A 56,589-nucleotide genomic window follows, 5' to 3' on the forward strand; every position below is an offset into this window, starting at 1 on the left:
CAGGCGCTTGGTCAGGTCACCTTCGCCGCTGGCGATGTTGCGCAGCATGGCGGCCACACCGAGGATCGGTCGGGTCACGCCGCGGGCGGTGAGCCAGACCAGCAGCAGGCCGACGATGGCGGCGATCAGGCCGAAGATCGTCTGCCACAGCGCGCCGCTGGAGTTGCGCTCATCCAGCTGCTTCTGCAGTTCCAATGCGGGCGCCAGCAGCACCTCCTGCGGTACGTCGAGCACCACGGCCCATGGCTTGGTGGCGTCCGGGATCGGCAGCAGCGGCTCGACCACGCGCAGCTGGCCATCCTTCTCCAGCACCTGCGGGCGACCGCTGGCCTGCAGCGACAGCAGTTCGGCGGCCTGGCCGGGAATGGCCTTCTCCAGCGGCTGGCCGAGCAGCGCTTCGTCGCTGCTGTAGCCGGCGAGCAGGCCCGCCGGGCTGACGATGCTGACGCTGCCGGCACCGTCATAGAGCTCGCGGTCGCCATCAACGGCCAGTTGCTGCAAGCGGCTGAGGCTGATGTCGATGCCGATCACGGCGATGACCTTGCCCTGGTCCATCAGCGGGAAGGTCACAGTGGTCATCAGCACCTTGGTGCCCGAGGCGCTGTCGAAATACGGGTTGAGCACGCAGGCCTTGCGGGTCTGCAGCGGGCACAGCTGCCAGGTGTTGAACGGGCTTCCGTCGAGCATGGCCGAGGTGTCGGCGATCATGTCCTCGGTCACTGCCAGGCCGGTCATTTCACCGGAAGCTTTCTGCGCCCAGTAGGCACCGAAGCGGCCCTTTTCGTTGCTGCCGGCATCGGGCTGGTCATGGAAGGCGGCGTCCTGGCCATCCAGCGCATCGGGCTCGAAGACCACGTAGAGGCTGAGCAGGTTGGGGTTGCTCTTCAGGCCGTCACGCACCAGCTGATTCAGGTCCTTGCGCACGCTGGCGGCATCCGCGCCATGCCTGGTCGACTGCTCGCGCAGCTGGCTGACCTGGCGGGAGAACTGGTTGCCGAAGTGGTACACGTCGGTGAAGAAGCGCTGGATGATCTCCGCCTGCTGCTCGCTGCGTGCCTGCATCCGCGACTTGGCGGCGTCCTTGAGCATGTCCGCGTTGGCCGCCTTGATCAGCTCGGCGTCATGGTTCATCCGGAACAGCGAGAGACCGACCAGCAGGCAGACGATGCAGAGCAGGCAGAGGCCGGTCAGCAGCGTGATCTTCCACTGGATCGAGAGGCGGGACAGGGGCATGGAGTGGCGTCCTTGGGAGAGAGCGGTTCTGTGTTGTTCTATCGGCCTTTAAGGCGGCTACTTGAGCCAGGCCCTTAAATTTCAGGGCTCCTGGCGGATCAGCGCGCGGTATTGCCCCGGCGTCGACCCGGTCCATTTGCGGAAGGCCTTGTAGAAGGCGCTGGTGTCGGCGAAACCCAGTTCCTCGGCGAGGTCGGCGAAGTTGCCATCGCCGCTGTCCAGCCGGGCAATGGCGAGGTCGCGGCGCAGTTGATCCTTGAGCGCCTGGTAGGACTGCCCTTCGGCCGCCAGCTTGCGGCGCAAAGTCGAGGGCGCCATGTAGAAGTGGCTGGCGAGTGCGTCGAGGTCCGGCCAGCGCTCGAACTTCAGGCTGCGCAGGTAGGCCTTGGTACGCGCGGCGAGGCTCTGCGGGTCGCGGTAGCGCACCAGGATGTTGGCCGGCGCGCCACCCAGGAAACGCCGCAGCTCGCGCTCGTCGCGGCGCACCGGCAGCTCCAGCGCTTCGGCATTGAACAGCAGGCGCGACTGGCGGCGGGCGAAACGCAGGTTGTCGCTGAACATCACCCGGTAGTCCTCGATGAAATCCGGCTGCGGGCAGCGCAGTTCGATGGCGAGGATCGGGATGCGCCGCCCCACCAGCCAGCAGGCCAGGCCGTGCAGCATCAGCCACAGGGTGAAGTAGCAGAAGGCTCGTGGTGCGGGGCCTTCAGGCTCGTCGAGGGTGATCGAGGCGACGCCGTCCTGGCGCACCAGGCGCGGCGCGAAGTCGTCGAACACCAGCCCCATGAAGCGCAGCGCGGCTTTCAGCGCCGCCTCCAGGGTCGGCTCGCGGACCGCCGCGGCAGCCATGAAGTTGAAGCTGCCGGACTTCATGCGCCGGGCATTCATGCCGAAGAACTCGTCGTCCATCTCCTTCGCCAGGCGCAGCCAGAGCCGCGCGTAAGCCTGGCTGGAAACCCGCGCGTAAGGCTTGCCGAACAGCTCCGGGGCGATGCCGGCGGCGGCCAATAGAGGCCCGTCGTCGCGGCCGGCGCGACGAAACTCGGCCAGCGCTTCGCTGACCAGGCGGATGGAGATGGTGCCCTTCTCTACGCCCATGGCGCGCCGATGTCAGGGACGCACGCCTGGGCGCAGGAAGGTGTCGAACGTTCAGCCACGCTTGGCGCGCACCTCGTCGATGCTGATTTCGCGCATGCGGAACTTCTGGATCTTGCCGGTCACCGTCATCGGGAACTCGTCACAGAAGCGGAAGTGGCGCGGCACCTTGAAGTGGGCGATGGCGTTCTTGCAGAAGGCGCGCAGCTCGTCCTCGGCGACGCTATGGCCGGGGTGGAACTTGACCCAGGCCACCAGCTCCTCGCCGTACTTCTCGTCGGGGATGCCGATCACCTGCGCGTCGGCCACGGCGTGGTGGGTATAGAGGAACTCTTCGATCTCGCGCGGATAGATGTTCTCGCCGCCGCGAATGATCATGTCCTTGCTGCGCCCGACAATGCGCACGTTGCCCGCCTCGTCCATCTCGGCGAGGTCACCGGTGAGCATCCAGCGCGCCGGGCTGATGGCCTCGGAAGTCGCCTGCGGGTTGTTCCAGTAGCCGAGCATCACGCTGTAGCCACGGGTGCAGAGTTCGCCGATGGTGCCGCGCGGGACGATGCGGCCGTCGGCGTCGATGATCTTGCTTTCCAGGTGCGGCTGGGTGCGACCGACGGTGGTGACGCGGGTTTCCAGGTCGTCTTCCGGGCCGGTCTGCAGGGACACCGGGCTGGTCTCGGTCATGCCGTAGGCGATCTGTACCTCGGCCATGTGCATTTCGTCGATCACGCGACGCATGACTTCAATCGGGCAGGTGGCGCCGGCCATGATGCCGGTGCGCAGGCTGGAGAGGTCGAAGTCGTGGCGGGTCGGGTGATCCAGTTCGGCAATGAACATGGTCGGCACGCCGTACAGCGCGGTGGCCTTCTCTTCTGCCACCGCCGCCAGGGTTGCCTCGGGCTCGAAGCTGGGCGCGGGGTAGATCATGGTGGAGCCGTGGGTCAGGCAGCCGAGGTTGCCCATCACCATGCCGAAGCAGTGGTACAGCGGCACCGGGATCACCAGGCGATCGTGCTCGGTGAGGCCGAGGCTGTCGCCGACCATCAGGCCGTTGTTGAGGATGTTGTAGTGGCTGAGCGTGGCGCCCTTGGGGAAACCGGTGGTGCCAGAGGTGTACTGGATGTTGATTGGCTCGTCGAACTGCAGCAGCGCCTGGCGCTCGGCCAGCTCGGCGGCGGACGTGCCACGGCCCAGCGGCTCCAGCTGGCTCCAGCGCAGGAAGCCGGACGGCGCCGTATCGGACAGGCTGATCACCCCGCGCAGCTCCGGCAGGCGGTCGCTGGACAGCTCGCCCGGTCGCCCCTGCCCCAGCTCGGGCAGCAGGTCGGCAAGCATGCCGTGGTAATCGGAGGTCTTGAACGCATCGGCGCACACCAGCCAGCGGCAGCCGGACTGCTTGAGCGCGTATTCGAGTTCGCTCACCCGGTAGGCCGGGTTGATGTTGACCAGCACCGCGCCGACCTTGGCGCTGGCGAACTGGGTGACACACCATTGCGCGCAGTTGGGCGCCCAGATACCCAGTCGGTCGCCGGGACGCAGGCCGAGGGCAAGGAAAGCGCGGGCGATGCCATTGACCACCTCGGCCAGCTCGGCCCAGGTGTAGCGCAGGTTCTGGTGACGCACGACCAGAGCCTCGCGTGCCGCGAAACGCTCTACCGTGGCGTCGAAGGCCGCGCCAACGGTCATGGCCAGCAGGGGTTTGTCCTGGGGGCCGCGGGTGTAACTCAGGTGGTTCATGGCTTTCCCTTGTTGTGCTTGTTCTGGGATCAACGCTGAACGATCGGCTCTGGCAGCGGTGCCAAAGCACCGAGAGCCAACCTACCCCGCCGGACTGACTGACCGGTCGCGGGCGACGGAGAATGTTTACGTTAACGTAAAGGTAAACGCAACCCCGACCATCGGCAGAACGATGTTGGCGGGCGCCTCCGCATCATTCAGGATAGCTACTCACAAAGCGTGCCATTCGGCCTGAAAGCCAGAGGTGGCGAGGCTTTGAGAAGAGTTTCGGACGTTGGCCTGCCAACCGCTGCGGTTGCATTTCGCAACAGCTCGGCCTGGTAGATAAGCTACGGCCGCCAGTACCAGTCGTGGCCTTGCCTGGACGATGTCGGCACGTCTCAGGCTGTCGCAAACTGAGACGCCCTGCGCCAGGTGCGCTAGCGCAGGCCTTGCAGTAGAATTCGACGAAAATGCCTACATGGATGTAGACAAATTCCCACTCAACGCTTGCGAATCACATCCATGACTACTCGTCGTTCGATACTGAGCCTGCTGTTTGCCTGCGCCGCTGTTGTCTGTACATCGAACTCCTTTGCTGCCACCCCCAAGGCGGCCTCCCCCAAAGAACTCGTCCTCGCCTCCGGCAGTGCGCTGGTGGTCGACCTGGAGAACGGCAAGACCCTCTACTCCAGCAATCCGAACCTGGTGGTGCCCATCGCCTCGGTGACCAAGCTGATGACCGCGATGGTCACCCTGGACGCCAAGCTGCCGATGAACGAGCTGATCCCCGTGGACATCTCCGAGACTGCCGAGATGAAGGGCGTGTTCTCCCGCGTCCACCTGGGCAGCATGATCAGCCGCCAGAACATGTTGCTGCTGGCGCTGATGTCCTCGGAAAACCGCGCCGCCGCCAGCCTCGCCCACAACTACCCGGGCGGTTCCAGGGCCTTCGTCGCGGCCATGAACGCCAAGGCGAAATCCCTCGGCATGACCAGCACTCATTATGTCGAGCCCACCGGCCTGTCGATCCACAACGTTTCCGACGCCAATGACCTGATCCGCCTGGCCAAGGCTGCCTACACCTACCCGCAGATCCGCCAGTTGAGCACCACGGCGACCAGCGATGCGCGCTTCAGCAAGCCCAGCTATTCGCTGAGCTTCTTCAACACCAACCCGCTGGTGCGCAACGGCAAGTGGGACATCCGCCTGACCAAGACCGGCTTCACCAACGACGCCGGCCACTGCCTGGTGATGGTTACCATGATGAACGGCCGCCCGGTCGCCCTGGCCCTGCTCGATGCCTTCGGCAAACGCACCCACGTGGCCGACGCCGGTCGCATCCGCCGCTGGGTCGAAACCGGTGTCGCTTCGCCGGTGCCCGCCGTCGCCCTGCAATACAAGGCTCAGCGCAGCCAGGCACGCGCGGCCAGCATGACCGCCACCGCCGAGTAATGCCCTCCGCGCTGGCGGAGTCCGCTCCACCAGCGCCCTCTCCTTCCCCCTTTTCCTGTCGTTTCAGCCCTGCTGGATGGCGCTTCCGTCACTTATATGCCGATCATCATTCAATGCTAGTATGATGACCGTAATATTTAATCGAAGTGCTGGAGCCCGCGATGACCGAACTGACACTGACCCGTGAACAGAAGATTGCCGCCTGGGAAGCGGCGGCCGCGCAAATGCGCCAGCGCCTGGCCGAGCCCGGCGTGATTGCCCTGCAGGAACTGCGCGGCAAGACGCCCCAGGAATTCTTCGACGGCATCGGCGCAGGCGAATTGCCCGCCCCGCCGATCAACGCGCTGATCGGCTTCGTCCCGCTGGAATGGAGCCAGGGCCGCTTCATCTTCCAGGGCACCCCGGACATGCGCCACTACAACCCGCTGGGCACCGTGCACGGCGGCTACGCGGCCACGCTGCTGGACTCGGCCATGGGCTGCGCGGTGCACACCATGCTCGAACCGGGCCTGGGCTACACCACCACCGACCTGCGCATCAGCTACATCCGCGCACTGACCCGCGACACCGGACCGATCCGCGCCGAGGGCACGATCGTGCATGTCGGCCGCTCCACCGCCCTGGCCGAAGGCCGTCTCTACGACGTGGACGGCAAGCTCTACGCCACCGGTTCCACTACCTGCCTGATCCTCGGGCGCTGACAGCTGTTCAGGAGACCGACCATGACTTCCGTAGTGATCGCGGGTTATGCCCGCTCCCCGTTCCACTTCGCCAAAAAGGGCGCGCTGATCGACGTACGCCCGGACGACCTGGCCGCGCAGACCGTCAAGGCACTGGTACAGCGCAGCGGCCTGGATGCCAGCCTGATCGAGGACCTGATCATGGGCTGCTCCTACCCCGAGGCCGAACAGGGCATGAACATCGCGCGCATCACCAGCTTCCTCGCCGGACTGCCGGAAACGGTGGCGGGCGCCACGGTGAACCGTTTCTGTGGCTCCTCGATGACCTCCATTCATTTTGCCGCCGGGCAGATCCAACTCGGCGCCGGCGATGCGTTCATCTGCGCCGGCGTGGAATCCATGACCCGCGTACCCATGGGTGGCTTCAACCTGTCGCCCAACCCACGACTGCTGGCCGAATTCCCGCAGGCCTACATGCCCATGGGGCAGACAGCGGAAATCGTCGCCGAGCGCTTCGGCATTTCCCGCGTCGACCAGGAAGCCATGGCGGTGGACTCCCACGCCAAGGCAGCCCGTGCCCGTGAACAAGGGCTGCTGGCGGCGGAAATCGTGCCTATCGACACGCCAAACGGCGTGGTCAACGAGGATGGCTGCATCCGCCCCGGCACCAACCTGGAGGCGCTGGCGCAGCTCAAACCAGCATTCGGCGGCAGCGTCACCGCGGGTACCGCCTCACCCCTCACCGATGGCGCAGCGGCCGTGCTGGTGTGCAGCGAAGACTTTGCCCGTGCCCATGGGCTGGACATCCTGGCGCGGGTGAAAGCCGTCGCCGTGGTTGGCTGCCCGCCGGAAATCATGGGCATGGGCCCGCTCTATGCCACCCGCAAGCTGCTCGACCGTGCGGGTCTGCGCATGGCCGACATCGACCTGGTGGAGATCAACGAAGCCTTCTCCAGCCAGGCACTGGCCTGCCTGCGCGGGCTTGAGCTGGATATCGACCGCGTCAACCTCCACGGCGGCGCCCTGGCCATCGGTCACCCGCTGGGAGCAACCGGCGCGCGCATCACCGGCAAGGCGGCGGCGCTGCTGAAGGAAACCGGCGGGCGCTATGCCATTGCCACCCAGTGCATTGGTGGCGGGCAAGGTGTGGCAACGTTGCTGGAAGCTGTTCGCTGACGGTTACCGAGCGCTTTTGACGTTTGTGGGAGCGAGGGGGACGCCTAGTCCTCGCTCCTGCAACTCCATCCACACCTCTGCCCTGAATCACCTCCCCTCGCCCACCCTGCGTTAGAATGTCACCCAGCATTCCATGCACCGCAGGAGACACCCGGTCATGCGTTACTCCGAAGACCACAAGGCCCAGACCCGCGAACGCATCATCAACGAGGCGGCGCAGCGCTTCCGCAGCGAAGGCGTCGACGCCACCGGCCTGCAGACGCTGATGAAGGCGCTGGGCCTGACCCACGGCGGCTTTTACGCGCACTTCAAGTCCAAGGACGAGCTGGTGGAAATCGCCCTGCAGCAGGCCGCCGAGCAACTGCGCCCGGTGGTCGACCAGCAGTTCGCCAAGGACGACCCACTGCCCGGCTTCATCGACCAGTACCTCTCCACCGGCCATCGCAACACGCCGGGCAAGGGCTGCCCGTTGCCGACCATCTCTGCCGAACTGGGCGCCCGAGGGCATGCCAGCGCCACCACGGACGCCATCGTCCAGGCGCGCATCAAAGCCATCGAGCAGGCGCTGCCAACCGAGCATGCCGAGGACGAAAGCGTCGCCCTGCTCGCCACGCTGATTGGCGCGCTGGTGCTGTCGCGCAGCGTGGCGGATACCGAGCTGGCCGAGCGCATCCTGGACAGCACCCGCCGGCACCTGAAGCGGGAGATTGGCGCGGCGGAGTGAATCTCCCACAGCAGGTGCGAATGGCGCTTTTGTAGGGTACATAACGCGCCAGAGTTATCCGCCGTTAAAGGGCCGGCGGATAACCTGTTCCAGGTTATTCGCCCTACGCCCCTGCGCCCCACCCTTCCTACGTGTGACAGCTTTGCGCCGGGGAATCAGGCACCTGTAGGAGCGAGCTATCCCGCGCGCATAAAAAAGCCCCGGCGCAAGGCCGGGGCAAGCTTTTCGCCACTCAGTTACTCGGTTAGCCCACTGCAACTCCGTAGCGCTGCGCTGGCACGCTGCGCGAGAGGTTCGGCGTCAATTTCAGGCGCGCAGCGGTGAAGGCGTCGAACTCGCCGGCATCCGGCAGCGCCGGCAGGGTTACTACTTCGCCCTGGGCCAGGCCGGCCAGCGCGGCGTCGACCATGTGGTTCACGTCCATCAGCATTTCCGCCGGCAGTGCGGAGATATCGGTGCCGGCGCGGTCCCAGATTTCAGTGCGGGTGGCGCCCGGCAGCACGGCCTGGATGCGCAGGCCCTGCGGCGCCAGTTCCTGCTGCATGGATTGGCTCAGGTTGAGCACGAAGGCCTTGGTGGCGCTGTAGCTGCCGTTGAACAGCTCCGGCGCCAGGGCCAGCACCGAGGCCACGTTGATGATGGTGCCGCGCCCGCGCCCGGCGAAGGCCTTGGCGGCAGCGCCGGCCAGACGCGCGGTGGCGGTGACGTTCAGCTCGATCATGCTTTCCAGGCGGTCCAGGTCAGTCTCCAGCAGGGTGCCGTTGATCGCCACGCCGGCATTGTTCAGCAGCAGGCTGATGCTGCTGTCTTCGGCCAGGCGCGCTTCGACGCGGGCACGATCCTCGCGACGGGTGAGGTCGGCCTTGAGCACATCCACGGAAACGCCGTACTCCTCGCCCAGCCGTGCGGCCAGGGCTTCCAGGCGTTGCTGGTCGCGGGCCACCAGCAGCAGGTCGTAGCCCTGGGCGGCGAAGCGCTGGGCGTAGGTGGCGCCGATGCCGGAGGAAGCACCGGTGATCAGTGCGCGGCCCAGTTCGGATTTGGCATTCATGGTTCTGTCTCCAGTGAGGCGGTTGCCCCGCATGCAAGGTGGGTAGGGCCGATTGGCCGTCTGGAATGTCCGACCTGATTCAGATTATGGCCGTCATCTGAATGCGAATATTATGCTCATAATATTAACTGTCAAGGTCCATTCCCTGAGGGTGACGAGTGGTAACCGGCGTGTCGGCAGACCGCACCGCACGGGCCATGAAGGCCGTTGGGCGGTTTAGATTGCCCATTCTAGAGCGCTCGCGAGAACCTCTCGGGCGTCTCCACACAAGAACAAGCCGGGAGCCACACCTGCACCTTTCTGCCTGTCTCAACACCGGCGTTGCCGGAGGAGGACACATGCGATTGCGCTGCTTTTTCCTGGGCTGTGTTTGGGATGAAGGGAATCTGACCGAGGTCGGCCATGTGCCGATGCTGTGCCAGCGCTGTGCGCGCTGCGGGGCGCAGCGGTACCTGAGGCCCGCTCCGGAAATCTGAGCCGGGATTGCGGGCCGGAAACGAAACTGCCCGGAGCACGCAAGTGCTCCGGGCAGTCCGGTACAGCGAAGGTGAATCAGTTGGCCACGAAGGCCTGGCTGGTGGTGATCGCCATGTCGCCGCCGGGCAGCTTCAGATCGCCAATGCGCTCCAGGCTGTCGGCATCGTAGATCGCCACGTCGTTCAGGGTGCCGGTCAGGTACAGCTTGTTGCCGGCCTTGTTGGTCGACAGGCAGTAGTAGGAGTGGTCCAGGTTCGCCGCCTTGACCAGCTTCTGCTCCTTGATGTCGTACTTGGCCAGGCGGTTCAGCACGCCGTAGATGACGTTGCGGTCCTTGGCCGAGCGAATACCGCTGAAGTACACCTCGGTGACCGGGCCGAAATCGACCGTCTCGGTCTTGCCGGTGGCCAGGTCGATGTTGAAGAAGCCGTAGAGGAAATCGGCCGTGGCCATGTCCTGCTTGGCATCCTTGAACTTCGCCGTGGTGTAGAGCAGCGAGAAGTCACGCGGGTAGGTCTGCTGGTTCCACACGTAGAGCACATCTGGCGGCGCGTAGTTGGGGCGCTTCCAGTTGCGACTGGGGATGATCACGTCGAACTTGCCGGTCTTCACGTCCACCTTGTAGATGTCCGGGCCCGCCACGTAGAGGGTGCCGTCGTCGCCGCTCTGCATGATGGTCAGCTGGCGCGGCGCCGGGAAGGTGCGCACCGGCTTGGCGCCCATGCCGTCGGCCACCGAGTAGACCTGCAGGCGCGGCTGCTGCACCTCGTAGTGTTCGGAGAGGATCAGCGTCGGGTTGGCGATGGCGTAGATCTCCTTGCCGTCGTGGCTGACGGTCATGGAGAACATCGCCCGCGCGTTCTCGCCCGGCTTCTGCGCGATGGTGGCGTGGAACACCGGTTTGCAGTCATCAAGCTGGATGCCGTAGATGTCCGCGTAGTGGTTGCTGAGGATGTAGGCGACCTTGCGATCCGGCGACAGCTGGGTCATGCCTGGGCCATAGGCGCCGGGGATCGTGCAGGTCTTGTAGAGCTTGTCGGTCTGCATGTCGATGACGTGCAGGTTGTTCGGGTAGTTGGTGCTGATCAGGTACTCGTGGCCACTTTCCAGCGCTTTGCCGGTGTCGGCGCCGGCATCGGCGGCGACGGCTTGCAGCGCGCAGGCCAGCGAGAGGCCGCCGAGCGCGGCGGCGAATGCTTTTCTGGACATGCAGGTTTTCCTCTTGTTCTTCTGGTCCATGCTCTTTGGGCCGATATTCGTCAGTCCGGTCATTTGTCGTCCGGGAATACGGTGCCGAGGTTGCGCCAGTTCTCGGCCGAGGCCTGGGCATCCTTGTTCCAGTCGGGGTAGGTGCTCATCATGTCCGGCACCTGGGCCGGCCACCAGCAGGGGTCGGAGCAGCCGTAGAGGTCCGCTTCCATCGGCTGGCAGAGCGAGGACACGCCGCCGAACACGTCGACTTCCCAGCCCGGGTCGGTGGTGGCCGCGCAGCCGGCCACGGAGTTCATTGCCACCACGTCCTCGATGCGATCCTCGGCGGCGGCCTGTTCGAGCTTCTGTGCTTTGGTGTTGATCGCTTTCAGATGTTTCATGTCAGTGCGCCTTCCGCGGAGTGATGTGGCGGTCGATGAAGCTGGGGTTGGAAGCCATGATCCGGCTGTAGACCTCGATGCCGAAATCGACCCAGTCCCTCATCAGTTCGCAGTAGTGGTAGGTGGGGTGCGCCGGGTCGCCGTAGCGCGCATAGCTCTCGTGGTAGCAGCCGCCGGAGCAGAGGTTGCGGATGTGGCAGCTGGCGCAGCCGGTGTCGGTACGGTCCAGGCGCTGCGAGAGGAACTCGTTCAGCTCGGCCTGCTTCACCCCTTCATGCACGTTGCCGAAGGTCGGCAGCGAGGAGCCGGTGAAGCGGTGGCACAGGTTCAGCTCGCCCTTGTGGTCCACCGCCAGCATCTTCAGCCCGGCGCCGCACGGCAGGGCCTTCTTCTGCCCTTCGTGGATGTCAGTGATCAGCTGGTGCAGGTTGGAAAAGCCAATGTTGCGCCCTTGCAGCGCCTCATCCAGGTAGCGCCGGCCGAGGGCCTTCATGCCGGCGAAGACCGCTTTCAGCTCGTCCCCAGTGAGGTTGTAGCTGCTGATGTCGCCCGAGGTGACCGGGGCGAAGCCGACTTCGGCAAAACCCATCTCGTTGAACAAGTGGTTCCAGATGGTCTCGACATCGGTGACGCCAGTGGTCAGCGTCACCCGCGCGCCGACCGGCCGCGCGGTGTAGCGCGACAGCAGCATGTCGGCCTTGCGCCGCACCACGTCATAGGTGCCCTGCCCGCCCACGGTGATGCGGTTGCGGTCGTGCACCGTCTTCGGCCCGTCGATGCTGATGGACAGCCCGAAGCGATGGGCGTTGAGCCAGTCGACGATTTCCTCGGTGAGCAGCGTGGCATTGGTGGTCATGACGAAGTCCACCGTCTTGCCCAGCTCGCCGAAACGGCGCTCGCAATACGCGACCATGTGCTCGATCAGCGGGCGGTTGGACAGCGGTTCGCCGCCGAAGAACACCACGGTGTAGCGCTGCTCGTCGGGGGACTCCTGGATCAGCATTTCCACCGAGGCCTCGGCGGTTTCCGCACCCATCTTCTTGCCGGCGGAGGGCTTGTCCAGGTCTTCCTTGTAGCAGTAGGTGCAGCTCAGGTTGCAGCCGGTATTGACGTTCAGCACCACGGTGTTGAGCGCGGTGCGGTCAACCTTCTTGATGCCGATTTCAGGGGTCAGCGGCGAGCCGTCGCTGACCAGTTCCAGCGCGATCAGCTCGCGCAGGGTCTCGTCGATTTCCTCGGCGCCGAAGCGCCCGCTAAGACGTTGGGTCAGCTCGTCCGGCGAGCAGGCATGCCCGCGCAGCGCGTCGATGATCCCGCCGGTTAGCGCGTCGCTGGCGAACAGCGAGGAGCTGGGGATATGGAACAACAGGCGGTCGGCGTCGACCTGCACTTCGTGCAGGTTGCGTTCGACCAGATTCAAGATGGCGCCCATGGCGACCTCCCGGAACTCTTGGAATGTGCCCGCCCGAAGGCGGGACTCACGCGTTCAGTTCATCCGAGCCCGAGGTTTACGGGATCGGCGGGTTGTTCCAACGCTGCACGGTGACGATCATGTGCCCTTCGCCCTTGTGCGACTGGCCGGCGTCGTCCACTGCGGCAATCACCTTCAGGTTGCCGGCGTTGTTGGTCATCATCTTGCGCGCCGGGTTCGGGCCGGCGTCGCCCGGCGTGAAGATGCCGTTGTCGGCGTCCATCACCCCGGCGAACTTCACGTCCTGGTCTTCCTTGGCGCGGTCGTCGAACGGCTCCACCGACCACTGCGCGGGGAACACGCCGATGCGGAACGGTTTGCCGTCGGCACCCTTGCCCCAGGCCTCGGCGTCGAAGCTGCCCTGGACCTTGGGCGTCGAGCCGCCATTGCCGCCGATGCGGGAGATGGAGAACTCCGGCACCACCTTCACTTCGGCGATGTCCTTGTACACCGCGAGGCTGCCGCCCTTGGCGCTGCCCACGGCAACATCGCGCTCGCCGACGGCAGCGGAGTCGGCAGCCTTGACCTTGACGATCACGCGTTCGGGAGTCTCGGAAACCACCGACACCACCTCGACGCCCGGGCCGAACGACGGCTTGCCTTTCAGGCCGCTGCCGATGACGCTGACTTCAGTCTCGGCGCCCGCCTTCAGGTAGGCCGGCTGCACGCCCAGCACGCGGCTGGTGCCGTTCTGCGCGGCGACGAAGTCCAGGCCGCGCTCGTCGTGGGCCTTGTCGAACATGCGGCCCTGCATCTGGCCGTTCAGGGCAGCGAACACCTGGCGCATGGTGACGTCACCGACCTTCACCGCGCCGCGCCATTCGTAACCGTTGTACAGGACCGCGCTGCCATCACCGTTGAACGGCGTGCCGTCGGCGTACTGGCCTTTCACACTGACCTTGAACGCGTCGTCGCCGTCCTTGCTCACCTTCATGCTGCCAGCGACGTCGCCCTTGCCCGGCATGTGCCCGGCGAAGCTCCACTCGCCGGCCAGCGCCTCGGCCTTCGGCCGGTTCTTCTGCCAGTCGCTCCAGGCCTTGTCTTCCAGCGGGAAGCGCTTGGCCAGTTCCGGGACCATCTCCTTCTTCGCCAGGTCGAACCAGTCGCGGTCGCGAGCCAGTGCCTGGTACTCCAGCGATGGCCAGCGACCGAGGTGGAAGTTCACCAGCTTCTCCCACTCCGCCGCCGGGCGGCGCTGCAGGGCGATGCGCGCGGCCGAGTGGCAACGGGCACACATCTGTTCGAAGTTGGTATCGAAGGTCTCGACGGTGTTCAGCCGGCGTTCCAGGGCGTAGCGCACGCCATCGGTCTCGCTCGGCGCCAGGCCCTGCTTGTCGGCGAGAAACTTGACCACCGCGCGACGCTCCTCGTCGGTGATCTTCAGGCCGTACATCACCTGCATGCGGCCGATGCTCATCAGCCAGCCTTCAGGGGTCTTGCGCTGGTGGCTGATGCGGCTGAGGGAGTTGTTGCCTTCGGGCGTGTGGCACGCCTGGCACTTGGCGTTGATGATCGCCTGGCCCTCGGGTGCGGCCTGGGCCGTCTGGTGCAGCGCAAGGGCCAGTGCGGCCAGGGTTCCGGCACCCAGATAGTGCCGAAGTCGTGTCATCTTCAAGGTCAGGCCTCCTCGGTATTCTTGTTGGTTATTGGCGCCCACCGATGGGCTAAGAACCTGCTTACGATCTGCTGCGCGTCGGCATAACTGCGTTGAAATCGATCTCGGGATGCTCATTTACGGCGAGCAACTTCCGCTCCCTTAACCGATTTCGCCTTGTTCTGCTCTAGCTCGCAAGATCGCAAGCAGGTTCCAAGAGCGAGCTCTTGAAAGCGGTTTTGCAGGTTGTGTGCCACTCCTTTGCAAACCCCGCCGAATCAGGCTTCCGGCGGCACTTGCCGGCACACCCGGCAGGTGGCAGCGGGGTTGCGACGTCACATTTCGCGATTGCTGTCTAACTCTGAGACAGGGCCTGTGAGACACCCTGCGAAGCAGTATGGTCCTGCCTGCGCAAAGTGCCGCCCGCCGGCAGCATCAGGGCGCCGAACAGCATGGTGAGCAGGCCGATCCAGACCAGCGAGAGGAACGGGAAGCGACGGACCACCACGACGCTCTCGATGTCGTCGCCGGGTTGCTTGAGCAGCCTTGCGGAAGCCGGCACCCAGATCTGCAGGTCGCCACTCCAGCCACGGACGATGAAGGGATGCAGCACGTAGCCGCGGTCCGAGGCGAAGCGCGCGTAGTGGTAGTCGAGGATTTCGCAGAGCTGGCGAACCGGGCCCTGGTAGGCCGGCGGGTTGCCGCGGCTGTCCTGGAACAGCGCGTGGCCAGCCAATGTGCGCTCGCCGTCGCGCAGCTCGACCTTGGCCACCGCGTGGTAACCGGAGAAATCCGGGCGGCTGGAATCCGGCGAGACGCGCATCTGCATGCCGCCGATCACCGCGTGCCACTGCTCGAAGGACGTGCCCGGCGGGATGCTGATCTGCTGGTAGCTGTTCAGCGCGGTGGCGGCCAGCCCGCCCACCAGCGCAATCACCGCGCCGCCGTGCACCAGCGCCAGCCCGCCGCTGTAGCGCAGATTGCCCAGGCGCCGACTGCGCCACAGGCTCTGCACGCCCCACAGCAGGCAACTGCCCATCAGAAAGGCGCCCCCCAGCAGCGCAGCGTCCAGCCAAGGCAGCACCTGCACGATATTCTGCGAAAGCATGCCGTCGCCGTTGTAGCCGCCGCTCAGCCAACCGCCGCGCCAGCCGGTCCAGAGCATCAGGGCGGCCATCAGGGCGGTTGCCAGCAGCGCCAGCCGAGGTCGCCCGCAACGGCGCAGGAAGCTGTAGCCGCCCATCAGGCCGAGGGCCGCCAGCAGCGGCACCACCCAGTGGGCCAGGCCGTAGCCGTTGACGTCCCACTGGTCGAAGGCACGGCGCAGGCTGTCCATCTCGGCGGTAGTGGCCCAGGCAGTGAGAGTCTCGAAGAAGGGTTTCAGCTCGCTCGGCCGCTCCATTCCCAGCCATTCGTAGAGGTGCGCCTGGAGCAGCGCGCCGAGGGCCAGCAGGCCGGTCCCAGCGAACAGGTAGATGGCCACGTCCAGCGTCCAGTCCGAGGCTCCGCGCCGCCGCCCTGCCCCCTTGCGCGTCCGCCATCCGGCCAGCAGATGGAAGGTCGCAAGGACCAGCAGGATTGTCGCCAACGCCAGGTGGCTGAGCCAGGACGTGGTGCCGATGTAGCGGTGCGAGCTGGCCAGCACCGTGCTGCGGGTCACCGCCATGGCACCGCAGGCCATGGCCGCCGCCAGCAGGCTGAGCGCCGGCAACAGCCGTGCGTAGGAGCCGTCCGCGCGCCAGCGGCGGGCACCGTGAAGCACCGCGCCGAGCAGCGCCCAGATGATGAAGGCCGAGGTCTGCACCGGGTCCCAGTGCCACAGCTGGCCGTAGGTGAAATCCTCCATGGCCCAGGCCATGCCGACGCCGATACCGGCACTGAGGATCAGCCAGGCACGACGGCTGTAGCGCGGCATCACCCAGGCGTAGGCGTGCCCGCCTCGCCCCAGCGCTTCGAGCGCGGCGCCAGCGGGCGCCAGCACCCAGGCGTAGGCGCAGAGAATCAGCGGCGCATGCAACGACATCCAGAACGTCTGCAGGTGCGCGTTCATGCCCTGGCTCGGCTGCGCCGCCAACCAGTCAGCCGGCGTCGCACTGAACGGTCCGAGCCAGGCGGCGGTGGCGGCATACCAGGCAGCGATCAGCGCCATGCCGCGCCCCGCCCAACCGGGCAGCGCGGCGCTTTTCAGGGCGATCGCCATGCAGAAGGTCGCCAGCAGCAACACCGTGCCTTCGTCGCCACCCCAGAGGTTGGAAAACTTCAGGTAGGCCGGCAGCGCCGCGCTGCTGTAGAGCCACGCATAACGCAGCTGGAAGTGATCGGCCACCAGGTGCAACGCCAGCGCCAGGCAGGCGCCACAGAGCGCACCGACGGCAATCGGCCAAGCCAGCCCTCGCCATTCATGGCGGATGGCGCCCAGGGCAATCAGACCCGCCAGCGCCCAGAGCAAAGCGTTGCCCACGCCGGGCAGCAACCACAGCAAAAGGCAGGTCAACGCGGCGGCCAGCGGCCCCGCCATCCACGGCAACGACAGATGCATCCTCTTCAAGCCAGGCCTCCTTGTGCAGCGCCGACGCGGCGCTTGGCGAAACCCAGCGCTCTTCACGTTGCGTGCCAGGGGGAAAAACCCTTGTGAAACAGCAGGCTGCGTTCACGCAGTGGGCAATGCGGCATGGCAGATCGCGACAGCTGTAGCAGCCTGAGACAGCTCCACCCGTTATAGACGATGGTCTAACGGCAGAAAGCCATCATCGAATACCGTCCCCGAAAAAGGCGCCAGCCAGACACGTCACCTCCCACCGCTTGTCCAGAACAGGTGCCAATCCGCGCCAGCCGGGGCTTTGCCGGTGATGGCCAGTGGATATCCGCGGCAGGCCGATTATGCTTCTCATTGACCTTGCGACGTGCCGCAGGGCTGCCTGTATTCAAGCTTCGCGCATTCCGTACGACCTGACATCAGCCCTGGGCTCGAGTGCGGTAACGGTATTGAGGGACTCCGGCCCAACACAACAACAAGACGGAGACGAACATGGCACAGACATACAGCCCGTCCGCGGGCAACGCGCCTTCCACCGGAGTGACGAAGGAGGAGCGCAAGGTCATCTTTGCCTCCTCCCTGGGCACCGTTTTCGAGTGGTACGACTTCTACCTCTACGGCTCCCTGGCGGCGATCATCGCCAAGCACTTCTTCGCCGGGGTCAACGAAACCACCGCCTTCATCTTCGCCCTGCTGGCCTTTGCCGCCGGCTTCGCGGTGCGGCCCTTCGGCGCCATCGTGTTCGGCCGCCTGGGCGACATGATCGGGCGCAAGCACACCTTCCTCATCACCATCGTCATCATGGGCGTGTCCACCGCCGTGGTCGGCCTGCTACCGGCCTACTCCACCATCGGCGTCGCTGCGCCGATCATCCTCATCACCCTGCGCCTGCTGCAGGGCCTGGCGCTGGGCGGCGAGTACGGCGGCGCGGCGACCTACGTCGCCGAGCACGCGCCCAAGGGCAAGCGGGGCTTCTTCACCTCGTGGATCCAGACCACCGCGACCCTCGGCCTGTTCCTCTCGCTGCTGGTGATCATGGCCTGCCGCACCGTGCTCGGCACCGAGGCGTTCGAAGCCTGGGGCTGGCGGATTCCGTTCCTGCTGTCGATCCTGCTGCTGATCATCTCGGTGTACATCCGCCTGCAACTCGCCGAGTCGCCGGTGTTCATGAAGATGAAGGAAGAAGGCAAGGCCTCCAAGGCGCCGCTGACCGAGTCCTTCGCTCGCTGGGAGAACCTCAAGGTGGTGATCATGTCGCTGCTCGGCGGCACCGCCGGGCAGGCCGTGGTCTGGTACACCGGGCAGTTCTACGCGCTGTTCTTCCTGCTGCAGACACTGAAGATCGACCCGCAGACCGCCAACCTGCTGATCGCCGGCTCGCTGCTGCTGGGCACGCCGTTCTTCGTGTTCTTCGGCAGCCTGTCCGATCGCATCGGCCGCAAGAAGATCATCATGACCGGCTGCATCCTCGCGGCGCTGACCTACTTCCCGATCTTCCACGGGCTGACCCAGTTCGGTAACCCGGACGTGTTCGCCGCCCAGGAGAAGAACCCGGTGACGGTGGTCGCCGACCCGAATGCCTGCGCCTTCCAGTTCGACCCGGTGGGCAAGGCCAAATTCGTCAGCTCCTGCGACATGGCCAAGAGCCTGCTGGCGAAGCGGGCGATTCCCTACGAGAACATCAAGGCTGAAAGCGGTGCGGTGGCCCAGGTGCACATCGGCGACAAGATCATCGCCAGCTTCGAAGGCGCCGGCATGCCCGCGGCGGACTTCAAGGTGCAGTCCGAAGTCTTCACCGCGCAACTGGCCGCCTCGCTGAAGGAAGCCGGCTACCCGGAGAAGGCCGACCCGGCGAAGATCAACCACCTGATGATGCTGGTGCTGCTGACCGTCCTGGTGATCTACGTGACCATGGTCTACGGCCCCATCGCCGCGTGGCTGGTGGAGCTGTTCCCGACGCGCATCCGCTACACCTCCATGTCGCTGCCCTACCACATCGGCAACGGCTGGTTCGGCGGCTTCCTGCCCACCGTCGCCTTCGCCATGGTGGCGGCCACCGGGGACATCTACTACGGGCTCTGGTACCCCATTGTCATTGCGGTGATGACGGCGATCCTCGGCATCTTCTTCCTGCCGGAAACCAAGGACCGGGATATCACGAACTGATGGGTCGGGCTACGCTGCAGCGCCCCTCTCCCTGAAGGAGAGGGGACTGGTTCGGCGCGAGTTGACTCTACACCTTCAGCCGGCAACACCATCACAGGAGCACGCCAGCGCGCACTCCCACTCGGACACTCCCTCTCCCTTCAGGGAGAGGGTTGGGGAGAGGGAGCGTCCAGCACCGAGATTCCATCCGCAAACCAGCCGGCACCGTCTCAGTTGCTGTCGCAATGTGCGACAGCAACCCTTCTTAACCGTCGCTAAAAAATCAATTAACTCGTTTAATTTCAATAAGTTAAATTGAAATAACAGCCTTGGCACAGCCGTTGCGATGTCCCGCCTCAACGTTCCTGGAACAGACAACAAGAGGCCACCGCAATGCTCGCTTCCCTGCCCATCAAGCCCGAATCCCGCGCCTTCCTGCAGCGCGCCCCGAAGATGCTCATCGGTGCCGACTGGACCTCCGCCAGCGACGGCGCCCTGATGGACCTGCGCAACCCGGCCACCGGCGAAGTGCTCTGCCAGGTGCCAGCCGGCACTCCCGATGACGTCGACCGCGCCGTGCGTGCCGCGCGCCAGGCCTTCGACGATTCCGCCTGGACCCGCACCCGCCCTCGCGAGCGGCAGAACCTGCTGTGGAAGCTCGCCGACCTGATGGAGCGCGACGCCGACCTGCTGGCCGAACTCGAGTGCCTGAACAACGGCAAGAGCGCCGCCGTCGCCCGCGTGATGGACGTGCAACTGGCCATCGACTTCCTGCGCTACATGGCCGGCTACGCCACCAAGATCGAAGGCAGCACCGTCGACGTATCCATGCCGCTGATGCCCGACGGCGATTTCCACGGTTACATCCGCCGCGAAGCCGTCGGCGTGGTCGGCGCCATCGTCGCCTGGAACTTCCCGCTGCTGCTGGCCTGCTGGAAGCTCGGCCCGGCGCTGGCCACCGGCTGTTCGGTGGTGCTCAAGCCTGCCGACGAGACGCCGCTGTCCGCGCTGAAACTTGCCGAACTCGTCCTCGAAGCGGGCTACCCGGCCGGCGTGTTCAACGTCGTCACCGGCACCGGCATCACCGCGGGCGCCGCCCTCTCCCACCACCCGCTGGTGGACAAGCTGACCTTTACCGGCTCCACGCCGGTGGGCAAGCAGATCGGCAAGGCGGCCATGGACAACATGACCCGCGTGACCCTGGAGCTGGGCGGCAAGTCGCCGACCATCGTCATGGCCGACGCCGACCTGGCCACCGCTGCGGCCGGCGCCGCCCAGGCGATCTTCTTCAACCAGGGCCAGGTCTGCTGCGCCGGCTCGCGCCTGTATGTGCAACGCAAGCACTTCGACAACGTGGTGGCCGACATCGCCGGCATCGCCAATGGCATGAAGCTGGGCAACGGGCTCGACCCGAGCATCGACATGGGCCCGCTGATCTCTGCCAAGCAGCAGAAGCGCGTTTTCGACTACATCGAACTGGGTCGCGACAAGGGCGCCACCATCGCCTGCGGCGGCGAGCAGTTCGGCCCCGGCTACTTCGTCAAGCCGACGGTGATCGTCGACGTCGACCAGAAGAACCCGCTGGTGCAGGAAGAGATCTTCGGCCCAGTGCTGGTCGCCATGCCCTTCGACGACATCGAAGACGCCCTGCGCCTGGCCAACGACAGCCCCTACGGCCTCGGCGCGAGCGTCTGGTCCAACGACCTGGCGGCGGTGCACCGCATGGTGCCGCGCATCAAGTCCGGCTCGGTGTGGGTCAACTGCCACAGCGCGCTGGACCCGGCGCTGCCCTTCGGTGGCTACAAGATGTCCGGCCTCGGCCGCGAAATGGGCGCCGCCGCCATCGAGCACTACACCGAGCTGAAGTCGGTGCTGATCCGCCTGTAAGCGACACGAGCCCGGCCGCGAATAACAGGCGTACTGGCGCGACTGTCTTCTCTCGGGAATTCCGCATCGCGCCGGAGGACACTGCGGACGGCGTCCGCTCCTAAGCAAGCGAAACCGTCTACCTCGTCCGCGCACCCCCTGCGCGGGCCTTGCATCCCTCGGTCGTACCCGCGACCGAGGGATTTTTTTGCGCCGATGATCGTCCTCAGTCCCAGCTAAGTTTCCCGCCGTAGCCTTCTCCTCACGCCGACACACGGCAGCCAAGGAGATGCACACGCCCATGAACCAGCCAACAACCGCCGCCTGGCTCAACAAAGTCCCTGAGGTCACCCTGGCCTTCTGGGTGATCAAGATCATGTCCACCACGGTGGGCGAAACCTTCGCCGACTTTCTCGCTGTCGATGCCGGGCTGGGCCAGGCCGCCACCAGCATCGGCATGGCCCTGCTGCTGGCGGCCGCGCTGTTCGGCCAGTTCCGCACACGAGCCTATACGCCCTGGATCTACTGGCTCAGCGTGGTGCTGGTGAGCATCGTCGGCACCCAGATCACCGACCTGCTCACCGATGTCCTCGGGGTCAGCCTCTACCTCAGCACGACGGTGTTCGCGGTGCTGCTGGCGATCAACTTCGCCGCCTGGTACGCGCTGGAGCGCAACCTCTCCATCCAGCAGATCGTCACCCCGCGCCGCGAGCTGTTCTACTGGACGACCGTGCTGTGCACCTTCGCCCTCGGCACCGCGGCCGGCGACCTGGCCACCGAAGCCCTGGGTCTTGGCTTCACGGTGGGCGTGCTGGTCTTCGCCGGGCTGATCGCTGCCACCGCCATCGCCTGGAAGCTGGGCGGCAACACCGTACTGTGCTTCTGGATCGTCTACATCCTCACCCGCCCCTTCGGCGCCTCGCTGGGTGACCTGCTGACCCAGGCCAAGACCTACGGTGGCCTGGGCATGGGCGCCACCTGGACCAGCGCGCTGTTCCTCAGCGTCATCCTGATCCTGGTCGCGGTCGCCCAGTTCAGCAGCAACAGCCAGAAAAGCATCACTCAATAACCCACCCTTCGATCATCCGGGAGCTACCATGCCTCGTCTCCATTCGCTTGTCCGCAAAACTGCCGTCGCCTGTGCCATTGCCCTGATCGGCCTGGCCACGGCCTGCTCAAAATCCACCGACGCCCCGGCGTCCGCTGCCAGCAGCCAGCTCGGTGCCGGCCAGAACACCGTCTCGAAACTGGGCGATCTGTCCGAGTTCCAGAGCATTGCCCAGGATGTCACCGGCCTGGTCAACCAGGGCGACCTGGCGCTTGCCAAGCTGCGTATCAAGGACCTGGAACTGGCGTGGGACGGCGCCGAAGCCGGCCTCAAGCCGCGGGCTGCCGCCGACTGGCACGTCCTCGACGATGCCATCGACCAGTCGCTCTCGGCCTTGCGCGCCAGCAGCCCGCAACAGGCCAACTGCAAGGCAGCGATGGATGGGCTGCTGAAAACCTTCAACAGATTGCAAGGCAAAGCCTGAGCAAAGCGCGCAAAAGCCATCGCGAAAAGCGCACACAGGTGCTTCAATCCCACCGCGGCCTCCTCCTCCGGGAGGCCGCGCCCGTGTACTGCGGAGAAGAACATGCGGGTACTGCTGGTCGAAGACGACACCATGATCGGCGATGCCATCCAGGCCGCGCTCAACGAAGCGGGCTATGCCACCGACTGGGTGCAGGATGGCCTGAGCGCCCTCAGCGCGCTCGCCAGCCAGCACTATGACCAGGTACTGCTCGACCTCGGCCTGCCGGGCAAGGATGGGCTCGATGTGCTGGCCAGCCTGCGTGCCCACGACAATCCGGTGCCCTTGCTGATCATTACCGCCCGCGACAGTCTCGATGACCGCCTGCGCGGGCTGGACGGCGGCGCCGACGACTATCTGCTCAAGCCCTTCGAACTGGCCGAACTGCTGGCCCGCATGCGTGCCGTGATGCGCCGCAAGGGAGGTAGTGCCAGCCCCCTGCTGAGCAATGGCGTGGTCTCGCTGGACCCGATCCACAAGCATGCCAGCACCGCCGAGCATGCCGAGGTGGCACTCTCCAACCGCGAGTTCAGCCTCCTGCAGGCGCTGCTGATCCGCCCCGGCGCCATCCTCTCGCGCAGCGAGCTGGAAGATCGCCTGTACGGCTGGGGCAACGAGGTGGAAAGCAATGCCGTCGAATTCCTGATCCACTCGCTGCGACGCAAGCTGGGCAGCCATGTCATCAAGAACGTCAGGGGAATGGGATGGATGGTTTCAAAAGGCGCCTGAACGAGTCGGTACAGCTACGCCTGTCCATCGCCTTGTCGCTGGCCATCCTGGCGGTGGCAATCGTCGCCGGCGTCTTCGCCTTCGCCTCGGCCTTCGATGAAGCGCTGGAAATCCAGGATAACAGCCTGCGCCACGTTGCCGCGCTGTTCGAGCGCCAGCACATGACGCTGCGCTACCCCGAGGAGGTCATTTCCACCAAGGGCGATGACGAGGAATCGCGCATCGTCGTCCAGTACCTGGCCGACGGCAGCAAGGCCCGTGGTGACTCCGACACCACCTTGCCGCTGCCGCTGTCGACCCACCTTGCCGATGGCCTGTCGACCCAGTCCCTGTACGGCGAGTCCTTCCGCGTGCTGGTGAAAACCACCGCCGCCGGCGAACGCATCGCCGTGGCGCAGGAAACCGGCAGCCGTGACAAGGACGCCCGCGAGAGCGCCTGGCGCAGCCTGCTTCCCCTGCTGGTACTGTTCCCGATCCTGCTGCTGGTGGTCGCCGACCTGGTGCGCAAGCTATTTCGCCCCATCGCCCGGCTGGCGGCGGAAATCGACCAGCGCGACGAGCAACAGTTGCACCCGGTGAACGAGTCGGCGCTGCCCACCGAGGTCCGGCCGTTCGTACATGCCATCAATCGCTTGCTGGGCCGCGTGGGGAACAGCCTGGAAACTCAGCGCCGCTTCGTCGCCGATGCCGCCCACGAGTTGCGCTCTCCCTTGACCGCGCTCTCGCTGCAGGCAGAACGCCTCGGCGCCGCGGACATGTCCGATGTCGCCCGCGAGCGGCTGGCGCAACTGCGCAGGGGGCTCGAGCGAAGCAAGAACCTCGTCGACCAGTTGCTGAGCCTCGCCCGCGCCCAGGCTCCCGCGACACAACCGGCCTCAGCGACTTCCGTGCACCAGGTGTATCGCAGCGTACTCGAGGACCTGCTGCCACTGGCCAGGGCCAAGGATCTGGATATTGGCCTGGAATCCGGCGAGGACGCCCACCTGCCCGTCAGCGAGATGGATCTCTCGACGATGCTGAAGAACCTGGTCGACAACGCCATTCGCTACACACCGCAAGGCGGCCGCATCGACCTGGCCGTCCTGCGCGGACCGCAGGCCGTCCTGCTGCGGGTCAGCGACACAGGGCCAGGTATCGCCGAAGCCGAACGGCAACGAGTCTTCGACCCCTTCTATCGCACGCTGGGCAACACCGAAATAGGTTCAGGCCTGGGCCTGTCCATCGTCAGGGCCATTGCCGAACGCCTGGGAGCCGTGGTGGAACTGGGCTATACGGACGCCAAGGCGAAAACCGGTCTTAGCGTCACTCTGAGCTTTGCCCTCGCAGCCGACTGATAGCCCGAGCGCGCAAATCCTCCCAGGCCTGTACGAAGCAGCGCACCGTACTCAATCGCGATCCGGCGCTCCCAGCGGAAACAGTGTCCGCAGAGGTCGCGCATCCTCCACCGCGCGGGCGAAGGACGGGCGCGCCAGCAGGCGCGAGCGATAGGCGCGCAGGGTCGGGTAGCGGTCGCCGATGGGGTGGGTCCAGTCGGCGTAGAACAGCGAAGGAGCCGCGGCACAGTCAGCCAGGCTGAAGCTGTCGCCCGCCGCCCAGGCGCGCCCGACCAGTTCCTCTTCCAGCCAGGCGTAGGCCAGTTCGAGCTTGCTCACCGCGTGGGCCAGGCCTTCGGCGCGCTTGCTCGCCTCGCCACTCATAGCCCCCAGCACGGCGTGCTGCACCGGGGTCATCACGTGCCAGTCGAAGAAGCGGTCGAGGAAGCGCACGTCCAGCGCCTTCAGCGGATCGTCCGGCAACAGCCGCACCGGGCCGGGATGCTTCAGGTGGAGGTACTCGATGATGATGCTGGTCTCGGCGACGCTGTGCTCACCGTCGAGCAGCACCGGGAACTTCGCCAGCGGCCACAGGCGCAGCCAGTGCGCACCATTGTCCGGCTCATCCGGGCCCAGGCCGCGGAACTCGAAAGGCGTGGCGTTCTCGTACAGCGCGATCAGCACCTTCTGCGTGTAGGAGGAAAAAAGATGGCCGAAGAGCACAAGGGACATGGCTGGATCACCTGAGGCAGACGAAAGTACTCAGCCTAGACCCGAATGCCGCCAGGCGAGCCTCAAGCCGCCGAAACGCTGACCGCCGATCCGGTTCGCTGGCCTCGCCCCCTGCTCCGGCCGTGCGGAACCTTCGCCGCAGAGCGGCTGATGGCCACTATCGATCCCCGTAGCCATGTCGCTTTTGATCATGCCCGCGGCGATTTCGAGCAACTCGCCGCCTGCCCATCTGCCTTAGCTTGGATCCCGCGTGATGCGCGTTGCCAGCAGCGGCGCCTTTCCCCGGTCATTCCCTGATCACGCCAGGAGCGGAACCATCGACCGGACGGGAAGCCTCACTCCTGCACGCGCCACCGCGCCGACCTCGCTACTTCCATAAGAACAATTTCAAGAAAAGGCCGACAGATGAGTGCTCCCAGTGCAAAAGGCGCCAATGGCGATCTGGTGCAGGGCTTCAAGCCCCGCCACGTAACCATGCTTTCCATCGCGGGAATCATCGGCGCGGGGTTGTTCGTCGGCTCCGGCCACGCGATTGCCGCCGCCGGCCCTTCCGCCATCGTCGCCTACGCGCTCTCCGGGTTGCTGGTGGTGCTGGTCATGCGCATGCTCGGCGAGATGGCCGTGGCCAGCCCCGACACAGGTTCCTTCTCGGCCTATGCCGACCAGGCCATCGGCCGCTGGGCCGGGTTCACCATCGGCTGGCTGTACTGGTGGTTCTGGGTGCTGGTCATCCCCATCGAGGCCATCGCCGCCGGGGTCATCCTCAACAACTGGTTCCCACAGGTCGAGACCTGGGTCTTCGCCCTGTCGATGACCCTGCTGCTCACCGTCACCAACCTGTTCAGCGTCGCCAAGTACGGCGAGTTCGAATTCTGGTTCGCCATGCTCAAGGTGGTCGCCATCGTGGCCTTCATCGGCCTCGGCGCGGCAGCGCTGTTCGGCCTGCTGCCGGGGCGCGAGGTCAGCGGCCTGCACAAGCTGATGGGCGAGCACGGCGGCTTCATGCCCAACGGCTGGACGGCGATCTTCAGTGCGCTGATCACCACCCTGTTCAGCTTCATCGGCACCGAGGCGGTGACCATCGCCGCCGCCGAATCCAGCGACCCCAGCCGCAACATCGCCAAGGCCACGCGCTCGGTGATCTGGCGCATCAGCGTGTTCTACCTGCTGTCGATCCTGGTGATCATCTCGGTGGTGCCGTGGAACGACCCACGCCTGGTGGAGATCGGCTCCTACCAGCGCACCCTGGAGCTGCTGCACATCCCCAACGCGCAGCTGCTGATGGACCTGGTGGTGCTGGTCGCCGTGGCCAGTTGCCTGAACTCCTCGGTGTACATCGCCTCGCGGATGATCTATTCGCTGAGCCGCCGCAACGACGCACCGGCCTTCATCCAGCGCACCTCGGCAGCGGGCGTGCCGCGGGCGGCGGTGATCGCCAGTACGCTGATCGGCATGTTCACCACCCTGCTCAACTTCTTCGCACCGGGGCGGCTGTTCGAGTTCCTGCTCGCCAGCTCCGGCTCCATCGCCCTGCTCGTCTACCTGGCCATCGCCGTGTCACAGCTGCGCCTGCGCGGCATCCTGCGCCGGCGCAACCACGAGCTGGTGTTTCGCATGTGGCTGTTCCCCTGGCTGACCTGGCTGGTGATCGGGATCATCAGCTTCATCCTCACGGTGATGTTCATCATGCCGGCGCACCGCGTGGAAGTGAGTTCGACCCTGGCGCTGACGGTGATCATCGTCCTGCTCAGCCAGACCGGCCGGCGCACGTCGCCCCACACCCAGCGAACCATCGGCCGGCGCGCCGTGCGTAGCTGAACGCTCCGCCACACAACGAGACGAGGTGCCGATTGGTCGAACGCCGCCAGTTCAGTGGTGCCATGCAGGGGCGCAACCTGCGCTACCTCGACGGTGAGTCCCGGGAGCCCGGCCGGCTCGCGCGGGTGGGCTTCCTGCTGCTGGAGCACTTCTCCCTGCCGGCCTTCACCCAGGCGCTGGATACCCTGGTCACCGCCAACCTCATCCGCGCACAGACCTTCGCCACGCAGACCTTCAGCCTCGATGGCGAGTCGGTCACCAGCGACCTGGGCCTGGTGATCTGCCCCGGCGCGACGCTGACCTCGGCGCAACTCGTCGAGCTCGACCTGCTGGTGGTGTGCGGCGGCCTGCGCACCCCGCTGCGCGCAATCCCCGAACTGACGCGCCTGCTGCAGATCGCCGCCGACCGCGGCATCGCTCTCGCCGGCCTGTGGAACGGCGCCTGGTTCCTTGGCCAGGCCGGCCTGCTGGACGGCTACCGTTGCGCCATCCACCCGGAGAACCGCGCGGCGCTGGCGGAGATCGCCCGGCACAGCGAGGTCACCAGCGAGAGTTACCAGGCCGACCGCGACCGCCTCACCGCCGCCAGCCCCACCGGCGCCTTCAACCTCGTGCTGGAGTGGATCAACGCGCGCCACGGCCGCGAACTGGTGGACGCCATCGTCGACATCCTCGCTTTCGAGGAGTCGCGCTTCCGCCGCACTCGCCCGGCGCTGCACGAAAAGCTCAGCGAGCCGCTGCGCGAGGCGATCAACCTGATGAGTGCGAACATCGAGGAACCGCTGAGCCAGGACCAGCTGTCGAACTACGTCGGGCGCTCCAAGCGGCAGATCGAGCGGTTGTTCCAGGAACAATTGGGCACCACGCCGGTGCGCTATTACCTGGAGCTGCGCATCACCGAAAGCCGCCGCCTGCTGCAGCATTCCAGCCTGCCGATGTACGAGGTAGGGCTGGCCTGCGGCTTCGTCTCGCCCAGCCATTTCAGCAAGTGCTACACGTCCTTCTACGGCTACTCGCCGTCCAGGGAAGCGCGTTTCGGTTGCGTGAAGGCGCAACGCACATCCGAGCGCTCCCCGTAGGAGCGGACTCTGTCCGCGATGGCTTCCCGGCTGTCGCGCCAGGCCGGCAGGGGTTCGCGAGCAAGCTCGCTCCTACAAGGAGCAGGACCGCCACACCCTGTGGGGACCGAGGGGGACGCCTAGTCCTTGCTCGCGAACCATGGCCCATCAACACACGAGACCATCGAAAACGTCGCACCCAGCGCTTCTGGCAATAAAAAACCGCACCCTGGGGCGCGGTTTTTCATCCTGCTGGAAGCAACTGACCGATCAGCCCAGCGGCGGCGTGCTCGGCGGCACCAGGCGCTTGGAGCCGGTGGCCTCGAAGGCCGCGGCAAAGGTCAGCAGCGCCGAGTCGTCATAGGCGCGACCGGCGAAGGTCAGGCCCACCGGCATGCCGATGTCGGCCATCACGCCCATCGGCACGGTGACGGTCGGCACGCCCAGGTGACGGATCGCCAGGTTGCCGTTGGCTACCCAGATGCCGTTGCTCCAGGCGATGTCGGCCGACTCCGGGTTCACGTCGGCGTCCGCCGGGCCCACATCGGCCACGGTGGGGAACAGCACGGCGTCCAGCTTCAGGCCGTCCATCCAGTCTTCCAGGTCGAGCTTGCGGGTCTTCTCCAGGCCGCGCAGGCCGTCGGGCAGGGTTTCGATCTGGTCCCAGGTCTTCAGGCCACGCTTGGCCATGTTGACGTACTCGTCCATACCGGCGACCAGGTCATCCTCGCGGTTCGGCAGAGTGCCCGGGTCATGCGGGAAGATCTTCGGCCCGTCGACGTCGGCCAGCTTGTTCAGCTTGGGGTCGCCGTTGGCGCGGAGGAAGTCGTCGAAGCCCCAGCCGGACAGTTCCCACAGTTCGTCATGCAGGAACTGCTCGGAAACGAAGCCACGGTTGTACACGGTCGGCGCGCCAGGACGGTCGCCCTCGCAGTTGGAAACCAGCGGGAAGTCCACTTCGACGACTTCGGCGCCGGCGGCTTCCAGGGCCTTGCGGGCCTGTTCCCAGAGGTCGATGACCGAGGCGCGGGTGTTGATGCGCTGGCCGGTCGGGCCGCCGATACCGGGCTTCTCGCTGGTGCCGGCCAGTTCGTCCTTGTTGATGAACATGCGCGGCACGCCCAGGCGCTTGCCCTTGAGGGCTTCCGGGCCGGCGGCGAGGTCCAGGTAGGACGACGGGCGCACTTCGGCAACGGCGGGGATGGGTACCCACGGCTGCAGGCGCCACAGGTCACCGCGCTTGTCGGCGTCTTCGGCGACGACCACGTCGAGCACTTCCAGCAGGTCGGCCATGGTGCGGGCGTAGGGCACCACCACGTCCATGGTCGGGGTCAGCGGCCAGTTGCCACGCACCGAGATCACGCCACGGGACGGGGTGTAGGCGCACAGGCCGTTGTTCGAGGCCGGGCCGCGGCCGCTGGACCAGGTTTCTTCCGCCAGGCCAAAGGCCGAGAAGCTCGCGGCGGTCGCAGTGCCGGCACCGTTGGAAGAGCCGGAGGCGAAGGGCGCGGTGAGGAACTTGCGGTTGTACGGGCTTTCAGCACGGCCGTAGACGCCGCGCTGCATGCCACCGTTGGCCATGGGCGGCATGTTGGTCTTGCCCAGGCAGATGGCGCCGCCAGCGCGCAGGCGCTCGACGGTGAAGGCGTCGCGGTAGGCGATCAGGTCCTTGAAGGCCGGGCTGCCGGAAGCGGCGGTCAGGCCTTTCACCAGGTAGCTGTCCTTGGCGGTGTACGGAATGCCGTCCAGCGGGCCGAGGGTTTCGCCGCGGGCGCGGCGGGCGTCGGAGGCTTCGGCTTCCTTCAGGGCCTCGGGGTTGCGCACGACCACGGCGTTGAGCTTGGTCGGGCCATCGTAGGCATCGATGCGCGCGAGGTAGGCCTTGACCAGTTCGACCGCGGTGGTGCGGCCCGACTCGAGGGCTTCACGCAGCTGCGCAATGGAAACTTCGGTTACCTCGATCATGCTTTCACCGTCGGCTGAAGGTTGGTGGGAAGGGGCAGGTCTGCGTCGCGAAGGACCCAGACGGCGCAAGTCGGAAAATGCGTGTTCATCTCGATTCTCTTGTACTTCTGTTACGCGACGGGAGTGAGTTTACCGTCGGCCGGCGGCGTCGTTCAGCGCCCGGCGGACAAACCGGATGCGCATCCTGGGCAAGGCAGGGCGAATACAGCCGCCAGGGCGCACACACTGGCATGTCCGATCAGAATACACAACACGCGTAAATTAAAAAAAACGCCCGCCGAGCGCGGACTCGACGGGCGAGATACGGGTGCCGGGGGAAGCACCCTTGGAGAGTGAATCAGCGAAAGCCCGGAGGCAGACGCTGGCGCAGGCTACTCGCCGCCTGCCGGCGCTGGGCGGGTCGCTGGGGGGAGCGACCCGCTCGAAGACATATCAACCTCTACAGATCATCAACCGTGCTGCGAGCACTGGTAGGCGGCGTCCAGCAGCTCGCCCTTGTCCTGCCACGCGCTGCGCTGGTAGGCGCTGAAATGGTTGCCACCGGCGATGGGGGTCACCTGGACGATGCCGCTGGCCTGCAGCGGATCAGCGCTGCCGGTGAGCAGCTGGCGGGTGGTGCCGCGGTCGCTGACGAACGTGGCGGTGCCGGGAGTCAGCCTGCCGTCGACGCAGTTGAGGTAGGCGCTGCTGTCCTGGGCAGTCATGCCGCCGAGGCTGTCCCAGCTCAGCTGGCTTTCGGAGGTCGCCGCGCATCCGGTCAGGCTTGCCACCGCCAGCAGTAGCGAACCAAGGGCGATACGGGCAGCCGGGCGATTGGCGGTGGGGCGCTGGGTGTTCATCGATTCTGTCCCTTGCTCGGTTCATCGATCTCGTAGGGCAGATAGTCAGCCGCGCCCGGACCGCGCACCACTCGATTGCATCGATAGTGAAGCTCGACGGTATTGATGGTTGCGCACCGCTGCGCAGGAAGTTCGAACCCTCCCCGCCATGGCCTGTCGCAAATCAGGAAGCCCCCGCCTTTCCAACCCCGGAGGACATGCCATGAGCTACGACTGGGACCTGATCGAACGCCTGCTGCTGCGCGCCCAGGAATGCGCTGACCAACCCTACAAGGCTCGCGAATGCGGCGAGGAAGTGGCCGAGCAGCACCGGCTGCAGGGCGAGCCGGTGGAGGGCAGCACGGATCATCTGAAGAAGGTCGCCGGCGACCTGGAGGGCGATCTCTTCGCCAACGGCTATATCCAGGAGCGCCCGCGCGAACACGGCGGCACCGGCAACAACTTCGAGCTGACCGAGCGCGGCACCGAGTTGCTTACGCTGATCAGCCGCAGCTTCCCGGACCACCTGGTATTCCGCCAACTGCTCGACGAGCAGGGCGAGGCGGCGCTGCTGCCGGAATCCTTCGACCGGCTGGCCGAGCGCGCCACCCGCGACCGGGTGAACGATCGGCCGGAGCGCTGAAGGCTCAGGCGGCTGGCAATTCCATGACCATCTCGTGCCACGCCATGCCGCCATGGTCGGACGCCGACGGCTTGACGTAGCGGTAGCCGAAGCGCTCGTAGAGCGGCACGTGGCGGTCCTTGCACATCAGGTGGATGGTGCGCTTGCCCAGGCCCGCCATGCGTTCGACAAAGGTGCGCATCAGCAGCGACGCATAGCCTTTGCCCTGCTGCGCCGGGTCGATCACCACCGACATGATCACCACGTTGGGCGCCGCCGGATCATGGCCGATGAGTTCCTTGAAGTCCTCGTCGGACATCACCACGTCGAACGCGCAGCCACTGTTGATGAAGCCGATGATCTCGCCGTCCAGCTGCATGATCAGGAAGCCGTCGGGGTACTGCGCGATACGCGTGGCGATCTTCTCGTGCGTCGCCGCTTCGTCGCCTTCGTAGGCGGTGGTTTCGATCGCGAAGCAACGGTCGGTGTCGGCGGGAACGGCGGTGCGGAAGGTCGGCGCGGTCATGGGGGAAATCCTGGCAGGGCAAAACAGGATGGCATGGTAAAGAAACCCGGCCGTCCCGTCTCGCCGCCCTGCCCTGCGGCCGGCCTCAGCCCTGTGGCAGGCGCGCGATCGCCTTGATCTCGAAATCGAAGCCGTAGAGCCAGGTCACGCCCACCGCGGTCACCGTCGGATAGGGGGCTGCGCCCCAATAGTCGGAGGCAACCTGCCAGGCGCGCTCGAAATTCGCCTGGGGGTCGACCATGAAGATCGTCACGTCCATCACGTCATCGAAGCTGCAACCGGCGGCGTCGAGGACCGCGTTGAGGTTTGCGAAGGCGCGCCGCACCTGGGCATCCAGCCCGGCCTCGGGCGAACCGTCCTCGCGGCTGCCAACCTGGCCCGAGACGAACAGCAGGCCGTTGCTGCGGATCGCCGGGGAATAGCGGTTGCGTTCATAAAGAGCCTGGCGGCCGGAAGGGAAAACCACGTCACGTGTACTCATCTGCTTGCTCCAGCGAGGGGCGCGATGGCCCCGGTTCAACGATGGAGGCAGGTTACGGCGCGCGCGGGCAGCGATAATCGGGCAACACTGGTCAGCATTGTTTGTAGAATCCAAACAATCAGCCCTTCTCAGCGCCCTCCTTCCTGAGCCAGCCGGAGCCGCCATGGACCGTTTCGATGCGATGCAAGCCTTCGCCCGCGTGGTGGAAACCGGCAGCTTCACCAAGGCCGCCGACACCCTGCACATGAGCCGCACCAGCGTGACCCAGCTGATCCAGCAGCTGGAGGCACGCCTGCGTGTGCGACTGCTCAACCGTACCACGCGCAAGCTCAACCTCACCGCCGACGGCGCTGCGTACTACGAGCGCGTGGTGCGCCTGCTGGCGGACATGGATGACGCCGAGACCAGCCTATCCAGCGCCGCCGCCGAACCCCGCGGGCGGCTAAGGGTGGACGTGCCCAGCCCGCTGGCGCGCATCCTGCTGATCCCCGCGCTGCCGGGCTTCCACGCGCGCTACCCGGACATCCAGATCGACCTGGGCGTCAGCGACCGCATGGTCGACCTCATCGATGAGAATGTGGATTGCGTGGTGCGCGGGGGCGAACTCACCGACCAATCGCTGATGGCCCGGCGCGTCGGCGACCTGCAGTTGGGGGTCTTTGCCGCGCCTTCCTACCTGCAGCGCGCCGGAGTGCCGGAGCACCCGCGTGATCTGGAGAACAGCCAGCAGCGCATCGTCGGTTACCTCTGGGCGCGCACCGGCAAGCCGTTGTCGTACGCGCTGCACAAGGACGGGGAGACCGTGCAGGTCCAGGGGCGGCCGGTGCTGACCGTGGACGACGGCAACGCCTACCTCGCCGCCGGTATCGCCGGCATGGGGGTGCTCTGGCTGCCGCGCTACATGGCCGACGAGGCCGTGGCGCGCGGCGAACTGGTGGAGCTGTTCGCCGGCTGGACGATGGAAACCATGCCGCTGTTCGTGGCCTTCCCGCCCAACCGCCACGTCAGCGCGAAGCTGAGGGTGTTCATCGACTGGATCGTCGAGCTGATGGCGCGGCACGCGCCGGTGGCCCAGCCCCAGCTCTAGACAGCGCAACTTCAACCCAGGCGCATGGACAATTCCACGTCATCGGCAAACGCAATCGACAGGTAGCGCCCGCCCGGCAGGCGGACCTCCGCCAGGTACTCCGCGCTGTAGTCGGCGTTGTCGGCGATGACCAGCGCACCGGGCCGCAGGCGGTTTTCCACCAGGGCGAGGATTTCCGGGTAGAGGGACTTGGCACCGTCGAGCAACAGCAGATCAATGCTCTCGGGCAGGTCGCGGGCCAGCGTCTGCAGTGCATCGCCCTCGCGGATTTCCACCAGGTCGGCCACGCCACCCGCGACCAGGTTGGCCTGGGCGCGTGCCACTTTCGAAGGCTCGAACTCGCTGGTGATCAGCCGGCCGCCGCCGTTGTCGCGCAAGGCAGCCGCCAGGTGCAGCGCCGAAATACCGAAGGAAGTGCCGAATTCGACGATGTGCCTGGCGCCGATGCTGCGCGCCAGCATGTAGAGCAACGCACCGGTTTCCCGCGAGACGGGCAGCGGCTGATCCTTGAGCTGGCCGTAGAGCTCACGGTACTCGGTCTTGCTCTGCATCAGGCGCGTCAGCGCGGCCTGGTCGAGATTGGCGAAGGCCGGGCTGGACTGGGGAGAGGCCGCATCAGCTTCCTCGAAGAGGCGTTGCAGCAGGGGTGCCACGGGGGCAGAAGTGAGGGTCGTCATGGTGGTCTCCGGATAGGGGATTGAGCGCGAAAAAGCGCCCGACTAGAATGCGACGAATTCGTCAGGTTCCACTATTCGCATTGCCGGAGAGCCCCATGCCCGAACGCCGAAGCCCGCGTATTTCCACGCGCAAGGAGCCGAAACAGGCGCGCTCCAACGACCTGGTGACAGCCATTCTGGATGCCGCTGTTCAGGTTCTGGAGAAGGAAGGCGCCTCGCGTTTCACCACCGCGCGCGTGGCCGAGCGCGCCGGGGTCAGTGTCGGCTCGCTGTACCAGTACTTCCCGAACAAGGCGGCGATCCTGTTCCGCCTGCAGAGCGACGAGTGGCGGCAAACCACGGAGATGTTGCGCGGCCTGCTGGCGGACGAAACGCAGGCGCCATTGCAGCGCCTGCGCAACCTCGTCCATGCCTTCATCCGCTCCGAGTGCGAAGAGGCGCGAATGCGCATCGCCCTGAGCGATGCCGCCCCACTCTACCGCGATGCGCCGGAGGCCCGCGAAGCCAAGGCCGCCGGCGAGGGGATTTTCCAGGCGTTCATCGCCGAAGCGCTCCCGCTCGCTCCCGAAGCACAACGTACGCTGGCTTGCGAGTTGATCACCACGACGCTCGGCTCGGTGGGCAAGCAGTTCTCGGAAAGCCCGCGCAGCGCCGAGCAGATCGATGCATTCAGCGACGCGATGGCAGATATGTTCTGCGCCTACCTGAAGAGCCTCATGCAGTAGAGGCTTACTCCCGGCACTCCACCAGCAGCGCCTCGGCCTTGGCGCCCGGCATCATCTCCTGCAACCCGGCGATCAACTGCTCACCCGCACCCTGCAGGGCCTCCAGCGGCATCTGCGGCAGGCTTTCGAGGATGAACCACATCTGCTGCGCTTCGGCGTCCAGGCGGGTGCGCACGCCCTGCCGCCAGTTCCAGCGGCGACAGGTGACACCGAGGTCGTCACGCCAGACGACTTCGCCGGCGTCGGGCGATTCGTGGGCCGGCGTGCCGTCCTTCATCGTGTCGAAGAGTTCGTTGCCGTCGGCGATTACCAGGCGCGGGGTTCCGATGTAGGCGGCGAGGTTCTCCCCACCCACCGGAATCGCGAACTGCACGCTGATGGCGTTGTACAGGTCCACCACCGGATCGATCACCGGCAGGCTGCCGTCACGCAGTACACGCTTGCGCAACGCCTCCGCCGAGCAGGGCGTGCGCTGGGGCTTGGCGCCGAAGCGGCGGAACACTTCGGCCCACGCCGCCAGGTGTGCCTCGGCCCAGGCCGGCTCGCCCGCCAGGAGCGCCGCGCAGGCTCGCTGCAGGGCCTGCTCGGCCACCGCCGGGTGGCGGATCGGCGCAGCCTCGACCGTGATGCTCAGAGCCCGAAAGCCGGGGGCAATGGCAGCGATGGCGGGATCAATGCGAGGCGTGACGGGATGCATGGCGAAATCCTTGGTGTACAGCGAATGCGGACGATCGAATTGCCCGCCTCAGCGGCGAACGAAGTTGCGCTTGTTGTAGTCGCCCCAGGCAACAGACAGGGTTTTCAGCACGCACAGCAATGTGGTCCATCTGGACGTCATTGGAATAGCTCCGGTAACAGGGGAATGGGGCGCGAAAAGCGCGCCCGACCAGCGCAGTTCTACCGGCATGGCGTTCTCGCTGCCATGAAATCCCCGAATGAAGTATTAGCCCTGCTTATCGGATATCACGCAAATCGACTTTGCTAATACCGCCCAACTGTCAGGCTTTAGCTGATCTGAACTGTCGGGCCACAAAAATCGTGGATTGAAGTGCGCCCTCGCCAGCGTTGAGATGGGCTGACGGAAATACCCGCCGCCATTCCCACCCAAAACAACGACAAAGAGGTTCGCGCCCCATGCGCACACTGATCAAAGCCTTGGCCCTGGCTTCCACTACCCTCCTCGGCGCACCGTTCTCCGCCACCGCCGCCGAGGCGCCCAAGGCCGATGCCCTCAAGGTAGAAAAACCGGCCTTCGTGGTACACAAGCTGACGGACTTCCTCTACGCCATCGGCGAGCCGAACTACTACCAGAAGAACTATTCGTACCTGCTGGTGGGTTCTGAGCACGCGCTGATGTTCGACTCAGGCGCGAACCAGAAGGAAGACATCACCCAGGTCGCCCGCCAGATCACCGACAAGCCGCTCTCGGTGCTGCCTTCGCACCTGCACTTCGACCATCTGGGCGGGCTGCACAACTTCCAGAGCATCTACCTGGTGGATACGCCCTTCACCGCGAAATTCCGCCGCGCCGACGGCCTCTACCAGGTGCCAGAGCCGGTCTACCTGGGCAACATCGACCACATGACCCTGGCGCCCTTCAAGGTGTCTCGGCTGGTGAAGCCCGATGAAGTGATCGATCTGGGCGGCCTCAAGCTGCGCCTGCTGAGCATGCCCGGCCACACGCCGGACGAAGTTGCGCTGTTTGACGAAGCGCACAACATCCTGCTCTCCGGCGACCACCTGTATCCGTCGTGGCTGCTGGCGGGGAACCTGAAGGATTACGTCGCCTCGCTGGACACCACCCTGAAGGTGATCAACCCGCAGACCACCCTCTACGGCGCCCACGCCGACGAGGACCCGAGCAAGGTGCCGGCCATGACCTACGCCGACGTCGTGGCGGTTCGCGACAAGATGCAGCAGATCCAGGCCGGCCGCGCCAAGGGCGAAGCCTTCAGCGACCCGGAACTGATCAGGAGCTCGGAGCTGTACAAGGTGGAGAAGGACATCAGCATCCTGACCGACATCCAGTTCACGGATGGGCGCGGGTACGGCTACTGAGGCCTGCGCCCAACCCGCCTTTTGTAGGACCGAGAGGGACGCCCAGTCCTTGCTCGCGAAGCGGGGTCAGCCTGATACAAAAGTGCAGGAAGGTAGGCTGCTGTTCGCGAGCAAGCTCGCTCCTAAAGATACTTCCAACCCACAGCGCTGGCGGGTTGAGCACTACTCACCCACAGACAGCAACCACTCGATGAACGCCCGTACCTCCGGGCGTTCCCGCTTCGCCTCGGGGCAGACCACGTAGTAGTTGTGCACTGCCGCTACCGAGATCGGCAGCGGGCACACCAGCCGGCCTTCGTCCAGGTCGCGTTGTGAAACCGTCTCGTCGCTGAGCGCCACGCCGAAGCCATCGCGCGCCGCCTGCAGGACCATGCCGAAATCCTCGAAATGGATGTCCTCGGCGCCTCCGCGGCTGTGGCCAGCCTCGGCCAGCCATTGCTGCCACTGGCTGCCATCGTCCTCGTGGAGCAACCGGTGCCGCGCCAGGTCCGCGGCCTCGACGATGGCCAGCGGCCCACGCAGGTACTGCGGGCTGCACACCGGCGTCATGCGGATGCCATGCAGCAGACGCCACCAGACACCCGACCACGGCGGCGTGCCATAGATCACCGCGACGTCGGCGCGGCGCCAGTCCACCTGGGGCATGCCCGGCGCGGTGATCACGCTCACCCGCACCGAACTCGACTCCTCCATGAAGCGCAACAACGGCCGGGTCAGCCACTCCACGCCTTCGGCCGGAGGGATCGACAGGCAGATATCCACCCGTTCCTCGTCCGGGCGCCCTCCTGCCTGCAACGCCAGGACCGCCCCGCTGATCTCGTCCATCGCGCTGGCCACGCTCTTCTGCAGCGCTCGCCCACTGGCGGTCAGCACCAACTGGCGGCCGCGCTTCTCGAACAGCTCCACTCCCAGGCCGGCCTGCAGCGCCTTGACCTGCTGGCTGACCGCGCCGGTGGTGACGTGCAGTTCGACGGCAGCCGCCGCCAGGCTGCCCAGGCGGGCCACGCTTTCGAACACCCTGAAACTGTGCAGTGGCGGGAGGGCCATCTTCTGAAGCAGTCCTGCGCAAATCGTGACGGACGGTTATAGCAGGAGCGGCCTTCGCAGGGGAACGCAACGCGCTCGAAGCCCCCCTGGCCCACAAATTGCGAAGTCCTGTGTCCAGGTGGCCGCAAAGAACCTTTCGGCGCTTTGCATGCAGCCAACTGGTGCTTTTGGATTCAGAAATGCACACATTTTGGGCAAAGCATCCCGAGTCAGGATTTCATGCATAACGCTGATTGCAGAGCGATCTCAACGGAAAAAGCACTTAACCGCCCGGTCAGATTCCGGACCATCGGACGCGAAAATGTATACAAACCAGTGGATATTTCACACGAACTTTGTCTACAGTGGCCGCACAACAAAAACAAGCGAGTCCTCAGCCATGAATGATCGTTCAGCTGTAGCGTCCGCCGGAGCACGCCCGGAAGACGAGAACCTCGGAATCGGCGCCAACCTGGCGTACGGCCTGCAACACGTTCTGACCATGTACGGCGGTATCGTCGCCGTGCCCCTGATCCTCGGCCAGGCGGCCGGGCTCTCCCCCAGCGAGATCGGCCTGCTGATCGCCGCCTCGCTGTTCGCCGGCGGCCTCGCCACCCTGCTGCAGACCCTCGGCATCCCCTTCTTCGGCTCACAGATGCCGCTGGTGCAAGGCGTATCCTTCGCCGGCGTCGCCACCATGATCGCCATCCTCGGTGGCGGCTATGAGGGCGGCGGCATGCCCGCCGTGCTCGGTGCGGTGATGGCAGCCTCGTTCATCGGCTTCCTGATCACGCCGATCTTCTCGCGTATCACCAAGTTCTTCCCGCCGATGGTCACCGGCATCGTCATCACCACCATCGGCCTGACGCTGATGCCGGTGGCGGCGCGCTGGGCCATGGGCGGCAACCCCAAGGCACCGGACTTCGGCAGCATGGCCAACATCGGCCTGGCCGCGCTCACCCTGGTGATCGTCCTGCTGCTGAGCAAGCTGGGCAGCGCCTCCATCTCGCGCCTGTCGATCCTGCTGGCCATGGTGATCGGTACCGTGATCGCCGCCGCCCTGGGCATGACCGACTTCTCCCGCGTGGCCGAAGGCCCGATGGTGGCCTTCCCGTCGATCTTCCATTTCGGCCTGCCGACCTTCCACATCGCCGCCATCATCTCGATGCTGATCGTGATCATGGTGACCCTGGTGGAGACCTCGGCGGATATCCTCGCCGTCGGTGAGATCATCGGCACCAAGGTCGACTCCAAGCGCCTGGGCAACGGCCTGCGCGCGGACATGGCTTCCAGCATCCTGGCGCCGATCTTCGGCTCCTTCACCCAGAGCGCGTTCGCCCAGAACGTCGGCCTGGTGGCCGTGACCGGCGTCAAGAGCCGCTACGTGGTAGCCACTGGCGGGCTGATCCTGGTGACCCTCGGCCTGCTGCCGGTGATGGGCCGGGTGATCGCCGCGGTGCCCTCCTCCGTGCTGGGCGGCGCTGGCGTGGTGCTGTTCGGCACCGTGGCGGCGAGCGGCATCCGCACGCTGTCCAAGGTCGACTACCGCAACAACATGAACCTGATCATCGTCGCCACCTCGATCGGCTTCGGCATGATCCCGATCGCCGCGCCGAGCTTCTACGAGCACTTCCCCAGCTGGTTCGCCACCATCTTCCACTCGGGCATCAGCTCGGCGGCGATCATGGCCATCGGCCTCAACCTGCTGTTCAACCACTTCAAGACCGGCAACTCGGACCAGCAGTCGGTATTCGTCGCCGCCGAGGAACGCACCCTGCGCTACCGTGACATCGCCGCGCTGAACGAGGGTGACTACTTCCAGAACGGCAAGCTGTTTGACGCCGAGGGCAACGAAGTACCGGTAATCGTCGACGATCACGACCACGACGAGCACCACGCGCCAGCGACCAGACCGCTCAAGCGCGAGACGGTGAACAGCAGCGCCTGATACTCAGTCAGACGTCCATGAAAAAGGCCCCTTCCGGGGCCTTTTTCATTCAGGGCGCCTGTTCCTGCAGCAGGGCCTGATCGACCAGCCGCCAGGTCTTCGGCCCCACTATGCCATCAGCCACCAGCTCGTGGCGGCGCTGGAACTCCCGCACCGCAGCTTCGGTCTTCGCGCCAAAATGGGCGTCCTCATCGGCACCACAGGCACGCTGGACAAGGCGCACCAGGTCACCTACCGCACCGCGCCGCAAGGTCGGCCGCGGTAACCGGCCAGGCACCGTATCCGGCTCCAGGGCCGGGATCATCGGACGCAGGATCGCCTTGCCATCGAGTATCTCGCGCACCCTCGCGCGAAATGCCTCCATGTCGAAGGTCGGATCGTTCTTGCGCCCATGCGGCAGGGCGTACTCCTTGTGGCCGGCGCAGGCCTGTTCGTCCTGCTTAAGGTGCTTGAGAATGGCCGCGACACCGCGCTGGTAGCTGTCCATCTGTACGTCGCTCCAGGCTTCATCGAGCCCGGTGTTTTCCGCCTCGATGCCGATGAAGCTGCTGTTGCCAGAGCTTATGCCTTCCCAGCTTCCCTTGCCGGCATGGTTGCAGCGGCCGGCGGCGATCACGTAATAGGTGCCGTCGCGCCCGAGCCCCAGCTGTGCCAGCGGCCCGCTGAGATCACGGCGCCCCTCGATCAGGGTCTTGAGACTGGGCATATTGCCGCGCAACGGGCCAGCGGTGTGATGGCAGATCACGCCGTGCACCTGCCCCATATCACCCACGCCGCGACCGCTCCAGCCGTCCACACGGGCTACTTTCAAGCCGGCGGCTTCGAGCACGTCCGGCAACCAGGTCAATGCATAGCTCATGCTTCGACTCCTCCGGTGGCGGCGGGCAGGTCCTCGTCCGCGGTTTCCTCTTCGATGGGGCAATCGCAACCGTCGATCTCAACCTCCGGGTGCAGCATGACGACCCCAGGCGCCGACAGCCCCACCGGCGCCGCGAGTGGCGCCACGGCCGGCTCCAGCAGCGGCAGCATCAGCGGCGCCGAGGCGCCTCCACCTGGAGGCGGATTGACTACCACCAGGCTCAGTTGGCGGCCCGTCAGCAAGTCCTCCTCCAGCAGTTGCACCGCCAGGCGAGTGCTGTCGCTGATGGTGGTTTCACGGCTCACGCCGTTGACCTGGACAACGGCACCGCGCACGAAACCGCCGCCCTGCAGGCTGACATGGAGGGACTGGGCATCCACGGCGCCAGGCTGTGCATCGGTCAATATCGGCACGGGGTTGCTCAGGCCGTCGCGACGCTTGTCGCTTTCACGGGTCCGGAACAGGGTGTCGAACAGCTCACCCAGCTTGTCGGTGGCCTGCTTGGCGAACATGCCGGCAAGGCATGCCATGCCCACCAGGCCATAGAGGTTGACGTTGACCACGCCGTCATCGGCAGCCGCCGTCGTACCAACGGTGAGGAATCCGCCGCGGATGACCAGGTAGAGCATCAGCGCGAGGATCATGCCGATAAAGGGCTTGAGGATGTACCACCAGATCCAGCTGGCCATGAAGCGGTCGTTGCCGACGAAGTCGCCGAACGACTTGGCAATATGCACGAAGCTGCCCAGGCCGCCTGCGACCATCACCATCACCAGCAACCGGGCATCTGGGCCAGGGCACCAGCCGAGCAGGCATTGCGCGCCGGCATCGCCTTCGACACCGGCCAGCGGGAACTTCGGGTAGTGTTGCGGCCACAACGACACCAGCAGCCAGGCCAGCAGAAGGGAAAGGAAGATCAGGCCAGCGCCCATCGTCCATATTTGCAGACGATTCGCGCGGCGAGTCCGGGTGCGTGTGTCCATAGCGGCTCCGGGCAACGAGGGATGGAAACGATCCCTGTCGCGAAGCGCCACGGCATGCGCCCAATGCTTCAACCACTGGCGCCTTCCGCGCATTCGCACGGCTGACAGTCCAGCTCACGTTAGCGCAGCGCAAAGGCTCTGCAAGGGGGCTTTGCGGATAAATTCGGGCGTCTCGCCACCGTTACGTTGCAGCGCTGAAACAGGTGCTGTTTCAGCGATGAAATCAAGCCGCTTCGGTTTCCGCGCCCGGCGCGTCCAGCAGCCCGATAAACGCCCGCAGCGCCGGCGTGTCGGTGCCGCGCCGCCAGAACAGCCAGGTGCTGGCATCGGCGTGATGTGGCGCCAGGCGGTGGATCGCCACATTGCGGCCGCCGGCCAGGCTCTCGAACATCGCCCGCGGGATGATCGCCACGCCACCGCCCGCCGCGATGCAGGCAAGCATGCCGTGGTAGGACTCCATCTCGACGATCTTGCCCGGGACCACGCGGTGCTCGGCGAACCAGCCCTCCAGGCGCTTGCGGTAGGAGCAGGTATCGCGGAAGGCGAATACCGTCTCCCCCGCCACGTCCCGCGCGTCATGCACCGGCGGATGCGACCTGGCGCTCATCAGTACCAGCTCCTCGCGGTATACCGGCTGGCCGTCCAGTTGCGGGTGGTTGGCCGGGCCGTCCGCGAAGGCGGCGATGAAACGGCCGGAGAGCACCCCGTCGATCATCTCGCCCGAGGGGCCGGTGGAGAGGTCCAGTTGCACCTTCGGGCAATGCTGGTGGTAACGCGCGAGCATCTCCGGGATGCGCACCGCTGCCGTGCTCTCCATCGACCCCAGGGAGAAGCTGCCGTGGGGCTCGGCGCCCACCGCCACCTGCCTGGCCTCCTCCACCAGATCGAGGATGCGTTCGGCATATTCGAGGAAGCTGCGGCCGGTCGGCGACAGACGCAGGCGCAGCTTCTCGCGGATGAACAGCTCGGTGCCCAGCTCCGCCTCCAGCTGCTTGATCCGCGTGGTCAGGTTGGAAGGCACGCGGTGCAGACGGGCCGCGGCGGCGGTGATGCTGCCTTCGGTGGCGACGGCGCGGACGATTTCCAGCTGGGTCAGGTCCATCATTCTCTCCGAGAGAAAGAGTCTTTCTTGATTATTCATTTTACATGAATGGTTAGGCATCTTAATTTCTGCCCCATTCCGGAGCCAGTGCGCCCGGACGAACGACCGGCCTTGCGCCCCTACACAGAACAAGCAGGACTCACCATGAATCAGATCGCCGCCATCCCCGCTGCCATCTCCCGCAGCCCCGCCACCGGCCAGGAACTGGCCCGCTACACCTTCGAAGACGCCGCCCAGCTGGAAACCTCGCTGGCCCGCACCGATGCCGCGTTCCGCCAATGGCGCGACACCAGCATCGCCGAACGTGTCGCCGTGCTGCGCAAGATGGCCGAAGTGCTGCGCGCCAACGTCGAGCCGATGGCCCGCATGGAAGCCCAGGAAATGGGCATGCCGGTCACCCAGGCCCGTGGCGAGATCAACAAGTGCGCCAACCTCTGCGAGTGGTACGCCGACAACGGCCCGGCCATGCTCGAAGACGAGAAGACCAGCATCGAAGGCGCGTACATCTCCTACCTGCCGCTGGGCCCGGTCCTGGCCGTGATGCCGTGGAACTTCCCCACCTGGCAGGTCATGCGTGGCGCGGTCAGCATCATCCTCGGCGGCAACACCTACGTGCTCAAGCACGCGCCAAACGTCATGGGCTGCGCCTATCAGCTGCGCGACGCCTGGCTGCAGGCCGGCCTGCCGGAAGGCGTGTTCGAGGTGCTGAACGTCGAGCCGCCGCTGGTCTCCAAGGCCATCGCCGATGACCGCATCGCCTCCATCGCCGTCACCGGCAGCGTCGGCGCGGGCGCCGCCATCGCCTCCCAGGCCGGTGCCGCGCTGAAGAAGTGTGTGCTGGAACTGGGCGGCTCCGACGCCTTCATCGTGCTCGCCGACGCCGACCTCGACGCCGCCGTGAAGGCCGCCGTCGCCAGCCGCTTCGGCAACTGCGGCCAGGTGTGCATCGCCGCCAAGCGCATGATCCTCGAAGAATCGATTGCCCCGGCCTTCACCGAGAAGCTGCTGGCTGCGGTGCAAGCGCTGAAGATCGGCGACCCGCTGGCGGACGACACCTTCGTCGGCCCGATGGCCCGCTTCGACCTGCGCGACGAGCTGGACGGCCAGGTACAACAGGCTATCGCCGACGGCGCCACCCTGCTGCTGGGCGGCCACAAGCTCGACGGCGAAGGCAACTACTACGCGCCGACCGTGCTGGCCAACGTGCAGCCGGGCAACACCGCGTTCAAGAAGGAAATCTTCGGCCCAGTCGCCTCGCTGATCGTCGCCCGTGACGCCGAGCACGCCCTGGAACTGGCCAACGACAGCGAGTTCGGCCTCTCCGGCGCGATCTGGACTGCCGACAAGGCCAAGGCCCAGCACATGGCCCGTCGCCTGGTCAGCGGTGGCGTGTTCATCAACGGCTTCTCCGCTTCCGATCCCCGCGTACCGATCGGCGGCGTGAAGAAGAGCGGCTTCGGTCGCGAGCTGTCGCACTTCGGCCTGCGCGAGTTCACCAACCCGCAGACCGTTTGGATCGACCGCAAGTAAGCCACGCTGAAAGCAGAAGGCCCCTCTATCGCCAAGCGGTAGCGGGGCCTTTTTCATGGGCGATGTACCGTGCGTTTCGTTCAAGGCAGAAGGGCCTTTGCAGGGGCAGACTTCTTGCTCGCGAACCGGACCGAAGTCCGACCTCAAGCCGTAGGGCGCATAGCCTGGAACAGGTTATCCGCCGGCTCATCCTTCGGCGGATAACGCTTGCGCGTTATGCGCCCTACAAGAACTTGAGGCGCTTCTGCATCAGGGCTTGGCCGCGCCCTTCTTCAGCTGCAGGAGCTCACGGGTGCTATGCCGCAGATTCTCCGCCAGGCTGCCCTGCTCGTTGAAGCAGTCCTCGACGAGCCAGCCGCCTGACGTACGATGCAACAGCAGGCCAAGGTCGCGGTCCTCCCCGGTCAGTGCATCCTTGAGCACCACCCGGGCTTTGATTCGCTCGTCGTCCACCGGGGCAAACTCCAGCGACTTCACCTTGATATCGCCCCAGTCCTGGCAATCACACAGCGGGTCGCCACCCAGGTAGCCCAGCTCGCCATCGGCGGCGTCCTGGTCGGCCTTCATCAGGGCGATCAGCGAGGCATCGTAGACGTCCTCCTCCTTCAGCGACTGGTTCGGCACGCCCGGCCCGTCCGGCGAATAGCTGGCGTACAACTGGCGCAGGAAGCGCTCCGCGCTGGCGGTGTCGACCGCCGACGTCGAAGCTGCGAGCGAAGTATCGAAGAGCGTCAGCAGGATCAGCGACAGGGCAAAGGCGGATCGCAGGAAGGCCATGGGGTTCTCCATCGGGCAGCCGTACATCATCGCCCGGCGCAGCCTCGAAAATCCGTGAAGTGGTTAAAGCTGCGGGCGATAGCCCTGGGCGAGCAGCCAGCCCTGGAAGGCTCGACGCCGTTCCGGCGGCAGGTCCGCCAGCACCTGGGCTTCCGGCTCCGTGCGCAGCCGCCGCAGCCAGGGCGCCAGCTCCAGGCCGTCGAGGTGCCAGATGCCCAGCGGCTGATCGGCGCTGACCACCACTTCCGCCTCATCGACGAACTCGCCCTTCAGGACCGGTGCACGCTCGATGCGCAGGCTGGCGAAATCCGCCGGCACGTGGCTCGGCTGCTCGTCCGGCCACCCGCGGCGCGCCTGCCAGAACGGCTGGCCACTCCACTGTTCTTCGCTGGCATAGAAGTCACGGCCAACGCGAGCGAAGCGCAGGAACAGCTGCTCGACCCGTTGCTGGTGGAAGCGCTTGGCCAGGGCCGCTCGCTCCGGCGCACGCAGCAGCGTGTTGATCACCAGCGGCGCCTGCAAGGCCGAGGACAGCGACTGGAAGATGCCATTGCCCGACAGCGGGTCCACCGCCATCGCCGCATCGCCCACGCGAATCCAGTTATCGCCGCAAGCCTCCAGGCAGAGGATCGCCGTACTGCTGCGGGCGTGCAGGTCCAGTTCGCGCTCCTCGGCATCCCCGAAAAATTGCCGGACCAGCCTCGACGCGCGGCGGCGCTCGCGGCAGTAGTCCAACAACTGCTCGCGGGGCGGCAACTGGCTGCTGGCGACGTCCAGGGTGAGCTGCCAGTAGCAGCGCCCATCCTCCAGCCGCGCCATCCACGCCCAGCCGTCGGGCAGGCTCTCCACCGCAGTCGCCAAAGGACCGGGCCCGCCCTGCCAGCGATTGAGCAGGCTGAGGGTTTCCGGGCCGCGCCGGGCTTTCATTCCCTTCTGGCTCAAGGGCGCCTGCCGTCCTCGCGCCTCGACCAGAAAAGCGCCCTGCACTTCCCGGCCGTTTTCGATTTTCACGCGCCAGCCGGGGCCGTCTTCCGCCACGCCCAGCACCTGGGCTTCGATCAGTTCGACGCCGGCCAACCGCAGGTCCTCGCGCAGTCCTGCATCGAAGCGCGGGCGGTCGAGGACACATTCGATGTTCTGCGCGCTTTCCACACCGTTCCAGTGCACGCGACGCTGTGAGGGTGGCGCGGCGCACTCCAGCGCATGCCGCAAGCCGGCATTGCGCAGGCCTTCGAGTACGCGCTGGGAGACACCTTCGACGGCGGCGAAGCGGCGCCATTCGCTGATCACTGTGACGGGATGACCGAGACGGCGCAGGCCGAGGGCGACGGCGGCTCCGGCGGGGCCGACGCCAAGAATCAGGATCGGGCGTTCACTCATGCTACGGAGGCCCTCACCCTAGCCCTCTCCCAGAGGGAGAGGGGACTGATCGGCGTGCATGGAGATTTCTGTTCACGCCGAGGGCTGCAGCAAAGTCTCAGAACTGAACGCCTGCAGAGGACGGCTCTCTCCCGGAGGGAGTCGGGACTGATCGGCGTGCATGGGAGTTTCTGCGCACGTAGAAGGCCGCGGGAAAATCTGCGTAATGAACGCTTGCAGAGGACGGCTCCCTCTCCCTCCGGGAGAGGGTTGGGGTGAGGGGAAAAAACTCGACCATGACTCACAAACTCACCTTCCGCTCGATCCCCCGAAAAGCTGCCCGCTCCCGCATCAGCTCAATGAGTTGCACATTGGAAAGCTCCGGTCGTTCCACCAGCAATGCCGCCAGATGCCCGCAAAAAGCCGCACACCCCAGGCTCGCCCCGGAACGCCCGGCCACCTTCACCGCCGCGCCAAAATCCGCCTGCGGACTATCCAGCCACGACCACTCTTTTTCACTGCAGCGCGCATCACCCGTCACTCGAATTACACCGGGATAGGCCGCTGGAAACACCGCTTCACCCCGCGCCGGGCTGGACGCACAAACGATCACGCCAGCTTCGACCAGTTCCGCCACGGCATCACGCAGGATTGGCCGATCCTGGCGCACGCCCAGGCTCAGGTTGATCACCCGCACGCCCTGCTCACCGAGCCAGTGCAGCGCGGCGGCGATCTGCAAGGGGCTGGTCACGCCGCGTTCGTCGAAGACCTGTGCGACAGACAGGCGAGCATCCGGCGCATGGGAAAGTATGGCTTCGCAAACTGCGCTTCCGTGGCCAAGGGCATCCACCTGGGATTCGCCTTCAGCATGGCCGGTGTCGGTGAGGAAGAAACGGCGCGCAGCGCTGACGCTCGCTGACTGCGACTCGGCAAAACCGCTATCGACCACCCCAACCCGCAGCTCAGGCCTCATGTCGTTGCACCGGCTGCGCTGCGCGCACGCGCATCTGTCCGTCCTGCAATTCCAGGTACAGGTCGGCGGCGGCCAACGTCGAAGTACGGTGGCTGATCAGCAATCGCGTACGCCCGGCAAACAACTGGTCGATGGCCGCGATCACCTCGCGCTCGGTGCTCTCGTCCACCTGCGACGTGGCCTCGTCCAGCACCAGGATCAGCGGGTCCTGCAGCAGCGCGCGGGCAATGGCGATGCGTTGCTTCTGCCCACCGGACAGCTGCTGGCCGCGCTCGCCCAGCGGGCTGTCGAGGCCTTCGGGCAGACTGGCGATCAGGCTATCCAGCTGCGCGGCGCGAGCGGCCTTCTCGATGGCCTCGCGGCTCGACTCGGGTGCGCTGTAGGCCAGGTTGTCAGCGAGGCTGCCGCGGAACAGCACGATGTCCTGGCTGACCACCGCCACGCGCCGGCGCAGGGCTTGCAGGTCGAGCTCGCGCAAGTCGACGCCGTCGAGCAGGATGCGCCCTTGGTCGGGGTCGTAGAAGCGCTGCAGCAGGTCGATCAGGGTGCTCTTGCCAACACCGGACGGGCCGCTCAGCGCGACCTTGAGGCCGGCGGGGATCACCGCCTGCACGTCCTGCAAAACAGCTTGCGCACGGCCCGGCCAGGCGTAGCTCAGGTTCTCCAGGCGCAGCTCGCCAATCGCAGGCATGGCCCGTGGAGTGACCGGTGAAACGATGCTGGCTTCCTCGCCGCGAAGTTCCATCACCCGGCCGAGACTGACCGTCATGCGCTGCAACGCGACATACAGGCCGAGCAGGCTCTGCACCGGCCCGATGGCCATGCCCAGGTACGTGGAAAAGGCGATCAGCGAACCCAGTTGCCAGGTGCCCTGCACCACCCAGTAACCGCCGACCAGGAAAGCGCAGGCACGGGACAGCGACATCAGCGTGCCCGGCACGGCCTGGGTGAAGAACTCGGTGAGTTGCAGGCGCAGCAACTGGCCCAGATAGCCCTGCCCCAGGCCTTCCAGGCGCCCGGCCTCGCGGTTCTGCTGGCCGGCGGACTGGATGAACTTCATCGCCGGCAAGGTCTCGACGAAGAACGACGAGAGGTCCGCCGAACGCTCGCGCAGCCCGCGCGCTTCGCGCTCGACCTTGCGCCGCATCCAGCGCAGCCAGAGCACGTCCAGGGGAATCAGCAGCGCCACCAGCAACGACAATTGCCAGGACAGCGTGAGCAGCAGTGCCAGCGCGCCGATCAGCCCGATCACGCTGGAGACGGCGGAGAACAGCGAGTCCACCGCGAAGCGCTGGATTTCCGCGACGTCGCCATCCAGCCGGGACATCAGGTCGCCGATGCGACGGCGGCCGAAGAAGCTCGGTGACAGGGTCTGCAGGTGGCGATAGAGCGCATCGCGCAGGGAGAACAGGATGCGCCCGGACAGCCGCGTGTGCAGGAAGCGGTTGAGCCCGGACAGCGCGGTACCTACCAGACCGACGACGATCATCGCCACGGCCACCGTCACCAGCACCGGGAAGTTCTTCGCCAGCAGGCCGTCGTCGATCAGCGTCTTGGTCAGCCAGGGCTGTGCCAGCACCAGCAGGGACGCGCAGAACGACAATCCGAGAAGCCCGGCAATCGCCAGTTTGTGCGGCTTCACGAAGCCGTACAGCCAGCGCAGCGAAGCCTTGAGTTGCTGCGGGTCTTCGCTGTCGATCAGGCGGGTGAAGAACATCAGCCCACCTTGAGTTGCTTGAGCTTGCGGTACAGCGTGGCGCGGCTGATGCCCAGCGCGTCGGCGGCGGCGGAGACGTTGCCCTGGTGACGTTCCAGCGCCTGGCGGATCAGCTCCAGTTCGTTCTCGCGGATGCTGCCGCTCTGCGGGCGTTCGCCGACGCTGAGTTCGTCCAGGGTGCTGTCGGGCAAGTGGTCGAGACTCAGTTCCTCCTCGCCCTCCTCGCGCATGGCCAGCGCGGTGCGCAGGACCATTTCCAGCTGGCGGATGTTGCCCGGCCAATGGTATTCGCGCAGCAGGCCGAGCAGTTCGGCGGAGAGTTTCACCTTGGGTGCGCCCAGGCGTGCCAGTAGACCTCTGGCGAGCTCGGCAAGGTCGTCGCGTTCGCGCAGCGCCGGCAGCTTCACGCTGATGCCGTTGACGCGGTAGTAGAGGTCCTCGCGGAAGTGCTTTTCTTCTACCAGGCGTTTGAGGTCACGGTGGGTGGCGCAGATCAGCGCGACGTCGATGTCCTGCTCTTCGCCGGCGCCCAGCGGCGCTACCTTGCGTTCCTGTAGCACGCGCAGCAGTCGCGCCTGCAGTGCCAGCGGCATATCGCCGATTTCGTCGAGGAACAGCGTGCCGCCGTGGGCCTGTTGCAGCCGGCCGACCATGCCGCCACGCCGCGATCCGGTGAAAGCGCCGTCGCGATAGCCAAACAGTTCGGACTCGATCAGGCCCTCTGGAATCGCCGCGCAGTTCACCGCGACGAAGGGCTTGTCGCTGCGCGCGCTGGCCTGGTGCAGGGCGCGGGCCACCACTTCCTTGCCGCTGCCGGTTTCGCCCAGCAGCAGTACCGGCAGTTCGTTCACCAGCCCCTGGCGTGCCATGCGCAGAGCGCGGGCGTAGCGCGGGTGATTGCCGGCAAGGGCTTCAAGTTCGGGACCGGCCGCCGGGCGCGGCGCGCGTGCACTGACCGGCACCGCATGGCTGCGCAGCGGTGCCTGCAGGGTTTTGTAGAACAGCTCGCCCTTGGGCGTCTGCAGGCTGCCCACGCCGCCCTGGTAAAGCCGCGCAATAAGCTGCTCGCCGCGCAGGCCGAGGAAGTCTTCGCTACGCCGACCGACGAGGGATTCACGGTTGGCGCCGAGCAGTTGGCAGGCCTGCCCGCTGACGGCCAGCACCTTGCCGTCCAGCCCCAGCGCCAGCAGGCCTTGCCAAGCTGAGTCGAGGTACTGGCGACGGTAATGGAAGGCGATCACCACCTGCCCCGGATGGCTGACGGCGAACAGCCGAGCCTCGATCTGGAACACCGCGAGGCTGAGCAACGAGAGGCTTTCCCGCGGGCCGGAAAGCGGTCCTTCGCGGGTCATGTCGAGCACGCCAAGCAACGTGCCCTGCGGCCCTTCAATCGGCACCGAGGTACAGGAGAAACGGCTCAGGCGGTCGAGGAAGTGTTCGCCACAATCGATCTGCGTGGCGCGCCTTTCCACCAGCGCGGTACCCAGCGCATTGGTGCCGCGCGAGGCTTCGCTCCAGCAGGCGCCCTGGACGATGTCGGCCAGGCCCTTGCTCTGCATGCGCTCGCGCGCGCCTTCGACGGAAAGAATGGTGGCGTCGGCGTTGGCCAGGATGATCACGCCGTCGTGGCCCTGGCGCTGTTGCAGGTAATCGAGCTCGGGAGTTGCCGCGTCCAGCAACAGGCGGTTGCCGGCCAGCAGCACGTCGGGTTTGACCCGTGTATCGAGCCCATGCTCGGTGCCGTTGGAGCAGTCCAGGCCATGGCCCAGGCTGCGCCGCCAGGAAGCGTCGATCTCCTCGCGGAGCACGCCGCTGGGTACTTCGCCCTCCTGTTGCAGGTGTTCACGGGCAAGGTGGGCTTCGCGCAGCAGGTCGCTGTTTATTGTTCTTGTGGTCATGCATCGCTCCGGTAGGTTCCGCGCCCTCTTTGAGGGCACGGAACTCGCAGGCTGGTCAGGGCTGTGTACACCCGCTGGCGGCGTCCGTAAAGGGGAAGCCCCCGGTAGGAAGGTTAGTCCTCAGACGCGAGGCAATTCCCGCGCCAGAGAAGCTTGCCGGACCTTTCCAAAACCTTCCTACGCCGCATTCGCGTTGTATTGACAGTGACCCAAGGCAGGTTTACGTTAACGTAAAGGTAAACAACCAGGCAAGAGCATTCCATGTCCACGACCTACACCATCTCCGAGCTGGCCCGCGAACTGGATGTCACCACCCGAGCCATTCGCTTCTACGAGGAGCAAGGCATGCTCAGCCCCGAGCGCCGTGGCCAGGAGCGCATCTACAGCGCCAAGGACCTGGTGGCGCTGAAGCTGATCCTGCGCGGCAAGCGCATCGGCTTCTCGCTGGCCGAGTGCAAGGAACTGATCGACCTCTACGACCCCAGCAGCGGCAACACCAGGCAGCTGCAGACCTTCCTCGACAAGATCACCGCGCGCCGCGCGCAGCTGGAACAGCAACTGCTCGACATCGAGCAGATGAAACTGGAACTGGACACGGCCGAGGAGCGCTGCCTGGCGGCCATGGCCGAGACCGACAAACCCCGCAAGCAGCGCGCCACGAGCTGATCTCGCCGCCCTGCCCGCTCTCTCATCCGATTACAAATACAAGTACAGGTGATTCCATGAGCTACCCCTCCCTCAACTTCGGCCTCGGCGAAACCATCGACATGCTGCGCGAGCAGGTGCAGGGCTTCGTCGCCAGCGAACTCGCCCCGCGCGCCGCGCAGATCGATGCGGACAACCTGTTCCCCATGGACATGTGGAAGAAGTTCGGCGACATGGGCCTGCTCGGCATCACCGTCGCGGAGGAATATGGCGGCGCCAACATGGGTTACCTGGCCCACGTCATCGCCATCGAGGAAATCAGCCGTGGCTCGGCGTCGGTCGGCCTGTCCTACGGCGCGCACTCCAACCTGTGCGTCAACCAGATCAAGCGCAACGGCTCGGCCTCCCAGAAGGCCAAGTACCTGCCCAAGCTGATCAGCGGCGAGCACATCGGCGCCCTGGCCATGAGCGAGCCCAACGCCGGCTCCGACGTCGTATCGATGAAGCTGCGTGCCGAGAAGCGCGGCGACCGCTTCGTTCTCAATGGCAGCAAGACCTGGATCACCAACGGCCCGGACGCCAACACCTACGTGATCTACGCCAAGACCGAGCCGGAAAAGGGCGCCCACGGCATCACCGCATTCATCGTCGAGCGCGACTGGAAAGGCTTCAGCCGTGGCAGCAAGTTCGACAAGCTGGGCATGCGCGGCTCGAACACCTGCGAGCTGTTCTTCGATGACGTGGAAGTTCCGGAAGAAAACGTGCTGGGCGCGGTCAACGGCGGCGTGAAGGTGCTGATGAGCGGCCTGGACTACGAGCGCGTGGTCCTCGCCGGCGGCCCGATCGGCATCATGCAGGCCTGCATGGACGTGATCGTTCCCTACATCCACGACCGCAAGCAGTTCGGCCAGAGCATCGGTGAGTTCCAGCTGATCCAGGGCAAGGTCGCCGACATGTACACCCAGCTCAACGCCAGCCGCGCCTACCTCTATGCCGTGGCCCAGGCCTGTGACCGTGGCGAGACCACCCGCAAGGACGCCGCCGGGGTGATTCTCTACACCGCCGAACGCGCGACCCAGATGGCCCTGGACGCCATCCAGATCCTCGGCGGCAATGGCTACATCAACGAATTCCCCACCGGCCGCCTGCTGCGCGACGCCAAGCTCTACGAGATCGGCGCCGGCACCAGCGAAATCCGCCGCATGCTGATCGGCCGCGAGCTGTTCAACGAGACCCGCTGATCCTGTTCTTGTAGGAGCGAGCTTGCTCGCGAACCGGCCCCGCTACGGAGGTTGTTCGCGAGCAAGGGCTAGGCGCCCCCCTCGCTCCTACAGATCCCTTCCCGCTCGTGGAGACGCCATGACCATCCTCGGCACCCAACTCAACACCCGTTCCCCGGAATACGCCGCCAACGCCGCGACCATGCTGGAGAACGTCCAGGACCTGCGCGCCGTCCTCGGCCGCGTCCACGAAGGCGGCGGCGCCGCCGCCCAGGCCAAGCACACTGCGCGCGGCAAGCTGCTGGTGCGCGAGCGCATCAACCGCCTGCTCGACGCCGGCTCGCCCTTCCTCGAAGTCTCCGCCCTCGCCGCCCATGAGGTGTACGGCGAAGACGTCGCCGCCGCCGGCGTGGTCGCCGGCATAGGCCGCGTGGAAGGCGTGGAATGCATGATCGTCGGCAACGACGCCACGGTGAAAGGCGGCAGCTACTACCCGCTGACCGTGAAGAAGCACCTGCGCGCCCAGACCATCGCTCAGCAGAACCGCCTGCCGTGCATCTATCTGGTGGACTCGGGCGGCGCCAACCTGCCGCGCCAGGACGAGGTGTTCCCCGACCGCGAACACTTCGGCCGCATCTTCTTCAACCAGGCCAACATGAGCGCCCAGGGCATCCCGCAGATCGCCGTAGTGATGGGTTCCTGCACCGCCGGCGGCGCCTACGTGCCGGCGATGAGCGACGAGACCATCATGGTGCGCAACCAGGCCACCATCTTCCTCGCCGGCCCGCCGCTGGTAAAAGCCGCCACCGGTGAAGTGGTGAGCGCCGAGGACCTGGGTGGCGCCGACGTGCACTGCAAGACCTCGGGCGTCGCCGACCACTACGCCGAGGACGACGAACACGCGCTGGCCATCGCCCGCCGCTGCATCGCCAACCTCAACTGGACCAAGCAGGGCAAGCTCAACACCCGTGCCCCGCGCGCGCCGCTGTACGCCGCCGACGAGCTGTACGGCGTGATCCCGGTGGACAGCAAGCAGCCCTTCGACGTGCGCGAGATCATCGCGCGGCTGGTCGACGGCAGCGAATTCGACGAGTTCAAGGCACTGTTCGGCACCACCCTGGTGTGCGGCTTCGCCCACCTGCACGGCTACCCGGTAGCGATCCTCGCCAACAACGGCATCCTCTTCGCCGAGGCCGCGCAGAAAGGCGCGCACTTCATCGAACTGGCCTGCCAGCGCGGCATCCCGCTGGTGTTCCTGCAGAACATCACCGGCTTCATGGTCGGCCAGAAGTACGAGGCCGGCGGCATCGCCAAGCACGGCGCCAAGCTGGTCACCGCGGTGGCCTGCGCCCAGGTGCCGAAGTTCACCGTGATCATCGGCGGCAGCTTCGGCGCCGGTAACTACGGCATGTGCGGCCGCGCCTACGACCCGCGCTTCCTGTGGATGTGGCCCAACGCGCGGATCGGCGTGATGGGTGGCGAACAGGCTGCCGGCGTGCTGGCCCAGGTCAAGCGCGAGCAGGCCGAACGCGCCGGCAACGCGCTGTCCGCCGAGGACGAGGCGAAGATCAAGGCGCCGATCCTCGAACAGTACGAGCGCCAGGGTCACCCCTACTACTCCAGCGCCCGCCTGTGGGACGACGGCGTGATCGATCCGGCGCAGACCCGAGACGTGCTCGGCCTCGCCCTCTCCGCCTCGCTCAACGCGCCTGTCGAAGCGACCCGCTTCGGCGTCTTCCGCATGTAAGGCCGCTGCCATGACCGACTATCAGACTTTCTCCTTTGAGAGCATCGAGCTCGATATCGACCCGCGCGGCGTCGCCAGCCTGTGGCTGAACCGCCCGGAGAAGAACAACGCCTTCAACGCCCAGACCCTCTTCGAGCTGATCCAGGCGCTGGGCGCCGTGGCCAACGACGACCGCGTACGCCTCGTCGTGCTGCGCGGCCGTGGCCGCCACTTCTGCGGCGGCGCGGACCTGGCGTGGATGCAGGAGTCCGTGAAGCTGGACTACCAGGGCAACCTGAACGACGCCCAGCAGCTCGCGGAGTTGCTCTACAACCTGCACCAGCTGAAGAAGCCGACCCTCGCCATCGTCCAGGGCGCGGCGTTTGGCGGTGGTGTCGGACTGGCCGCCTGCTGCGACATGGTGCTGGCCGCCGAGGATGCGCAGTTCTGCCTGTCCGAAGTGCGCATCGGCCTGATCCCGGCGACCATCGGCCCGTTCGTCACCAAGGCCATCGGCCAGCGCGCCGCGACTCGCTACGCCATGACCGCCGAACGTTTCAGCGGCATCCGTGCCCGCGAGCTGGGCCTGGTCGACGAGCACTATCCGGCCGCCGAACTGGACGATGAGGCCGAGGCCTGGATCGCCAACCTGATGAACAACAGCCCGGCGGCGCTGGTCGCCTGCAAGGCGCTGTTCCAGGAAATCGGCGCCGGCGAACTCACCCCCGAACGCCGCCGCTACACCGAAGCCGCCATCGCCCGCATCCGCATCAGCCCCGAGGGGCAGGAAGGGCTGCACGCCTTCCTGGAAAAACGCAAACCGGCCTGGCAGGAGCAAGTCTGATGAAGAAGATCGATACCCTGCTGGTGGCCAACCGCGGCGAAATCGCCTGCCGCGTGATGCGCACCGCCAAGGCCCTGGGCCTGACTACCGTGGCCGTACACAGCGCCACCGACCGCAACGCCCGCCACGTCGAAGAGGCGGACATCGCCATCGACCTGGGCGGCGCCAAGCCGGCTGAAAGCTACCTGCGCGCGGACGCCGTGCTTGCCGCCGCGAAAGCTGCCGGCGCCCAGGCCATCCACCCCGGCTACGGCTTCCTCTCGGAGAACGCCGGGTTTGCCCGCGCCTGCGAAGAGGCCGGGCTGATCTTCCTCGGCCCGCCGGCCAGCGCCATCGACGCCATGGGCAGCAAGTCCGCCGCCAAGGCGCTGATGGAAACCGCCGGCGTGCCGCTGGTGCCCGGCTACCACGGCGAGGCGCAGGACTACGCCACCTTCCAGCGCGAAGCCCAGCGCATCGGCTACCCGGTGCTGCTCAAGGCCGCCGCCGGTGGCGGTGGCAAAGGCATGAAGGTCGTCGAGCGCGAAGCCGAACTGGCCGAGGCGCTGGAGTCCGCCCAGCGTGAAGCGCAGTCCGGCTTCGGCGACTCGCGCATGTTGGTGGAGAAGTACCTGACCAAGCCGCGCCACGTGGAAATCCAGGTGTTCGCCGACCAGCACGGCCACTGTCTGTACCTCAACGAACGCGACTGCTCGATCCAGCGCCGCCACCAGAAAGTCGTCGAGGAAGCGCCCGCTCCGGGCCTCTCCGCCGAGCTGCGCGCCGCCATGGGCGAGTCCGCTGTACGCGCGGCCCAGGCCATCGGCTACGTCGGCGCCGGCACCGTGGAGTTCCTCTACGACGAAGGCAGCGGCCAGTTCTTCTTCATGGAAATGAACACCCGCCTGCAGGTGGAACACCCGGTCACCGAAGCCATCACCGGCCTCGACCTGGTCGCCTGGCAGATTCGCGTCGCCCGTGGCGAGCCGCTGCCGATCACCCAGGAACAGGTTCC

At 65.9% G+C, this 56,589-nt stretch carries 49 protein-coding genes (1 of these 49 only partly in view); 24 read left to right on the top strand and 25 right to left on the bottom strand.

Going from position 1 to position 56,589, the window contains the following annotated elements:
* From A6723_RS26470 to A6723_RS26480, 3 genes are all read right to left on the bottom strand, one after another.
* A partial coding sequence (locus A6723_RS26470) for a cache domain-containing protein (protein ID WP_218188785.1) occupies positions 1–1,233 on the bottom strand: 1,233 nt, incomplete at its 3' end.
* An 81-nt stretch (positions 1,234–1,314) separates the two neighbouring features.
* Positions 1,315–2,331: an AraC family transcriptional regulator gene (locus A6723_RS26475; RefSeq protein ID WP_054907899.1), complete on the bottom strand. Its 1,017-nt coding sequence runs from the start codon at positions 2,329–2,331 to the stop codon at positions 1,315–1,317.
* A 51-nt stretch (positions 2,332–2,382) separates the two neighbouring features.
* Positions 2,383–4,062: an AMP-binding protein gene (locus A6723_RS26480; protein WP_054907898.1), complete on the bottom strand. Its 1,680-nt coding sequence runs from the start codon at positions 4,060–4,062 to the stop codon at positions 2,383–2,385.
* A 504-nt stretch (positions 4,063–4,566) separates the two neighbouring features.
* Between A6723_RS26480 and pbpG the strand changes: the two genes are divergently transcribed.
* The 4 genes from pbpG to A6723_RS26500 all read left to right on the top strand — a co-directional run bounded on the left by pbpG (position 4,567) and on the right by A6723_RS26500 (position 8,076).
* A complete protein-coding gene (gene pbpG / locus A6723_RS26485; RefSeq protein WP_024765567.1) occupies positions 4,567–5,496 on the top strand; it encodes a D-alanyl-D-alanine endopeptidase in 930 nt (309 codons plus the stop codon).
* A gap of 224 nt (positions 5,497–5,720) precedes the next feature.
* The gene (locus A6723_RS26490; RefSeq protein ID WP_082450599.1) at positions 5,721–6,197 is read left to right on the top strand and encodes a PaaI family thioesterase; all 477 of its coding nucleotides are present in this window, start codon (positions 5,721–5,723) and stop codon (positions 6,195–6,197) included.
* A 21-nt stretch (positions 6,198–6,218) separates the two neighbouring features.
* Positions 6,219–7,352 carry a thiolase family protein gene (locus A6723_RS26495; protein WP_054907896.1) on the top strand — a complete coding sequence of 378 codons (1,134 nt, stop codon included), beginning with the start codon at positions 6,219–6,221 and terminating at the stop codon, positions 7,350–7,352.
* Positions 7,353–7,509: 157 nt separating this feature from the next.
* A complete protein-coding gene (locus A6723_RS26500) occupies positions 7,510–8,076 on the top strand; it encodes a TetR/AcrR family transcriptional regulator (protein WP_054907895.1) in 567 nt (188 codons plus the stop codon).
* A gap of 244 nt (positions 8,077–8,320) precedes the next feature.
* Here the strand turns inward: A6723_RS26500 and A6723_RS26505 are convergent, their stop codons facing one another.
* Positions 8,321–9,127: an SDR family oxidoreductase gene (locus A6723_RS26505; protein WP_054907894.1), complete on the bottom strand. Its 807-nt coding sequence runs from the start codon at positions 9,125–9,127 to the stop codon at positions 8,321–8,323.
* 338 nt (positions 9,128–9,465) lie between these two features.
* Here A6723_RS26505 and A6723_RS32580 point away from each other — a divergent pair, with 338 nt between their 5' ends.
* Positions 9,466–9,603: a PSPA7_2676 family Cys-rich small protein gene (locus A6723_RS32580; RefSeq protein ID WP_279830184.1), complete on the top strand. Its 138-nt coding sequence runs from the start codon at positions 9,466–9,468 to the stop codon at positions 9,601–9,603.
* 76 nt (positions 9,604–9,679) lie between these two features.
* On the opposite strand, the gene peaD is transcribed toward A6723_RS32580, so the two are convergent.
* From peaD to ccsA, 5 genes are all read right to left on the bottom strand, one after another.
* A complete protein-coding gene (peaD, locus tag A6723_RS26510) occupies positions 9,680–10,813 on the bottom strand; it encodes a quinohemoprotein amine dehydrogenase subunit beta (RefSeq protein ID WP_082450592.1) in 1,134 nt (377 codons plus the stop codon).
* Positions 10,814–10,872: 59 nt separating this feature from the next.
* Entirely contained in the window at positions 10,873–11,196 is a 324-nt protein-coding gene (gene qhpC / locus A6723_RS26515) for a quinohemoprotein amine dehydrogenase subunit gamma (RefSeq protein ID WP_015477047.1), read from the bottom strand.
* A gap of 1 nt (position 11,197) precedes the next feature.
* Positions 11,198–12,628, bottom strand: coding sequence for a quinohemoprotein amine dehydrogenase maturation protein (gene peaB / locus A6723_RS26520; RefSeq protein WP_054907892.1), 1,431 nt, complete (start codon positions 12,626–12,628; stop codon positions 11,198–11,200).
* 76 nt (positions 12,629–12,704) lie between these two features.
* The gene (gene peaA / locus A6723_RS26525) at positions 12,705–14,276 is read right to left on the bottom strand and encodes a quinohemoprotein amine dehydrogenase subunit alpha (protein ID WP_054907967.1); all 1,572 of its coding nucleotides are present in this window, start codon (positions 14,274–14,276) and stop codon (positions 12,705–12,707) included.
* Positions 14,277–14,616: 340 nt separating this feature from the next.
* On the bottom strand, positions 14,617–16,800 hold the full coding sequence (ccsA, locus tag A6723_RS26530; protein ID WP_054907891.1) for a cytochrome c biogenesis protein CcsA: 2,184 nt from the start codon (positions 16,798–16,800) through the stop codon (positions 14,617–14,619).
* Between the two features lie 489 nt (positions 16,801–17,289).
* Between ccsA and A6723_RS26535 the strand changes: the two genes are divergently transcribed.
* The 6 genes from A6723_RS26535 (at position 17,290) to A6723_RS26560 (ending at position 24,442) form a co-directional block, all read left to right on the top strand.
* Positions 17,290–18,963, top strand: a complete 1,674-nt coding sequence (locus tag A6723_RS26535; protein ID WP_054907890.1) for an MFS transporter — start codon at positions 17,290–17,292, stop codon at positions 18,961–18,963.
* A 372-nt stretch (positions 18,964–19,335) separates the two neighbouring features.
* The gene (locus A6723_RS26540) at positions 19,336–20,829 is read left to right on the top strand and encodes an aldehyde dehydrogenase (RefSeq protein ID WP_054907889.1); all 1,494 of its coding nucleotides are present in this window, start codon (positions 19,336–19,338) and stop codon (positions 20,827–20,829) included.
* 280 nt (positions 20,830–21,109) lie between these two features.
* A complete protein-coding gene (locus tag A6723_RS26545; RefSeq protein WP_054907888.1) occupies positions 21,110–21,877 on the top strand; it encodes a hypothetical protein in 768 nt (255 codons plus the stop codon).
* A 28-nt stretch (positions 21,878–21,905) separates the two neighbouring features.
* The gene (locus A6723_RS26550; RefSeq protein WP_054907887.1) at positions 21,906–22,340 is read left to right on the top strand and encodes a hypothetical protein; all 435 of its coding nucleotides are present in this window, start codon (positions 21,906–21,908) and stop codon (positions 22,338–22,340) included.
* Positions 22,341–22,442: 102 nt separating this feature from the next.
* Positions 22,443–23,108: a response regulator transcription factor gene (locus A6723_RS26555; RefSeq protein WP_054907886.1), complete on the top strand. Its 666-nt coding sequence runs from the start codon at positions 22,443–22,445 to the stop codon at positions 23,106–23,108.
* Entirely contained in the window at positions 23,084–24,442 is a 1,359-nt protein-coding gene (locus A6723_RS26560; protein WP_054907885.1) for an ATP-binding protein, read from the top strand. The genes A6723_RS26555 and A6723_RS26560 overlap by 25 nt, the downstream gene beginning before the upstream one ends.
* Before the next feature lie 51 nt (positions 24,443–24,493).
* Here the strand turns inward: A6723_RS26560 and A6723_RS26565 are convergent, their stop codons facing one another.
* Positions 24,494–25,153: a glutathione S-transferase family protein gene (locus A6723_RS26565; protein WP_054907884.1), complete on the bottom strand. Its 660-nt coding sequence runs from the start codon at positions 25,151–25,153 to the stop codon at positions 24,494–24,496.
* A 405-nt stretch (positions 25,154–25,558) separates the two neighbouring features.
* Between A6723_RS26565 and gabP the strand changes: the two genes are divergently transcribed.
* Together gabP and A6723_RS26575 are read left to right on the top strand one after the other, a co-directional pair.
* Entirely contained in the window at positions 25,559–26,971 is a 1,413-nt protein-coding gene (gene gabP, locus A6723_RS26570) for a GABA permease (protein WP_054907883.1), read from the top strand.
* A gap of 62 nt (positions 26,972–27,033) precedes the next feature.
* On the top strand, positions 27,034–28,050 hold the full coding sequence (locus tag A6723_RS26575; RefSeq protein ID WP_139093066.1) for a GlxA family transcriptional regulator: 1,017 nt from the start codon (positions 27,034–27,036) through the stop codon (positions 28,048–28,050).
* 249 nt (positions 28,051–28,299) lie between these two features.
* On the opposite strand, the gene A6723_RS26580 is transcribed toward A6723_RS26575, so the two are convergent.
* Complete coding sequence (locus A6723_RS26580) at positions 28,300–29,994, bottom strand: amidase (protein ID WP_054907881.1); 1,695 nt, start codon at positions 29,992–29,994, stop codon at positions 28,300–28,302.
* A 449-nt stretch (positions 29,995–30,443) separates the two neighbouring features.
* Positions 30,444–30,833, bottom strand: a complete 390-nt coding sequence (locus A6723_RS26585) for a hypothetical protein (protein ID WP_054907880.1) — start codon at positions 30,831–30,833, stop codon at positions 30,444–30,446.
* A 202-nt stretch (positions 30,834–31,035) separates the two neighbouring features.
* Here A6723_RS26585 and A6723_RS26590 point away from each other — a divergent pair, with 202 nt between their 5' ends.
* The gene (locus A6723_RS26590) at positions 31,036–31,455 is read left to right on the top strand and encodes a hypothetical protein (protein ID WP_054907879.1); all 420 of its coding nucleotides are present in this window, start codon (positions 31,036–31,038) and stop codon (positions 31,453–31,455) included.
* Between the two features lie 4 nt (positions 31,456–31,459).
* Here the strand turns inward: A6723_RS26590 and A6723_RS26595 are convergent, their stop codons facing one another.
* Together A6723_RS26595 and A6723_RS26600 are read right to left on the bottom strand one after the other, a co-directional pair.
* Positions 31,460–31,960, bottom strand: a complete 501-nt coding sequence (locus tag A6723_RS26595; RefSeq protein WP_054907878.1) for a GNAT family N-acetyltransferase — start codon at positions 31,958–31,960, stop codon at positions 31,460–31,462.
* Positions 31,961–32,045: 85 nt separating this feature from the next.
* The gene (locus A6723_RS26600) at positions 32,046–32,441 is read right to left on the bottom strand and encodes a RidA family protein (protein ID WP_054907877.1); all 396 of its coding nucleotides are present in this window, start codon (positions 32,439–32,441) and stop codon (positions 32,046–32,048) included.
* Between the two features lie 163 nt (positions 32,442–32,604).
* Between A6723_RS26600 and A6723_RS26605 the strand changes: the two genes are divergently transcribed.
* Entirely contained in the window at positions 32,605–33,528 is a 924-nt protein-coding gene (locus tag A6723_RS26605; protein ID WP_054907876.1) for a LysR family transcriptional regulator, read from the top strand.
* 11 nt (positions 33,529–33,539) lie between these two features.
* On the opposite strand, the gene A6723_RS26610 is transcribed toward A6723_RS26605, so the two are convergent.
* Positions 33,540–34,205, bottom strand: a complete 666-nt coding sequence (locus tag A6723_RS26610; RefSeq protein ID WP_054907875.1) for an O-methyltransferase — start codon at positions 34,203–34,205, stop codon at positions 33,540–33,542.
* A 95-nt stretch (positions 34,206–34,300) separates the two neighbouring features.
* Between A6723_RS26610 and A6723_RS26615 the strand changes: the two genes are divergently transcribed.
* Positions 34,301–34,930, top strand: a complete 630-nt coding sequence (locus A6723_RS26615) for a TetR family transcriptional regulator (protein WP_054907874.1) — start codon at positions 34,301–34,303, stop codon at positions 34,928–34,930.
* 4 nt (positions 34,931–34,934) lie between these two features.
* Here A6723_RS26615 and A6723_RS26620 read toward each other — a convergent pair whose 3' ends face one another.
* Positions 34,935–35,627, bottom strand: coding sequence for a B3/4 domain-containing protein (locus A6723_RS26620; RefSeq protein WP_054907873.1), 693 nt, complete (start codon positions 35,625–35,627; stop codon positions 34,935–34,937).
* A gap of 437 nt (positions 35,628–36,064) precedes the next feature.
* Here A6723_RS26620 and A6723_RS26625 point away from each other — a divergent pair, with 437 nt between their 5' ends.
* Complete coding sequence (locus A6723_RS26625) at positions 36,065–36,988, top strand: MBL fold metallo-hydrolase (RefSeq protein ID WP_054907872.1); 924 nt, start codon at positions 36,065–36,067, stop codon at positions 36,986–36,988.
* 162 nt (positions 36,989–37,150) lie between these two features.
* On the opposite strand, the gene A6723_RS26630 is transcribed toward A6723_RS26625, so the two are convergent.
* The gene (locus tag A6723_RS26630; protein ID WP_054907871.1) at positions 37,151–38,035 is read right to left on the bottom strand and encodes a LysR substrate-binding domain-containing protein; all 885 of its coding nucleotides are present in this window, start codon (positions 38,033–38,035) and stop codon (positions 37,151–37,153) included.
* Positions 38,036–38,414: 379 nt separating this feature from the next.
* Here A6723_RS26630 and A6723_RS26635 point away from each other — a divergent pair, with 379 nt between their 5' ends.
* Positions 38,415–39,962 (top strand): nucleobase:cation symporter-2 family protein, encoded by a 1,548-nt coding sequence (locus tag A6723_RS26635; RefSeq protein WP_054907870.1) that lies wholly within the window; start codon positions 38,415–38,417, stop codon positions 39,960–39,962.
* 49 nt (positions 39,963–40,011) lie between these two features.
* Here the strand turns inward: A6723_RS26635 and A6723_RS26640 are convergent, their stop codons facing one another.
* The 3 genes from A6723_RS26640 to A6723_RS26650 form a co-directional block, all read right to left on the bottom strand.
* Positions 40,012–40,821 carry an N-acetylmuramoyl-L-alanine amidase gene (locus A6723_RS26640; RefSeq protein ID WP_054907869.1) on the bottom strand — a complete coding sequence of 270 codons (810 nt, stop codon included), beginning with the start codon at positions 40,819–40,821 and terminating at the stop codon, positions 40,012–40,014.
* Positions 40,818–41,804, bottom strand: coding sequence for a hypothetical protein (locus A6723_RS26645; protein ID WP_139093065.1), 987 nt, complete (start codon positions 41,802–41,804; stop codon positions 40,818–40,820). Before A6723_RS26645 ends, A6723_RS26640 begins: the two co-directional genes overlap by 4 nt.
* A gap of 223 nt (positions 41,805–42,027) precedes the next feature.
* Entirely contained in the window at positions 42,028–42,906 is an 879-nt protein-coding gene (locus A6723_RS26650) for a LysR family transcriptional regulator (RefSeq protein WP_054907868.1), read from the bottom strand.
* A gap of 144 nt (positions 42,907–43,050) precedes the next feature.
* Between A6723_RS26650 and A6723_RS26655 the strand changes: the two genes are divergently transcribed.
* Entirely contained in the window at positions 43,051–44,436 is a 1,386-nt protein-coding gene (locus A6723_RS26655) for an NAD-dependent succinate-semialdehyde dehydrogenase (RefSeq protein ID WP_054907867.1), read from the top strand.
* Positions 44,437–44,685: 249 nt separating this feature from the next.
* On the opposite strand, the gene A6723_RS26660 is transcribed toward A6723_RS26655, so the two are convergent.
* From A6723_RS26660 to A6723_RS26680, 5 genes are all read right to left on the bottom strand, one after another.
* Positions 44,686–45,213: a DUF3828 domain-containing protein gene (locus A6723_RS26660; RefSeq protein WP_064979896.1), complete on the bottom strand. Its 528-nt coding sequence runs from the start codon at positions 45,211–45,213 to the stop codon at positions 44,686–44,688.
* A gap of 63 nt (positions 45,214–45,276) precedes the next feature.
* Positions 45,277–46,593 (bottom strand): NAD(P)/FAD-dependent oxidoreductase, encoded by a 1,317-nt coding sequence (locus A6723_RS26665; RefSeq protein ID WP_054907643.1) that lies wholly within the window; start codon positions 46,591–46,593, stop codon positions 45,277–45,279.
* A 280-nt stretch (positions 46,594–46,873) separates the two neighbouring features.
* Entirely contained in the window at positions 46,874–47,545 is a 672-nt protein-coding gene (locus A6723_RS26670; protein WP_054907644.1) for a S8 family serine peptidase, read from the bottom strand.
* Positions 47,535–49,262: an ABC transporter ATP-binding protein gene (locus A6723_RS26675; protein ID WP_054907645.1), complete on the bottom strand. Its 1,728-nt coding sequence runs from the start codon at positions 49,260–49,262 to the stop codon at positions 47,535–47,537. The genes A6723_RS26670 and A6723_RS26675 overlap by 11 nt, the downstream gene beginning before the upstream one ends.
* Positions 49,262–51,160, bottom strand: coding sequence for a sigma-54-dependent Fis family transcriptional regulator (locus A6723_RS26680; protein ID WP_054907646.1), 1,899 nt, complete (start codon positions 51,158–51,160; stop codon positions 49,262–49,264). Before A6723_RS26680 ends, A6723_RS26675 begins: the two co-directional genes overlap by 1 nt.
* 261 nt (positions 51,161–51,421) lie before the next feature.
* Here A6723_RS26680 and A6723_RS26685 point away from each other — a divergent pair, with 261 nt between their 5' ends.
* The 5 genes from A6723_RS26685 to A6723_RS26705 all read left to right on the top strand — a co-directional run.
* Positions 51,422–51,826 carry a MerR family DNA-binding transcriptional regulator gene (locus A6723_RS26685; protein WP_054907647.1) on the top strand — a complete coding sequence of 135 codons (405 nt, stop codon included), beginning with the start codon at positions 51,422–51,424 and terminating at the stop codon, positions 51,824–51,826.
* Positions 51,827–51,882: 56 nt separating this feature from the next.
* On the top strand, positions 51,883–53,046 hold the full coding sequence (locus tag A6723_RS26690) for an isovaleryl-CoA dehydrogenase (RefSeq protein ID WP_015477016.1): 1,164 nt from the start codon (positions 51,883–51,885) through the stop codon (positions 53,044–53,046).
* Positions 53,047–53,164: 118 nt separating this feature from the next.
* Positions 53,165–54,772, top strand: a complete 1,608-nt coding sequence (locus tag A6723_RS26695) for a carboxyl transferase domain-containing protein (protein WP_054907648.1) — start codon at positions 53,165–53,167, stop codon at positions 54,770–54,772.
* A 10-nt stretch (positions 54,773–54,782) separates the two neighbouring features.
* Positions 54,783–55,595: a gamma-carboxygeranoyl-CoA hydratase gene (locus tag A6723_RS26700; protein WP_054907649.1), complete on the top strand. Its 813-nt coding sequence runs from the start codon at positions 54,783–54,785 to the stop codon at positions 55,593–55,595.
* Positions 55,595–56,589: the 5' portion of an acetyl/propionyl/methylcrotonyl-CoA carboxylase subunit alpha gene (locus A6723_RS26705; RefSeq protein ID WP_054907650.1), read on the top strand. 967 nt of this gene lie beyond the right edge of the window; only the first 995 of its 1,962 coding nucleotides appear in the window; the start codon lies at positions 55,595–55,597; its stop codon lies off the right edge, out of view. The genes A6723_RS26700 and A6723_RS26705 overlap by 1 nt, the downstream gene beginning before the upstream one ends.

This window comes from Pseudomonas sp. AU11447, from assembly GCF_001672555.2.
Classification (GTDB): Bacteria; Pseudomonadota; Gammaproteobacteria; order Pseudomonadales; family Pseudomonadaceae; genus Pseudomonas; species Pseudomonas nitroreducens.

Bases quoted from the DNA above. Each gene is read 5' to 3' on its own strand.
- A6723_RS26700 (WP_054907649.1), top strand. From the start codon at position 54,783: ATGACCGACTATCAGACTTTCTCCTTTGAGAGCATCGAGCTCGATATC.
- peaA (WP_054907967.1), bottom strand. From the start codon at position 14,276: ATGACACGACTTCGGCACTATCTGGGTGCCGGAACCCTGGCCGCACTG.
- A6723_RS26645 (WP_139093065.1), bottom strand. From the start codon at position 41,804: ATGGACACACGCACCCGGACTCGCCGCGCGAATCGTCTGCAAATATGG.
- A6723_RS26680 (WP_054907646.1), bottom strand. From the start codon at position 51,160: ATGACCACAAGAACAATAAACAGCGACCTGCTGCGCGAAGCCCACCTT.
- A6723_RS26490 (WP_082450599.1), top strand. From the start codon at position 5,721: ATGCGCCAGCGCCTGGCCGAGCCCGGCGTGATTGCCCTGCAGGAACTG.
- A6723_RS26625 (WP_054907872.1), top strand. From the start codon at position 36,065: ATGCGCACACTGATCAAAGCCTTGGCCCTGGCTTCCACTACCCTCCTC.
- A6723_RS26540 (WP_054907889.1), top strand. From the start codon at position 19,336: ATGCTCGCTTCCCTGCCCATCAAGCCCGAATCCCGCGCCTTCCTGCAG.
- A6723_RS26660 (WP_064979896.1), bottom strand. From the start codon at position 45,213: ATGGCCTTCCTGCGATCCGCCTTTGCCCTGTCGCTGATCCTGCTGACG.
- gabP (WP_054907883.1), top strand. From the start codon at position 25,559: ATGAGTGCTCCCAGTGCAAAAGGCGCCAATGGCGATCTGGTGCAGGGC.
- A6723_RS26615 (WP_054907874.1), top strand. From the start codon at position 34,301: ATGCCCGAACGCCGAAGCCCGCGTATTTCCACGCGCAAGGAGCCGAAA.
- A6723_RS26635 (WP_054907870.1), top strand. From the start codon at position 38,415: ATGAATGATCGTTCAGCTGTAGCGTCCGCCGGAGCACGCCCGGAAGAC.
- A6723_RS26675 (WP_054907645.1), bottom strand. From the start codon at position 49,262: ATGTTCTTCACCCGCCTGATCGACAGCGAAGACCCGCAGCAACTCAAG.
- A6723_RS26650 (WP_054907868.1), bottom strand. From the start codon at position 42,906: ATGGACCTGACCCAGCTGGAAATCGTCCGCGCCGTCGCCACCGAAGGC.
- peaB (WP_054907892.1), bottom strand. From the start codon at position 12,628: ATGGGCGCCATCTTGAATCTGGTCGAACGCAACCTGCACGAAGTGCAG.
- A6723_RS26600 (WP_054907877.1), bottom strand. From the start codon at position 32,441: ATGAGTACACGTGACGTGGTTTTCCCTTCCGGCCGCCAGGCTCTTTAT.
- A6723_RS26550 (WP_054907887.1), top strand. From the start codon at position 21,906: ATGCCTCGTCTCCATTCGCTTGTCCGCAAAACTGCCGTCGCCTGTGCC.
- peaD (WP_082450592.1), bottom strand. From the start codon at position 10,813: ATGTCCAGAAAAGCATTCGCCGCCGCGCTCGGCGGCCTCTCGCTGGCC.
- A6723_RS32580 (WP_279830184.1), top strand. From the start codon at position 9,466: ATGCGATTGCGCTGCTTTTTCCTGGGCTGTGTTTGGGATGAAGGGAAT.
- A6723_RS26500 (WP_054907895.1), top strand. From the start codon at position 7,510: ATGCGTTACTCCGAAGACCACAAGGCCCAGACCCGCGAACGCATCATC.
- pbpG (WP_024765567.1), top strand. From the start codon at position 4,567: ATGACTACTCGTCGTTCGATACTGAGCCTGCTGTTTGCCTGCGCCGCT.
- A6723_RS26595 (WP_054907878.1), bottom strand. From the start codon at position 31,960: ATGACCGCGCCGACCTTCCGCACCGCCGTTCCCGCCGACACCGACCGT.
- A6723_RS26630 (WP_054907871.1), bottom strand. From the start codon at position 38,035: ATGGCCCTCCCGCCACTGCACAGTTTCAGGGTGTTCGAAAGCGTGGCC.
- A6723_RS26495 (WP_054907896.1), top strand. From the start codon at position 6,219: ATGACTTCCGTAGTGATCGCGGGTTATGCCCGCTCCCCGTTCCACTTC.
- A6723_RS26565 (WP_054907884.1), bottom strand. From the start codon at position 25,153: ATGTCCCTTGTGCTCTTCGGCCATCTTTTTTCCTCCTACACGCAGAAG.
- A6723_RS26695 (WP_054907648.1), top strand. From the start codon at position 53,165: ATGACCATCCTCGGCACCCAACTCAACACCCGTTCCCCGGAATACGCC.
- A6723_RS26555 (WP_054907886.1), top strand. From the start codon at position 22,443: ATGCGGGTACTGCTGGTCGAAGACGACACCATGATCGGCGATGCCATC.
- A6723_RS26610 (WP_054907875.1), bottom strand. From the start codon at position 34,205: ATGACGACCCTCACTTCTGCCCCCGTGGCACCCCTGCTGCAACGCCTC.
- A6723_RS26505 (WP_054907894.1), bottom strand. From the start codon at position 9,127: ATGAATGCCAAATCCGAACTGGGCCGCGCACTGATCACCGGTGCTTCC.
- A6723_RS26590 (WP_054907879.1), top strand. From the start codon at position 31,036: ATGAGCTACGACTGGGACCTGATCGAACGCCTGCTGCTGCGCGCCCAG.
- A6723_RS26690 (WP_015477016.1), top strand. From the start codon at position 51,883: ATGAGCTACCCCTCCCTCAACTTCGGCCTCGGCGAAACCATCGACATG.
- A6723_RS26655 (WP_054907867.1), top strand. From the start codon at position 43,051: ATGAATCAGATCGCCGCCATCCCCGCTGCCATCTCCCGCAGCCCCGCC.
- A6723_RS26620 (WP_054907873.1), bottom strand. From the start codon at position 35,627: ATGCATCCCGTCACGCCTCGCATTGATCCCGCCATCGCTGCCATTGCC.
- qhpC (WP_015477047.1), bottom strand. From the start codon at position 11,196: ATGAAACATCTGAAAGCGATCAACACCAAAGCACAGAAGCTCGAACAG.
- A6723_RS26560 (WP_054907885.1), top strand. From the start codon at position 23,084: ATGGATGGTTTCAAAAGGCGCCTGAACGAGTCGGTACAGCTACGCCTG.
- A6723_RS26665 (WP_054907643.1), bottom strand. From the start codon at position 46,593: ATGAGTGAACGCCCGATCCTGATTCTTGGCGTCGGCCCCGCCGGAGCC.
- A6723_RS26685 (WP_054907647.1), top strand. From the start codon at position 51,422: ATGTCCACGACCTACACCATCTCCGAGCTGGCCCGCGAACTGGATGTC.
- A6723_RS26480 (WP_054907898.1), bottom strand. From the start codon at position 4,062: ATGAACCACCTGAGTTACACCCGCGGCCCCCAGGACAAACCCCTGCTG.
- A6723_RS26475 (WP_054907899.1), bottom strand. From the start codon at position 2,331: ATGGGCGTAGAGAAGGGCACCATCTCCATCCGCCTGGTCAGCGAAGCG.
- A6723_RS26535 (WP_054907890.1), top strand. From the start codon at position 17,290: ATGGCACAGACATACAGCCCGTCCGCGGGCAACGCGCCTTCCACCGGA.
- A6723_RS26580 (WP_054907881.1), bottom strand. From the start codon at position 29,994: ATGATCGAGGTAACCGAAGTTTCCATTGCGCAGCTGCGTGAAGCCCTC.
- A6723_RS26585 (WP_054907880.1), bottom strand. From the start codon at position 30,833: ATGAACACCCAGCGCCCCACCGCCAATCGCCCGGCTGCCCGTATCGCC.
- A6723_RS26575 (WP_139093066.1), top strand. From the start codon at position 27,034: ATGCAGGGGCGCAACCTGCGCTACCTCGACGGTGAGTCCCGGGAGCCC.
- A6723_RS26605 (WP_054907876.1), top strand. From the start codon at position 32,605: ATGGACCGTTTCGATGCGATGCAAGCCTTCGCCCGCGTGGTGGAAACC.
- ccsA (WP_054907891.1), bottom strand. From the start codon at position 16,800: ATGCATCTGTCGTTGCCGTGGATGGCGGGGCCGCTGGCCGCCGCGTTG.
- A6723_RS26545 (WP_054907888.1), top strand. From the start codon at position 21,110: ATGAACCAGCCAACAACCGCCGCCTGGCTCAACAAAGTCCCTGAGGTC.
- A6723_RS26640 (WP_054907869.1), bottom strand. From the start codon at position 40,821: ATGAGCTATGCATTGACCTGGTTGCCGGACGTGCTCGAAGCCGCCGGC.
- A6723_RS26670 (WP_054907644.1), bottom strand. From the start codon at position 47,545: ATGAGGCCTGAGCTGCGGGTTGGGGTGGTCGATAGCGGTTTTGCCGAG.